General features: G+C 29.5%; 43 protein-coding genes (1 of these 43 only partly in view). 6 read left to right on the forward strand and 37 right to left on the reverse strand.

The annotated features are described in order from the left end of the window. The 16 genes from ACH2BC_RS07545 to ACH2BC_RS07620 form a co-directional block, all read right to left on the reverse strand. Positions 1–446, reverse strand: partial view of an agmatinase family protein gene (locus ACH2BC_RS07545; RefSeq protein ID WP_395053382.1) — the 5' portion only. Its footprint begins 634 nt before the window's first position; 446 of the gene's 1,080 nt are visible here — the first part of the coding sequence; its start codon is at positions 444–446; the stop codon falls past the left edge of the window. Between the two features lie 147 nt (positions 447–593). Continuing rightward, the gene (locus tag ACH2BC_RS07550; protein ID WP_395053383.1) at positions 594–2,660 is read right to left on the reverse strand and encodes a T9SS type A sorting domain-containing protein; all 2,067 of its coding nucleotides are present in this window, start codon (positions 2,658–2,660) and stop codon (positions 594–596) included. A 77-nt stretch (positions 2,661–2,737) separates the two neighbouring features. Further along, positions 2,738–4,015 carry a kynureninase gene (gene kynU, locus ACH2BC_RS07555; RefSeq protein ID WP_395053384.1) on the reverse strand — a complete coding sequence of 426 codons (1,278 nt, stop codon included), beginning with the start codon at positions 4,013–4,015 and terminating at the stop codon, positions 2,738–2,740. A 601-nt stretch (positions 4,016–4,616) separates the two neighbouring features. Next, positions 4,617–5,666 (reverse strand): tRNA preQ1(34) S-adenosylmethionine ribosyltransferase-isomerase QueA, encoded by a 1,050-nt coding sequence (gene queA / locus ACH2BC_RS07560; RefSeq protein ID WP_395053385.1) that lies wholly within the window; start codon positions 5,664–5,666, stop codon positions 4,617–4,619. 314 nt (positions 5,667–5,980) lie between these two features. Continuing rightward, entirely contained in the window at positions 5,981–7,234 is a 1,254-nt protein-coding gene (locus ACH2BC_RS07565; RefSeq protein WP_395053386.1) for a 3-phosphoshikimate 1-carboxyvinyltransferase, read from the reverse strand. A gap of 90 nt (positions 7,235–7,324) precedes the next feature. After that, positions 7,325–7,651, reverse strand: coding sequence for a nucleotide pyrophosphohydrolase (locus tag ACH2BC_RS07570; protein ID WP_395053387.1), 327 nt, complete (start codon positions 7,649–7,651; stop codon positions 7,325–7,327). Position 7,652: 1 nt separating this feature from the next. Then, complete coding sequence (locus ACH2BC_RS07575; RefSeq protein WP_395053388.1) at positions 7,653–9,638, reverse strand: DUF3858 domain-containing protein; 1,986 nt, start codon at positions 9,636–9,638, stop codon at positions 7,653–7,655. A 4-nt stretch (positions 9,639–9,642) separates the two neighbouring features. Then, the gene (locus tag ACH2BC_RS07580; protein ID WP_395053389.1) at positions 9,643–11,658 is read right to left on the reverse strand and encodes a DUF3857 domain-containing protein; all 2,016 of its coding nucleotides are present in this window, start codon (positions 11,656–11,658) and stop codon (positions 9,643–9,645) included. A 4-nt stretch (positions 11,659–11,662) separates the two neighbouring features. Beyond that, positions 11,663–13,570 carry a DUF3857 domain-containing protein gene (locus ACH2BC_RS07585; protein ID WP_395053390.1) on the reverse strand — a complete coding sequence of 636 codons (1,908 nt, stop codon included), beginning with the start codon at positions 13,568–13,570 and terminating at the stop codon, positions 11,663–11,665. 50 nt (positions 13,571–13,620) lie between these two features. Beyond that, complete coding sequence (gene dtd, locus ACH2BC_RS07590; RefSeq protein WP_395053424.1) at positions 13,621–14,073, reverse strand: D-aminoacyl-tRNA deacylase; 453 nt, start codon at positions 14,071–14,073, stop codon at positions 13,621–13,623. A gap of 94 nt (positions 14,074–14,167) precedes the next feature. After that, positions 14,168–15,148, reverse strand: a complete 981-nt coding sequence (gene rsgA, locus ACH2BC_RS07595) for a ribosome small subunit-dependent GTPase A (protein ID WP_395053391.1) — start codon at positions 15,146–15,148, stop codon at positions 14,168–14,170. A gap of 149 nt (positions 15,149–15,297) precedes the next feature. Next, the gene (locus ACH2BC_RS07600) at positions 15,298–15,822 is read right to left on the reverse strand and encodes a hypothetical protein (protein WP_395053392.1); all 525 of its coding nucleotides are present in this window, start codon (positions 15,820–15,822) and stop codon (positions 15,298–15,300) included. A 78-nt stretch (positions 15,823–15,900) separates the two neighbouring features. Continuing rightward, positions 15,901–16,983: a chorismate mutase gene (locus ACH2BC_RS07605; RefSeq protein WP_395053393.1), complete on the reverse strand. Its 1,083-nt coding sequence runs from the start codon at positions 16,981–16,983 to the stop codon at positions 15,901–15,903. Positions 16,984–17,362: 379 nt separating this feature from the next. Beyond that, complete coding sequence (locus ACH2BC_RS07610) at positions 17,363–18,508, reverse strand: pyridoxal phosphate-dependent aminotransferase (RefSeq protein ID WP_395053394.1); 1,146 nt, start codon at positions 18,506–18,508, stop codon at positions 17,363–17,365. 66 nt (positions 18,509–18,574) lie between these two features. Then, a complete protein-coding gene (locus tag ACH2BC_RS07615) occupies positions 18,575–19,405 on the reverse strand; it encodes a prephenate dehydratase (protein ID WP_395053395.1) in 831 nt (276 codons plus the stop codon). 279 nt (positions 19,406–19,684) lie between these two features. After that, a complete protein-coding gene (locus ACH2BC_RS07620; RefSeq protein WP_395053396.1) occupies positions 19,685–20,614 on the reverse strand; it encodes a M28 family peptidase in 930 nt (309 codons plus the stop codon). Positions 20,615–20,751: 137 nt separating this feature from the next. Here ACH2BC_RS07620 and gldA point away from each other — a divergent pair, with 137 nt between their 5' ends. The 4 genes from gldA (at position 20,752) to ACH2BC_RS07640 (ending at position 22,680) form a co-directional block, all read left to right on the forward strand. Next, complete coding sequence (gldA, locus tag ACH2BC_RS07625; RefSeq protein ID WP_395053397.1) at positions 20,752–21,651, forward strand: gliding motility-associated ABC transporter ATP-binding subunit GldA; 900 nt, start codon at positions 20,752–20,754, stop codon at positions 21,649–21,651. Positions 21,652–21,760: 109 nt separating this feature from the next. After that, complete coding sequence (locus ACH2BC_RS07630; RefSeq protein WP_395053398.1) at positions 21,761–22,210, forward strand: hypothetical protein; 450 nt, start codon at positions 21,761–21,763, stop codon at positions 22,208–22,210. Continuing rightward, positions 22,211–22,384 carry a hypothetical protein gene (locus ACH2BC_RS07635; protein WP_395053399.1) on the forward strand — a complete coding sequence of 58 codons (174 nt, stop codon included), beginning with the start codon at positions 22,211–22,213 and terminating at the stop codon, positions 22,382–22,384. It begins immediately after the preceding gene. Next, positions 22,381–22,680, forward strand: coding sequence for a helix-turn-helix domain-containing protein (locus ACH2BC_RS07640; protein ID WP_395053400.1), 300 nt, complete (start codon positions 22,381–22,383; stop codon positions 22,678–22,680). Before ACH2BC_RS07635 ends, ACH2BC_RS07640 begins: the two co-directional genes overlap by 4 nt. A gap of 196 nt (positions 22,681–22,876) precedes the next feature. On the opposite strand, the gene ACH2BC_RS07645 is transcribed toward ACH2BC_RS07640, so the two are convergent. The 4 genes from ACH2BC_RS07645 to ACH2BC_RS07660 form a co-directional block, all read right to left on the reverse strand. After that, on the reverse strand, positions 22,877–23,389 hold the full coding sequence (locus ACH2BC_RS07645) for a hypothetical protein (protein WP_395053401.1): 513 nt from the start codon (positions 23,387–23,389) through the stop codon (positions 22,877–22,879). A 12-nt stretch (positions 23,390–23,401) separates the two neighbouring features. Next, positions 23,402–24,448, reverse strand: a complete 1,047-nt coding sequence (locus ACH2BC_RS07650) for a helix-turn-helix domain-containing protein (RefSeq protein WP_395053402.1) — start codon at positions 24,446–24,448, stop codon at positions 23,402–23,404. Positions 24,449–24,869: 421 nt separating this feature from the next. Continuing rightward, a complete protein-coding gene (locus tag ACH2BC_RS07655) occupies positions 24,870–25,622 on the reverse strand; it encodes a head GIN domain-containing protein (RefSeq protein ID WP_395053403.1) in 753 nt (250 codons plus the stop codon). A 10-nt stretch (positions 25,623–25,632) separates the two neighbouring features. Further along, positions 25,633–26,721, reverse strand: coding sequence for an acyloxyacyl hydrolase (locus ACH2BC_RS07660; protein ID WP_395053404.1), 1,089 nt, complete (start codon positions 26,719–26,721; stop codon positions 25,633–25,635). Between the two features lie 334 nt (positions 26,722–27,055). Between ACH2BC_RS07660 and ACH2BC_RS07665 the strand changes: the two genes are divergently transcribed. Continuing rightward, complete coding sequence (locus ACH2BC_RS07665; RefSeq protein WP_395053405.1) at positions 27,056–29,440, forward strand: penicillin acylase family protein; 2,385 nt, start codon at positions 27,056–27,058, stop codon at positions 29,438–29,440. Positions 29,441–29,539: 99 nt separating this feature from the next. Here the strand turns inward: ACH2BC_RS07665 and ACH2BC_RS07670 are convergent, their stop codons facing one another. From ACH2BC_RS07670 to ACH2BC_RS07735, 14 genes are all read right to left on the reverse strand, one after another. After that, complete coding sequence (locus ACH2BC_RS07670; RefSeq protein WP_395053406.1) at positions 29,540–31,072, reverse strand: cryptochrome/photolyase family protein; 1,533 nt, start codon at positions 31,070–31,072, stop codon at positions 29,540–29,542. Between the two features lie 207 nt (positions 31,073–31,279). Continuing rightward, a complete protein-coding gene (locus ACH2BC_RS07675; protein ID WP_395053407.1) occupies positions 31,280–32,572 on the reverse strand; it encodes a DASH family cryptochrome in 1,293 nt (430 codons plus the stop codon). 168 nt (positions 32,573–32,740) lie between these two features. Next, complete coding sequence (locus tag ACH2BC_RS07680; protein WP_395053408.1) at positions 32,741–32,875, reverse strand: DUF2256 domain-containing protein; 135 nt, start codon at positions 32,873–32,875, stop codon at positions 32,741–32,743. After that, positions 32,865–33,512, reverse strand: a complete 648-nt coding sequence (locus ACH2BC_RS07685) for a flavin reductase family protein (protein ID WP_395053409.1) — start codon at positions 33,510–33,512, stop codon at positions 32,865–32,867. Before ACH2BC_RS07685 ends, ACH2BC_RS07680 begins: the two co-directional genes overlap by 11 nt. Before the next feature lie 106 nt (positions 33,513–33,618). Continuing rightward, positions 33,619–34,248 carry a DUF4230 domain-containing protein gene (locus tag ACH2BC_RS07690; protein ID WP_395053425.1) on the reverse strand — a complete coding sequence of 210 codons (630 nt, stop codon included), beginning with the start codon at positions 34,246–34,248 and terminating at the stop codon, positions 33,619–33,621. Positions 34,249–34,400: 152 nt separating this feature from the next. Continuing rightward, entirely contained in the window at positions 34,401–37,520 is a 3,120-nt protein-coding gene (locus ACH2BC_RS07695) for a T9SS type A sorting domain-containing protein (RefSeq protein ID WP_395053410.1), read from the reverse strand. A gap of 79 nt (positions 37,521–37,599) precedes the next feature. Beyond that, a complete protein-coding gene (locus tag ACH2BC_RS07700; RefSeq protein ID WP_395053411.1) occupies positions 37,600–39,054 on the reverse strand; it encodes an SUMF1/EgtB/PvdO family nonheme iron enzyme in 1,455 nt (484 codons plus the stop codon). Positions 39,055–39,163: 109 nt separating this feature from the next. Next, entirely contained in the window at positions 39,164–39,661 is a 498-nt protein-coding gene (locus ACH2BC_RS07705; RefSeq protein WP_395053412.1) for a hypothetical protein, read from the reverse strand. Between the two features lie 101 nt (positions 39,662–39,762). Further along, positions 39,763–40,410 (reverse strand): response regulator, encoded by a 648-nt coding sequence (locus tag ACH2BC_RS07710; protein WP_395053413.1) that lies wholly within the window; start codon positions 40,408–40,410, stop codon positions 39,763–39,765. 90 nt (positions 40,411–40,500) lie between these two features. After that, entirely contained in the window at positions 40,501–42,438 is a 1,938-nt protein-coding gene (locus ACH2BC_RS07715; RefSeq protein ID WP_395053414.1) for a tetratricopeptide repeat protein, read from the reverse strand. Positions 42,439–42,493: 55 nt separating this feature from the next. Next, positions 42,494–42,703, reverse strand: coding sequence for a hypothetical protein (locus ACH2BC_RS07720; protein WP_395053415.1), 210 nt, complete (start codon positions 42,701–42,703; stop codon positions 42,494–42,496). Positions 42,704–42,849: 146 nt separating this feature from the next. Then, positions 42,850–44,703, reverse strand: a complete 1,854-nt coding sequence (locus tag ACH2BC_RS07725) for a PQQ-binding-like beta-propeller repeat protein (protein ID WP_395053416.1) — start codon at positions 44,701–44,703, stop codon at positions 42,850–42,852. Positions 44,704–44,731: 28 nt separating this feature from the next. Further along, positions 44,732–45,103, reverse strand: a complete 372-nt coding sequence (locus ACH2BC_RS07730; protein WP_395053417.1) for a hypothetical protein — start codon at positions 45,101–45,103, stop codon at positions 44,732–44,734. 73 nt (positions 45,104–45,176) lie between these two features. Next, positions 45,177–46,160 carry a GSCFA domain-containing protein gene (locus ACH2BC_RS07735; protein ID WP_395053418.1) on the reverse strand — a complete coding sequence of 328 codons (984 nt, stop codon included), beginning with the start codon at positions 46,158–46,160 and terminating at the stop codon, positions 45,177–45,179. A 103-nt stretch (positions 46,161–46,263) separates the two neighbouring features. On the opposite strand from ACH2BC_RS07735, the gene ACH2BC_RS07740 reads away from it, so the two are divergent. After that, the gene (locus ACH2BC_RS07740; protein WP_395053419.1) at positions 46,264–48,009 is read left to right on the forward strand and encodes an ABC transporter ATP-binding protein; all 1,746 of its coding nucleotides are present in this window, start codon (positions 46,264–46,266) and stop codon (positions 48,007–48,009) included. A 45-nt stretch (positions 48,010–48,054) separates the two neighbouring features. On the opposite strand, the gene ACH2BC_RS07745 is transcribed toward ACH2BC_RS07740, so the two are convergent. From ACH2BC_RS07745 to ACH2BC_RS07755, 3 genes are all read right to left on the reverse strand, one after another. Next, positions 48,055–48,678 (reverse strand): nucleotidyl transferase AbiEii/AbiGii toxin family protein, encoded by a 624-nt coding sequence (locus ACH2BC_RS07745; RefSeq protein WP_395053420.1) that lies wholly within the window; start codon positions 48,676–48,678, stop codon positions 48,055–48,057. Continuing rightward, a complete protein-coding gene (locus tag ACH2BC_RS07750; RefSeq protein WP_395053421.1) occupies positions 48,668–48,931 on the reverse strand; it encodes a hypothetical protein in 264 nt (87 codons plus the stop codon). Before ACH2BC_RS07750 ends, ACH2BC_RS07745 begins: the two co-directional genes overlap by 11 nt. Positions 48,932–49,012: 81 nt before the next feature. Beyond that, positions 49,013–50,296, reverse strand: a complete 1,284-nt coding sequence (locus tag ACH2BC_RS07755; RefSeq protein WP_395053422.1) for an ATP-binding protein — start codon at positions 50,294–50,296, stop codon at positions 49,013–49,015. Positions 50,297–50,402: the final 106 nt, after the last annotated feature.

Genomic DNA, 50,402 nt, shown 5'->3' on the forward strand with positions numbered 1-50,402 from the left:
TTGCCTTGATTCATCCAAAACACTACTTTTTCTTTTACTTCTGAATGTAGTTCTCTACAGATTTTATTAATTTCTTCAAGGTCAGATACTAAATTTGGAGAATTTTGTAACTCTTCTCCGTTTTCTAATGCTTGAATAATTGGTTGCGCTAATTGTTTATATTTATCTGAATTTTGATGCCAATGACTAGGAATTTCAGCATAGTACATTCCGAGTTTCCATAATTCTGGAAAATCTTGATGGCATAAATCTACTTGAAATGATGCTTCAAGAATAGCTTCTGGACCAAGTGATGCGCCAGAACCATAACTTACCGTAACTTCCCAAGGAACAGGAATTATAATTATTTCTGATTGTTCTGCTGAAAATGGCAATCCGAAAATTGTTGCATCGGCTAGTCCTGGTTGAGATGGATCGAAGTTTTGTATTATATGTTGTTTGGTCATAGTAATTTCATTTTAGATTTTATTGCGTAAGCAAAGAAACCTCTTTAGTGTTTTTATGATTTGCAAATGTAGTAAGGTTTTTACAAAATAAAAAAAGCCACAATGTTGTTAATTTACATTGTGGCATTTCATAAATTTAGTCATTTATTATTCTTTAATAAACTTGTATGTTGCTTTAGAATTATTAAAATATAAGGTATAAACACCATTAGAAAGCGATGAAACATCTATTTTTTCTTCATTAGTTGGTATTGCTTTTTGAAATATTTTTTGTCCTAATAAATTATAAACTGTTATACTTTCATTGGCATCAAATTCGCCTTTAATTGTTAATTGATTTTTAGCTGGATTTGGATAAATTACTATTTTGTCTTTACTGTTTTCATTCACTGTTAAATTTGAATTAACAATTAAAGTAAAGTTTCTGTTTACTGATGAAGTTCCACTACTAGCTGTTATTGAAATTGTATAAGTTCCTGGAGCTAAAACTGTTCCTGATATTGGTGATTGTAGTAAAGTAGCATCACAATTGCCATTTATTGGATTGGCGATTGATAAATAACTTGGTAAAGTATAAGTATTATTAGCATCTGCTTGCACAGTTTGATCTGGTAAAGAAGCCATTGACAACAGTAAAGTTGGCAAAGTGTAACCACGATCAGTAAATTTTTGAGTTATTGTTTTTACATCTGCACATGGATAATTCATGTTTATTGCTGCTTGTCTTACAGCAATTGCAGCATTTTGTTGATTGGTTGAACTATTAGTTAATGCTAATCCTTCTAGAAAAGCTTTGTCTGTTTTAGTTCTGCCAATAACATCATAAATTTGCATTAATGCAGTTGCCCACATTTGTCCGTCTGTATGAATTGAACCTACCAAACTAGCAGGATAAACTCCAGAATAATTTGTATTTCTACCAGTCCAGCATACATTATTTCCATCCCAAGAAAACATATATTGATATGCAGGTTGTGAAGAAGTCCATTGGTTTAAACTTCTACTGTATGATTGTGCCCAATAGTCGCCATTTCCTTCTCCTATAAGTGAAGATGCATTTCCATTAGTTAACCAATCATGAATTCCGTGACCAAATTCGTGCCATATAACATCTGCATCTTCTGCATCATCTACACATCCTTCTCCAAACGCTAATCTGTCAGCCGAAGGAATGTAATGCGAATTATCATCACCACTTAATCCAGAAGGATCAAAATGTAACACACCAGAATTTAATAAAGGTTTACAAAGTATTCCTAATGTTTGATTGATATATCTTAAACTAAGATCTAAATGATAAAAAACATTTACAGATTCAAAAGCGTTGTTGTCTCTAGTAAAACTGAAATTATTTGTAGCTTGTGTAAATAATCCAAAAGTTGGCGCTTCAAAATCTTTTATTTCAGCATACGAACTTTTTAATTTATAAACTCCTGCGGTTAAATCTATTTCTGGTAAAGTTACCGATGATCTAGCGTTTGCCAATTGTGTTGTATTTGCATCGTTTCCGTCTACATATCCAGTTGTTCCATATGCAACAGTAGCAAAAGATAAAGGATCAGATAGATAAACCATTGCTGTTCCATTTACAAATGCTAATGGCGCACTAGTTTGAGTACTTTTTAATTCTTCTAATTTTTTTTTCTTCTTTTTAGGATGATCTTCCTTGTTATGATAAACTGCTACATCTTTACTTTCTATTACATTTCCAGAAATTGCATCTATAATTACTTGCCAACTTCCATTTCCATTAGAAGGATTAGTAACTACAATATAAACTAATTTAGTAGATTCATTAAATTTTGTAATGAATAAATTGTTTTCTGCAACTTCATATTCACTAGTAAATTTTAAATAATCTTTAGAAATATTTAGTGCATTTTGCTTAGAAATAGTTGGTGTTGTTGAAATATTTTCAATTGTTTTATTATATGAATTGGAACTGTAAACTAATTCATTTTCTGGATTAAAATTAATAACTATTTCTGATTGAAAAACTGGAACATCATTTACCATTTGTTGAAAACGAAGTGTTTCTCCAGATAAACTTTTTCTTGTAAAAGAAAGTTTAAAGGTATGAAAAGGTTGAATATTTAATTCTCTATTTTCTGAAATCCATTTTCTTGCTACTATTTCATTACTAGAAACTTGCGCAATTATGTTAGAAATAAAACCTATTATTACTAGCAGTGTTAATTGTAATTTTAATTTCATTTTTTTTAGTTTAAGGTTGGTAATGATGGTTTTAATTGTGGAAACAAAGTAAATAAAAAAAATTAAATTTTAACTTTTTAATGTGTTAAAATTCCTTGTTTTAAAATTTGTCCAAAATGATACATATCTTCATAACTTGTATATAATGGAACAGGAGCAAAGCGAATTACGTTGGGTTCACGCCAATCAGTTACTACACCGTTTTTCATTAAATATTCAAATAAACTTCGTCCTTCGCCATGAAAGAAAACTGATAATTGACAAGCTCTTTCGTCTTGGTTGGTTGGTGTTATAATTTCAAAATTACCTTGAACTTCTTTGTCTATTTCTTGTAAAATAAATTCTAAGTAAGAGGTTATTTGGTTTCGTTTGGCAAGTATTTTATCCATTCCGACTTCGTCAAATAATTCTACCGATGCTAAATATGGTGCTAATGAAAGTATTGGTAAATTACTAATTTGCCAACCATCGGCGCTTTCTATTGGGTTGAAATTTTGTTCCATCAAGAAACGATTTTCTTTTTTATTTCCCCACCAACCTGCAAATCTTGGTAACTCTTTATTGTTATGATGTTTTTCGTGGATGAAACAACCAGATGCATTTCCTGGACCAGAATTCATGTATTTATAGGAACACCAAGAGGCAAAATCTACATTCCAATTGTGTAAATCTAGTTTTATATTTCCTGCTGCGTGCGCAAGGTCGAAACCTACAACTGCGCCAACATTGTGTCCAACATTAGTTATGGTTTTCATATCAAAAACTTGACCTGTATAATAATTTACTCCGCCAATTAGAACTAAAGCCAATTCGTTACCAACTTCGTTTATTTTTTCTAAAATATCTTCTAGTCGAATGTTATGTTCGCCTTCTCTTCTTTTAATTTCTACTATAGCATCTTCTTGATTGTAACCGTGAAAATGTACTTGCGATTGAAACATATATTGATCTGATGGAAATGCTTTTTCTTCGCAAATTATTTTGTATCGTGTTTTTGTGGGACGATAAAACGAAACCATTAGTAAGTGAAGATTTACTGTAAGTGTGTTCATTACTGTAACTTCTGATGGTAAAGCACCAACAATTTTACTTAACGGATTGGCGAAGCGTTCGTGATAATCCCACCAAGGTTTTTGAGAATAGAAATGTCCTTCAACAGCAAGATTTGCCCAATCGTTCATTACTTCATCTACAAATTTTTTGGCGCGTTTGGGTTGCAATCCTAATGAATTTCCTGTAAAATAGATTACGTTTTTGTTGTTGTGTTGTGGAAAAATAAACTCTGATTTATAGTTTTTTAATTCGTCTTGTTGGTCTAGATTTTGAGCGAATTGTAATGTGTTTTGGAAATTCATTGTGGTTTTTTTATGTATTTTATTTGGTAGGGACAAGTCGCGACTTGTCCGTACGTAAATATGATGTAAAAATAGTGAAAAATTTAATGTTTTAAAAAAGTTTAAATTGTTTAAAAGTTTAATTGTTAAATGTTTTTACAATTTATTATACCTAACAGGTTTAAAAAAACCTGTTAGGATATGTTGCGGTTGATTTTTAATAGTGATTTTTACAAAAGACAATGGCTTATTAACCCTGATGCTGCAATTGTTTGAGCTCTTCATTTTATTTTTTTTAAAATGAAAGCGAGTTGCTGCAGCAGGAAAATGGATTGTAGAAATGCGCTTACCATTTGTTTCAAATTATAAGCACTTCGACTGCGCTCAGTGTGACACAATGATGAGATTTGAAACAAGTTCTAGAGAATCTGAAACAAGTTGTAGAAAATCTGAAACAAATTCAGATTAAAAAAAATCTCACCATTGCTGATGAGATTTTGTGGAGCACTTCGACTGCGCTCAGTGAGACATTATGATGAGAATCTGAAACAAGTTCTTGAGAATCTGAAACAAGTTCTTGAGAATCTGAAACAAGTTCTTGAGAATCTGAAACAAGTTCAGATTAAATTATTAACATGGCGTCGCCATAAGAGTAAAATTTATATTTTTCTTCGATTGCGATTTCGTATGCTTTTTTCATTAAATCGTGTCCGCAGAATGCTGAAACCATCATTAATAATGTTGATTTTGGTGTGTGAAAATTGGTAATCATTGCATCGGCGATACTAAAATCGTGTGGTGGAAAAATGAATTTGTTTGTCCAACCATCAAATGTATTTAGTGTTCTTTGTGATGAAACTGCACTTTCTATGGCACGCATTGAAGTGGTTCCAACGCAACAAACTTTGTGTTTTTTAGCTTTGGCATTGTTTACTTTGTCGCAAGCTTCTTGTGTAATTTTTAGCTCTTCAGAATCCATTTTATGCTTAGATAAATCTTCTACTTCTACTGGATTAAAAGTTCCTAAACCTACGTGAAGTGTTACTTCTGCAAAGTCTATTCCTTTAATTTCTAAACGTTTTAAAAGGTGTTTAGAAAAGTGTAAACCTGCAGTTGGTGCTGCAACTGCGCCTTCTTCTTTAGCGTAAATTGTTTGGTAACGTTCGGCATCTTCTGGTGTTACTTCGCGAGAAATGTATTTTGGAATTGGTGTTTCGCCAAGTTCTGTTAATTTATTTCTGAATTCTTCGTAGGAACCGTCGTAAAGAAAACGCAATGTTCTTCCACGAGATGTTGTATTGTCTATTACCTCGGCAACAAGTGAATCGTCGTCGCCAAAATATAATTTATTTCCTATTCTTATTTTTCTTGCTGGATCTACTAAAACGTCCCAAAGTCGTTGTTCTGCATTTAGTTCACGTAGTAAAAAAACTTCTATTCTTGCTCCAGTTTTTTCTTTGTTTCCGAACATTCTTGCTGGAAAAACTTTGGTATTGTTAAGTACAAAAACATCGCCATCGTCGAAATAGTTAATAACGTCTTTGAACATTTTGTGTTCTATTGTTCCTTTTTTACGGTCGATTACCATTAAACGAGATTCGTCACGGATTTCTGCTGGATATTCTGCTAATAATTCTGTTGGAAGATTGAATTGAAAATGTGATAATTTCATGTTTGAGTATTATGATTTTAAGTATTAAGTATTAAGACATTCGCCTTAATAAAAATCTGCGTGCAAATATACGATTGTGAGATAGGCGTTGTCAAGTGTTTTGGTGTTTATTTTTTACATTGCCACAAAGACGCTAAGTCGCAATGTTTTTTTACCACGAAGTCATTAAGTCAGAAAGAAATTTTACACCAATTTCACGAATTATCACGAATTTGATATTTTGGTAATTTACTTCTTCTGTTCAACCTAAAGATTTTGGTCACAAATTTAAAACTTCGTTTTCTTTATTTTACAAAGAAATAATAAATATGAAATTATTGTACTTCATTAATTTGAAAACCAATATTTTTTAAATCTTCCCAAAAAGTTGGGTAGGATTTAGAAACTACTTCGGCATTTTCTATGATTATGGATGTTTTTAATGCTAATGGTGCAAATGACATCGCCATTCTGTGATCTTGATAGGTTTCAATTTTTATATTTTGATTTATTTTGGTTGCGATTTCTAATGTTAGAGATGAATTTGAAACTGAAATAGATGCTCCTAATTTTGACAATTCTGTTTCTAATGCCAAAAGTCTATCAGTTTCTTTAATTTTTAATGTATGCAAACCAGTTAAATTACACGAAATTCCGAGTCCGAAACAAGTTACAGCTATTGTTTGTGCAATGTCAGGTGAAGATTGAAGATTTATGATTAACGATTTTTGATTTTTGATTTTTGACTTAGATAATGTAATTGATTTGTCCTTATTAAAAACTGTTGCAACACCAAAATTTTTATAAATTTCTACTAATGCCGCATCGCCTTGAAGACTGTTTTCTTTGTAGCTTGAAAGTGTTATTTGGGTTCCAACTTCTGATAATGCAATTATGGAATAATAATAGGATGCTGAAGACCAATCGCTTTCGATAGTTATTTTTTTCTTTGGCATCTCGACTGCGCTCGATGTGACACTGATTTTATTATTTTTAAAAGAAGTTTTTACTCCAATTTCATTTAACAAACCCAATGTCATATTGATGTAAGGAATTGAAGTTATTTCGCCTTCGAGTATTAATTGTAGTCCGTTTTCTAGTTTTGGTGCAATTAATAATAATGCCGAAATGTATTGACTGCTAACATTTGCTGGAAGTGAAACTTTATTATGTAATAATTTTTTGCCTGTAATTTTTATTGGTGGATAACCATAATTTTCTACATATTCAATGTTTGCACCAAGTTGTTTTAACGCATCTACTAAAATTTTAATTGGTCGTTCTTTCATTCTTGGTGAACCTGTAAGTACAATTTCACTTCCTTCTTTTATTGCAAAAAAGGCAGTTAGAAACCGCATTGCTGTTCCTGCGTGATGAACGTTTATTAGGTTGTGGGTTGTGAGTTGTGAGTTGTGGGTAAGCGCTTTGTGCATTACATCAGAATCATCTGAAATTGAAATATTTTCTAATTGTATGTTTGGATATAAGGCTTGTAATAACAATAATCTGTTGGTTTCAGATTTGGAACCGGTTATTGAAAGTTGTGAGTTTTGGGTTTTGAGTTGCGAGTTTTTTAGAAGTAGATTCATTTTTAAGAAATTGTATACTGTATATTGTAAAGTTGTATTCTAAAGATTACAATTTACAATATACACATTTACATTATACGAAAATTACAATTATTTTAGTTTTTCGTTATTTTGATGTCTGTCGTGATCGCGATTCGTCTTCAAATCTAATTTTTTGTCAAATGCTTCTTGCAAATCAATTCCTGTTTGATTAGCCAAACACAATACTACAAAAACTACATCGGCAAGTTCTTCGCCAAGGTCTTTATTTTTATCAGATTCTTTTTCAGATTGTTCACCGTATCTTCTCGCAATAATACGTGCAACTTCGCCAACTTCTTCTGTAAGTTGTGCCATATTGGTTAACTCGTTAAAGTAACGAACTCCGTGCGTTTTTATCCAATTGTCTACTTCTTGTTGTGCGTTTTTTAGGTTCATTTTATATTTTTTTAAGAACTACTTTTTCGTTTTGTTTTTCTATCATAACTTTATAAAATTCTTTTAATGTTTGATAATCATCAGGATAAATAATTGTTGTATTTATATCTAATGAAACGCTAATTATAATTTGATTATTAGTATTGGAAGTTGCAAATGTAAAGTAACCTAACTTATTATCCATTGCAATGCTAATTGGTTTTGGTAAACTTTCTACAACATAATTATCTGGTATGGCAATGATAATATTGAATTTTTCTTTTATTGGAAAATTAAAATCTACAGGATATTTTCGGTTTTCTTCTTTAAACATGTTACGCTTTAAAGCTAAATGAAGCATTGATGGAAAGAATATTTTGTCACCAATTTTTTCAATTGTATTGTTGTCGTTTATAGAATATGATTCTATAATGGGTTCATATATAGAATCTTTATTTTTTAATTGATAATTGTCTATTTGAATGTTTTTATATTTATTTTCTAGTATTTCTACATAACTTTCTACACCAACAACTCCATAGGTTTCTCTATACTTTATTGCATTATAATCGTTATATTGTTTTTTAAATTTCCCTGTAAATGTTGCATCAGAATTTATAGAAACCATTAAATTTGATAATTCAACAGAATTGTAAGTTGGCATTAAGTCTATTTCTGTATTAGTTCCATCATTATTTATTTGTCTGCCTTTGTAATTTAAATCTCTTGTAGGAAGATTTTTAATAGTACTGTATTTACTACTTGCATCTAAAAGTATATTTTTTGCATCAAGTTTTACTGACGCAATAACACAATTTAATTTAGATCTATTAGGAAACAACGCCAAACCGTTGTCAATTGTGCTAAGAACTACAGGAAAAGCTTCTAATCCAGCCATTTGTAGCATTGAAGTTAGTATTAAATTTATTTCTGCAATGTTTCCAGAGTTTTCTTTATAGGCAAGTTCAACACCTTTTTTTGTATTATAACCAAATTTACCATTCCAATTCATTTTGTTTTTTACATAGTCAAATACTATTTTCAGTCGTTCTTGTTTGTCTTCAGTTTTATTTATGAGTAGTTTTAAATCGGATAAAAAATATTTATTCTTTTTTAGTTCGTCGCCAAAATCTTTTTCGGCATATATTGATTTTGCTACATCTTCCCAAGTAGTTGCTATTTGTTTGGGTTTTTCGTTAGGAAATTGTATGGTTTGTAATTCATGTTCTATATTTCCATAATAATTTTTAACATTATTTACATAACTTTCTTCTAGTATTGCAGGCACATTTTTTACATTAAAGATAGTTTTAACTTGTTTGTATGATAAACTACTAGAGTTATTGTATTTTCCTTCAAAACTTTGAGATGTATCTTCTAGTACGTCTTTCATATCTATGTCTACATAACCAATTTTAATGGCTTTATAAATGTAAAAAATTGGAATTTCGGTAATAAATTGTCCATAATTTAATGGAATTTTATATTGAAATTGAAAGTTTGGAAGTTCTGAAAGGTTTTCAGTCTTTACTTCATATTTAAATTCTATTATAGAACCTACTTTGACGTTTGGAAATGTAATTATTTTAGTTTCCCAAAGCTCATTTATCTTTTCTTTAAATTTTCCTTCACTTGAAACTTTTTCTTTTTCAACTTTACCATTTTCTATGTTATAAGTAAATGCTTTGGATATTGAAATTACATCATTATCTAGATTTTTATATCCAACATAATACGGAATTTCAAAGTTAGCCCATTTTAAACCTTCTTTTTTATATATTTTTAATTTTATTGTAAACTCTGTTGTAGAAATAAAACCATTAGTTATATCATATTTAAATTTTGTAATAGCTTTTTTAAATAAAAATGCAGCTACAGCAGAAGAATCTGTTGGATGAAATTTTTCTTCTAGTTGAGCTTTTGTAACTTTTCCTAAATCGAAATCTTGAGCGTATACTGAATTTGAAAAGATTAAAGTTATAAAAAAGTAGCAAATAAATAGTTTCATAGTATTATAATTTTTTAAGTACCACTTTTTCGTTTTGTTTTTCTATCATTATTTTATAAAATTCTTTTAAAAACGCATAATCTTCTGCTGGAATTATTGCCGTATTTGCATCAAATGTTGACGATACTTGAATTTGTTTTTCGGTATTAGAAATAGTATAACTAAAACTTCCATAATTATTATCCATTGCAATTGCAATTGGTTTTGGCAGACTTTCTACAGCATATCCATCTGGAATTGATATAATTATTGTTTGTTTATCTTTAAATGGAAATGAAAAATCTACAGGATATTCTCTGTTTTCTTGATTAAAAGGATTCTCTGTTGGTGAAAGATATAATAATGGAGAAAAGTATAGTTTATCGCCAATTTTTTCTACTACAGAATTACTTTTAAAACTGTATTTTTCTGTAACAACATCGCTTTCTGATAAGTTGTTTGCAACTTCATAGTTGTCAATTTCTACAGTTTTATATTGTTTTTCTAAAATTTCTAAATAAGCATCTTTAGTTACATTTTCATATTTATCTCTGTATTGTAAAGCATAATAATCTTTATAATTTTCTCTAACCTTTCCTTCAACTTCTCCTTTGTCATTTATTGATGCCATCATATTTACAACATCTGTTGAATTGGTTTTGGGAGTTAAATCTAATAATTCTGACACGCCATCTTTTTTAATAATTCTACCAAACCAATTTAAATCTCTAAAAGGTAAAATATTCGGCAATGCATTTTTGTTAGTTGCGTCTAAAAGTATTACAGCGTCATTTAATTTTACAGATGCAATTACATTATTAAAGGCAGTTCTACTTGGGTAAAGCGCAATTCCGTTTGCTCTTGTACTTATTAAAACAGGATTGGCATCTAAACCTGCAAATTTTAACATAGAAACTAACATTAGGTTTATCTCGGCGGAGTTTCCTACTTTATCTTGAAATGCTTTTTTAACTCCAACATCACATAAATAGCTTAGGTATTCGTTCCAATTCATTTTAGATTTAACAAATTTAAAAATTGCATTCATTTTTTCTTCATTACTTGTTAATCCAGTAGTTAATGTTGTAATATCATTTTCATAATAATTATTTCTATTTAATTGATCTCCAAAATCTTCGTTTTCAAATATTTTTTTGGCAACATCTTCCCAACTATTTGATAGCATTTCAAAAGGTGAGTTAGGAATTCGCTTGCTTGAAAGTTCGTGTTGCACACTTGAAGTATAATTCTCAATATTATTAATGAAATTTTCATCTTTTAATGCCGAAATATTATCTAGAGTGAAAGTTGTAACGTTTTCTGTATAATTTATATTGTCAGTTTGTACAGAAGAACTAGCAATTGTTCCCATAGCGCCAACTTGTCTTTCTCTATAATTTAATGTTATAGTTTTAGCTTCACTAGTTTTGGTTTCATTAATTGCATTAAATCCTTTTCTGTAAACATTATAAATAAAATATTCTGGAACATAAGTTGAATATTCTGAATGATTTACAGGTATTGAAGTTTGAAAATTCCAAACAGGAAAAGTTGAAATATACGGCGATTTAATGGTGTATTTATATTCTAATATTGAACCTTCTTTTACATTAGGCAACGTGATTTTTTTTCTAGACCAAAATTTATTTACTTTTTCAGAAAATTCACCTTCACTTTTTAATTTTTTTTTTTCAATTTTACCATCAACAATATTATAAGTCATGGCTTTAGAAATAGAAACGCTTTCATCATTATCGCCACCAACATAGTAAGAAATATATCTGTCTGCCCAAGTATAACCTTCTTTAGTGTAGACTTTAATTTTTATTTCTACATCTGTTAAAACAGAAAATCCTTCTCCTTGTTTGTATTCAAAATAAGTTCTTCCTTTTTCAAATAAAATTGCTGCTTCTGCAGTTGCATCTTTTGGATGTGATTTTTCGTTTAACTCTTCAAGAGTAACTTTTCCAAGTTCATACTTTTGAGAAAAACTAAAATTGTTGATACTAAAAAGTAAAATGATAACGTAAATATATTTCATTGTTTTAAGTTTTTTTGGTTAGTACAATTTTTGAATTGTCTGCTTTAGCAATTTGTTCTCTAAATTTTCTATAATTTTCGTATTCTGTTTTATCATAAATACCATTTTTTAATAAAAAAGAACGTTTATATAAAATTTTATTTTCAGTTAAAATTATTATTTCTGTTTTATATGTTCCAAATTTTTCATCAATACTAGTTGCGTCTGGTTTTGCATTTATAACATAATCTAATGGTAAATTTATTTCAATTTCTTCTTCGTCAAAAAAACCTCTATTTACTTCAAACGGATTTTTTCTGTTTCTATAACGTTGCGGAATGGTATTGCTTTGATTAAAAACATTTATAGGAAAAAGAATCATTCCGCCATTATCAGATGCATAATTCACTGCCGAAAACGAAATTTCTTCTACAAATTCTACTGTTTGTTTATTGTTTAAAAACTTACTTTTTTCTAGTTTTAAATTATTTATCCAGTTAAAATGTGTTTTGTAATGATTGTCTATAATTTCATTTGACTTGCCTTCAATTTCATACACATTATCATATTGTATGCCTTTAGATTTTATTTGAACAGCACAAGTTATAGTTCCATCACTGCTTAAAGTGTAATTTCCTTTAGAAATTTGTGAATTGGTTTTATTATTTAATTCAGATGTTTTTATAATTTCGCCTCGATCTGGTTTTATCAATAATGCATTTCTGTCATCTGTAAAATCGCCTTCAAATCCGAATGGTTTTATTTGACTAGTACATTCTAAAAAGTAATTTTTATTATTATTTTGAATAGTTAATATGGCATGATTTCCTTGCATAGAAACAAAATTTTCATCTATTCCTCTTTTAGAATTATCTCCATAAATTATAGTATAAAACGATTCAATTCCAACTGATTTCAGCAAAACTCTTGTGTAATTAGATAATGCTTTGCAATCGCCATAACCCAATTTATCTACATCTTTAGCCAGCATTGGTTTCCAACCTCCAATTCCTAATTGTATGCTTACATATCTTGTTTTGTCTTGAACATATTGATAAATAATTTGTGCTTTTTTTATTTCGTCAGTTTCATTTGCAACAAGTAATTTTATTTTATTTTTGGTTTCATCAGACAATTCTTCGGTATCTTTTAGTAAACTTGTATACATCCATTCTCCAAAATCTTTCCAAGTTTTAGCACTTCCTTCTACACCTTCAAGATTAAATTTTTCTAATCCAAATAATACATACGGAACAATTTTTTGAAACGATGGTGAATTATCCTCGGGTTTTTCTGCAAGTAAATTTTCTACAGAAAAAAGTATTGAATTATCAGTTTCAGTTTTTTTAATTGTTCTGTTTTCAAAATTGTTTTCTTTGTATTTAAAACCTAAATTAGTTAAACAATTTATTGTATAGGACGATTTTTCAACACTTTCAAAAGCATCATCAATTGGATACCAAGGTCTAATAAATGCAGTGTTAGAAGTTTCGGTTTCACTTTCATAAACCGCTGTAAATGGGTATTCTGTTGGAGTATAATCTAAAAAAAGTTTTCTGTCATCGCTATAAATTGTAAATCCATTAGCAACACTTTGATCTATAAAATCTTTACGTTTTATTTTTTTAATTTCTTTGCCAAATGAGTTGTAAATTGTTACTTCAATAGATTTTACTTTGCTAGATTTATCATAATATTCAACTGCATCAATATTATTTAAACCATATTTATTTAAAACCGTAACTACTTTTAAAGTCTTAGTAGTCATTGATTTTTGAGAAGAAATGGTTATAATTATAGATTGATTTCTAACAACGCTATTGGCGGTTTCTTTTAAATTTTCGGGAATTAATAAAGTGGAATAGTTGCTATTTTGTGCACTACTAAAATGGAATGCAAATAGTAAAAAAAGCACATAAAACAGGTTTTTCATTTGTAAATTGTTTACCCAAAAATACACCTTTTTTTATAAATATAACAAGATTATTCTTTGTTTTTACTATCTATAACAATTGTAACTGGTCCATCATTAATAAGTGCTACTTTCATATCAGCACCAAATTGTCCAGTTTGTGCTTTTTTACCCAAATCTAGTTCCATTTGAAGTATGAATTTTTCGTATAATGGAATTGCAATTTCTGGTTTGGATGCTTTAATGTAACTTGGTCTATTTCCTTTTTTTGTACTTGCGTGAAGTGTAAATTGTGAAACTATAATTACATTTCCATTTATGTCTTTTACAGATAAATTCATAACATCATTTTCATCTCCAAAAATTCTAAGATTTGCAATTTTAGAAGATAACCAATTAATGTCATCTTGAGAATCTTCATCTTCAATTCCGATTAAAATTAATAATCCAGTTTGAATTTCGGCAACGATTTTAGAATCAATTGTTACTGATGCATTTGAAACTCTTTGAATTACTGCTTTCATTGAATAATTTTTTTTAAAAACACCTCGAACGCGCTCGGCAGGACAAATTTTATAAATTTGAAATTGATTTTTGAGATTGAAATTGAAATTGATTTTACTTATTCCTAGTTTCATCACTTGCAATTCTATCATCATTATAAATATCAGTTCGGTAATGATCTTCGTCTCCTTCTAAAATTTTTAAATAACTGTTGTAACGTGTCCAAGAAATTTTATCTTCTTCTAGTGCTTTTTTAATGGCGCAATGTGGTTCTTCTTTGTGCAAGCAATTATTAAATTTACATTGGTCTTTTAATTTGAAAAATTCTGGAAAATAACCACTTATTTCCTCTTTTTCCATATCTACAATTCCAAAACCTTTAATTCCAGGTGTATCAATTATTTTCGCATTAAAAGATAAATCATACATCTCTGCAAATGTTGTAGTGTGTTGTCCTTGCATACTTTGCTCAGAAATGGTTTTAGTTTTTAAATCTAAACTTGGTTCTAAAGCATTGACTAAAGTTGATTTTCCAACGCCAGAATGTCCAGAAAACATTGTAGTTTTACCAATCATTATATCTTTCAATTCTTCGATTCCTTTTCCTTCTGTTGATGAAACGCGCAAACATTTATAACCAATTTCTTCGTAAATGTGTTGCATATACAACTGTTCGTCAAGTATTGCTTCAGTTAAAGTATCTATTTTATTGAATACTAAAATAGTCTCAATACCATAAGCTTCGGCAGTAACAAGAAATCTATCAATAAAGTTAAAAGTTGTGGGTGGATTATTGATTGTAATAAGTAAAAAAACGTAATCTAAATTGGAGGCAATAATGTGCATTTGATGAGACAAATTCACCGATTTTCTAACAATATAATTTTTTCTTTCTTGAATATTAAATATTGTTCCTGTAGTAGTATCTGACGATTCTTCCAATTCATAATCTACAACATCGCCAACAGCAATAGGATTGGTACTTTTTATGCCTTTCATTCTAAACTTGCCTTTGATGCGACACTCCATAAAATTGCCATCGTTAGATTTTACGGTGTACCAACTTCCTGTAGATTTATAAACAATTCCTGTCATAAAGATTTTAGATATTTAAATCCTGAATTTTGATTTCAGATTTTACAAAGATACCTAAAATGATTTTCATTGTTTAATAGCTTTTAAAATTTGAAGAAAAAAAAAGACCGTTTATTGCTAAACAGTCTTTATAAATTTTAATTTTAAAATTAGTATTTGTATGCCAAACCTTTTTTAATATTTTGAGAACCACCTAATCCGTTAGAACTAGCACCAACTGTAGATTTATCAGCAGTTTGAAGAATAAATGGACAACCCATTGCTGCTGCTGCCATTTTTAATTTTTTCTCTGCTTTTTTATCGCCTGTATTTCCAGTATGATAATTAATTAAACCTGTTTTTCCTCTTACTTCACCTGATTTTTTTAAACCAGCAACATAAGAAATGTCTTCAAGAATTACAACTTTTTCCCAATCATCTTCTGAGCTAACAACAATTTTTTCTGTAACTTGTTCTACACGACCACTTTTTCCATAAACAATTTTTTCAACTGCATATTTACTAATTGTGTTTTCTGCATCTTCACCATCATATTTAAAAACGATAGTAAACTCTTCAAGCTTAATAACTTTTCCTTTTACAACTTCACCATCGTGTTTTGTAATTAAATCAACTTGAGCCATAACAGAGTTCATACTGAAAATAACTGCTAATAATAAAATAATTTTCTTCATTTTAATAAAAATTTGCGTTTATAAATCTTTTAATGAGTGCAATAGTACAAAAATTATTCCAAATTATAATTTGTAAGTTTAAGAATTAATAATTTTCTCTTGATGACTAATACTTTCTTGGTGAATTGCTTTAAATATTTTTAAAATAAATTCTTCGCTCAAGCCACGTTCATCGCCATCTAGAATCATTTTTCCTAAAATTTCGTTCCAACGTTTGTTTTGCAACACAGCTACATTTTTTTCTTTTTTTAGTGCGCCAATTTGCTCTGCGACTTTCATTCGATTCCCCAAAATTTCTAAAAGTTTACTATCAGCAATGTCAATATTGGCTCTTAATTTTATCATTTCTGTATTATAACCATCTTCTTCAACAGTAGTTTTTTTGACTTTTAAATTTTCAAAAATTAGTTTCAAAACTGTTGGAGTAACTTGTTGTGCAGCATCGCTCCAAGCATTATCAGGATCAATGTGTGTTTCAATAATTAATCCATCATAATTTAAATCTAGTGCTTGTTGCGACACTTCTTGAATCATATCTCTTCGTCCAGTAATATGAGATGGATCGCAAATTAAAGGTAAATCTGGAAAACGACTCTGCAACTCAATCGCAATTTGCCATTCTGGAATGTTTCTATATTTAGTTTTTTCATAAGTTGAAAAACCTCTGTGAATTACACCTAGTTTTTTTATTCCTGCGTTGTACAAACGTTCTACACCACCAATCCACAAAGCTAAATCTGGATTTACAGGATTTTTTACCAATACAATTTTGTCTGTATTTTGCAAAGCATCGGCAATTTCTTGTACTGCAAATGGGTTTACAGTTGTTCGTGCGCCAATCCATAAAACGTCGATATCGTGTTCTAACGCTAGTTTTACATGTGTGGCATTTGCAACTTCTGTAGCCATTAACAATCCAGTTTCGGCTTTGGCTTTTTGCAACCATTTTAATCCAATTGCTCCAACACCTTCAAATCCTCCAGGTCGCGTTCTTGGTTTCCAAATTCCTGCACGAAAAATGGATACGTCAGAATTTTTTAATTCGTGAGCTATTTTTAAAACTTGTTCTTCGGTTTCGGCGCTACATGGTCCAGCAATTACTAGTGGATGTGTTAGATTAAAATCTTCTAACCATTTTTTATTTTCTGTAGTTATGTTCATATTATTTTTTTTAAACCATTAAGGTGTTAAGTTTCATTAAGGTTTTAGTTTTGGCATTTTTTTATTGTTTCTTCCGATAGCTATCGTAAGCGCTCGGTGTGACAAAATAAATTAAAATTTGATTTTTTTTTTTTTGAAATTTAATGTGTTTATGGCACTTCGACTGCGCTCAGTGTGACAAAGTGAATTAAAATTTGATAATATTTTTTTTATTGAAAATGAATGTGTTTATGGCGCTTCTTCCGATTACTATCGGAAACACTCGGTGTGACAAAATAAATTAAAATTTGATATTATTTTTTTTTGAAATTGAAATTGACATTGAATTTTGCAATTGAAATTGATATTGACATTGAATTTTGCAATTGAAATTGATTTTTCAAATTCTATTTATTGCTTCTAGAATTTTTTCTTCAGTAACGCAAAGTGAAAATCGTATGTATCCTTCGCCATTACTTCCAAAAATTGTTCCTGGTGTTATAAATAAGTATTTTTCTATTAATAAATTATCTATAAACGCTTCCGCAGATATTATTTCCGCAGGCAATTTTGCCCAAACAAATAATCCAACACAGTTTTTGTCAAAGGTACAATGCATTTTTTCGGCTAATTTGAAAATCAAATTTCTTCGTTTTGTGTAAATTTCATTTTGGCTTTCAAACCAATTTTTTTCCAATTTTAAAGCTGCAATGGCACCTTTCTGAATTCCATAAAACATGCCGCTGTCCATGTTGCTTTTTACTTTTAAAATGGCATCTAATAATGTTGCATTTCCTAAAACCATTCCAACTCGCCAACCTGCCATATTAAACGTTTTGGATAACGAGTTTAATTCTAAAGCAATATCTTTTGCACCTTCAATTTGCAAAATCGAAATCGGATTTTCGTTTAAAACAAAGCTGTACGGATTGTCATTTACAATTAAAATAGTGTGTTTTTTTCCAAAGGCAATTAATTTTTTAAAAATTTCCAAATTTCCGTTTGCTCCTGTTGGCATGTGTGGATACGAAACCCACATCAGTTTTACTTTAGACAAATTTAGTTGTTCTAATTTTTCAAAATCTGGAAACCAATTATTTTCTTCTATCAAATCATAATATACAGCTTTTGCCTGAACCAATTCTGTAACAGAAGCATAGGTTGGATAACCAGGATTTGGGATTAAAACTTCGTCACCTTCATTTAAAAACGCCAATGAAATATGCATAATTCCTTCTTTTGAACCCATTAAAGGTAGAATTTCAGAAGTAAAATCCAAATCAACTTGAAATTGATTTTTATAAAAAGTTGCTATTCCTTTTCTAAGTTCTGGTAAACCTTGATAACTTTGGTATTCATGTGCTTTTTCGTCAAATAATGATTGTTGAATTGCTTCAATTACAGAAGTATCTGGTGTTAAATCTGGACTTCCAATTCCCATATTAATAATAGGTTTTCCATCGGAAATTAATTGACGTACTTCTTTCAATTTCTTAGAGAAATAATATTCTTCTACTGAATTTAGTCTGTTTGCTGTTTGTATCATTTTTTTTGCCACTAATTTAACGGATTTAACAGATTTTCACTGATTGATTTTTGTAATTTATATTTCTTACCGTTTTCCACTTTTATATTCGCCAAGTACTTTGAAATGGGTTGTCATTAATTCTAATATTTTTTTGGCTTTTTCATAGTGTTTGTATTTGTCAAAAATCACATCTACAAAAAATGAATATTGAAATGGCGTTTCTATAATTGGCATCGATTGGATTTTGGTTAAATTCAACTTGCAATTGTTCATGACATTTAAAACGGTTGCCAAACTTCCTGCAGTGTCATCCAATTCAAACTTTATTGAAGCTTTATTAATGTTTTCCTTCTGAATTTCTTTGTTCTGCGTTTTTACAATTACAAATCGGGTTTTGTTACTTTGAACCGTATGAATTCCTGCGGCTAAAATTTCTAAATCATATAATTTAGCAGCAATTGGCGCAGCAACAGCAGCAATTCCAATTAATTTATGTTCTTGAATTCTTCTTGCAGTTTCTGCAGTATCACCACTTTCAACTAGTTTTATGTGTGGATATTGACTAAAGAAAACCGCGCATTGCAACAACGCAATTGGATGTGAATGTACTTCGGTAATATCTTCAATTTTCTGACCTTTTAACACCATCAAATTCATATGAATGTCCAAATAATGTTCGCCAATAATGTGTAAATTATTAGTATCAATTAAAGCATAATTGGGAATTATTGAACCAGCGATAGAATTCTCTAACGCCATAACGCCTTTGTCAGCTTTATTTTCTTTTAAACTTTTTACCAATTCGTCAAATGACATACATTCGTCCAAATCATTTTCACACTGAAAATATTCTTGCGCTACTTGATGGTGAAACGAACCTTTGATTCCTTGAATTGCTATTTTTAAATTTTCCATTGTCAATTATTTTCTAAACTTTGCCAAAGTTTAAAACTTTGGCAAAGTATTCAGAATAAAAAAAAATCCTGATTTGCATCAGGATTGTATCTTAGTTAAGTGATTTTATTTTTATCTAAACTATATAACAATCCTGTTCTGTTTCCAGAAATAAAATGAATTGCTATAATAAGTTGCAGTTTGTAACATTTTGTGTTTTTGTATTTGGCTAAAGTAAATAATATATGAATATAAATAAAAATATATGTGATTTTTTTACGCTAACGTTTTCGTTGAATATTATTCTCTCAATTTCTTAACTCTAGTTGGTGTATCAATTCCTTTTATAATACTTTCTGAACTAAGTGCAATTGATTTAATAACTTCGGTCATATTTTCTAAATCTAAAGTAGAAACATCGTCAGATAATTGATGATAATTTTCTTCAGAATCCATTTTAGAAGTAGATATTGTGTGTGCTGGAACTCCTAAAGCTGCCAATCTTGCATTATCTGAACGGTAAAATAATTGTTCTGATGGATATGGATCTTGATAGAAATTAAAACTTGTTGCTTTAAGATTTTTTTGTAAAATAGTTCCAAAATTAGATTTTTCAAATCCTGTGATGTAACAAGAATTTTTACCCCATTTACTTTCGGTTCCAATCATTTCTATGTTAAACATTGCCACAACTTTATCTGCATTTATACTTTTAGAGAAAAAACCAGAACCAAATCCGCCAACTTCTTCACCAGTAAATGCAACAAAAATAATGGTGCGTTCGTTAGTATTTAATTCTTTAAAATAGTTGGCTAATGTTATTACAGCAGTAACTCCAGATGCATCGTCGTTTGCGCCATTGTAAATTTTATCTGTACCATAATCTTTAGTTCCTAAATGGTCAAAATGTGCTGAAAAAATTACAAACTCTTCTGGTTTAGATTTTCCTTTTAAAATACCAATTACATTATTGGCTGGTTTATTTTTGACTTCAAACTCTTGACGATAATTTTTTAAATCGCCGTAAAAATCCAATCCAATTTTGCTAAATTCTTTTTCTATAAATACTGATGCAGAATCAATTCCGACAGTAAAAATCTCTCTTCCTTGCATTCTGTCAGATGCTAATTCGGTTTCAATTCTAATAACTTCATTTTTATCGATTGTTGGTTTTACTTGCGCTTGACAAATAATTGTAAACAATAAAAATAGAATGGATAGTTTTTTCATAATTCAAATTTTTAGAAATAGTGAAATTCTTATGTAAATATAGAAATCTAAATGCGAATTAAAAAAAGAATAATCTGAAAAGAAAAAATACTAAATGAAGCTAATTTCTGTTTACATTTGCTACAAATAGATTAATTATGTCAATAGAAGTTGTAAATATTTCAAAGAATTATGGTGCTCAAAAAGCATTGGATAGCGTTTCGTTTTCTGTAAAAAAAGGTGAAATTGTGGGTTTTCTTGGTCCGAATGGCGCAGGAAAATCAACCTTGATGAAAATTTTGACTACTTATATTACATCCGATTCTGGAACAGCAACTGTAAACGGAAATGATGTTATTGCTAATCAAAAAGCGGTACAACTTTCGGTTGGTTATTTGGCAGAACACAATCCGTTGTACTTGGATTTGTATGTTAGAGAATATTTAGCATTTAATGCTGATGTTTATAAAGTAGCAAAATCTAGAATTGAAGAAGTGATTTCTTTAACAGGATTGACGCCAGAAAGTCATAAAAAAATTGGTCAATTGAGTAAAGGTTATCGTCAACGTGTTGGCATTGCTACTGCGTTGTTGCATAATCCAGATGTATTAATTTTAGACGAACCAACAACAGGTTTAGATCCAAATCAGTTGGTAGAAATTAGAGATTTAATTAGAAATATTGGTGCTGACAAAACGGTTTTTCTTTCTACGCACATTATGCAAGAAGTTGAAGCCATTTGCGACAGAGTAATAATTATTAACGAAGGCAAAATTGTAACCGATAAAAAACTAGACAAAATTTTCTCTGAAACGAAAGAGCAAGTAATAGAAGTAGAGTTTGATTTTAAAATTGAAGAAGAAGCCATAAAACGAATTCCGCATTTAAAATCGTATAAAAACACGCACGACATGACTTGGGAATTAACCTTTGAAAGTGATAAAGATATGCGACCAGCAGTTTTTGACTTTGCCCACGATAATGGATTAAAAACGCTGCAATTGAACCAGAAAAATAAGAATTTGGAAGCGGTTTTTAGGGAAATGACTAGGAAGTAGAATCGTGAATTTTAAAAATTATGTAATATAAGGTTTTACTATTATTAAGTTGTTTGCTATTTTAGCAAATGTATCGTCCTAAAATAGGTTTACTAATCTCATTAAAATTATGAAAAATATTTTTCGATATATACTAATACTGCTACTCATAGGCATCACAAGTTGTAATAAAAAAAATAAAGATTTTAAATTCTATTTCTGTGATTTTGCCCTTTTTGAGGATAATAATCCGTTTAAAGATAGTAAATGGGTTGAAAATAAAGAAGATGCTCTAAAAACAAAACTCACTTTTTATAATTCAGATATGAATAAAAGAAATTTAGATAGTTTGTATAAACAAACAGCACAATATTTATTTATAATTGGTGGTGGTGGAATATGGGTTAAAGCAGAAAGTTGCTCAGCAGAAATCAAAAATGATACAATTCTATTAAAATATAAAGTGAAAAAAAATTATGGACAAGTTGGTGAAGCTGTATCTTCTTTAATCTGTATGGAGATAAATAAAAGAAAATATCCGAATTATAGAGAATTAAAAATAAAATATATTCAAGAATAAATGAAGCAAATTATTTACATATCATTATTATTATTATCTATCTTGTCTTTTGGAAAGGAAAAAAATATAAAAACTAAAACAATTAAAGGATTCGTTTTTTCGGATTATATGATTCCAGCACAAGTGGAAGTTATTGCTAAAGGAAATGATATTAAAACAAGAATACCATTATGAAAACGATTAATTTAAAAACTCTTTCGGAATTTAAAGACGAATTTTACGGTAAAAATGGAACTGAAAAACGTGACAATTTAGAGAAAGGTTACGAGCAATTTAAGCTTGGCGTTATGATTCACGAAGCAAGAATACAAAGAGGTTTAACTCACGAAGAACTTGCAAATAAAAGTGGCACAACAAAATCTTATATTTCAAGAATTGAAAATAACATTAAAGAAGTTCGTTTTTCTACTTTACAAAAAATTGTAGAATTAGGTTTAGGTGGAAAGCTTGAACTTGCAATTAAATTGTAAATTTTCAAATGTTTTTATTACTAGAAATTAACCTTTGAAAGTGATAAAGACATGCGACCAGCAGTTTTTGACTTTGCTCACGATAATGGATTAAAAACGTTGTAATTGAATATGAAAAATAAGAATTTTAAGGTGGTTTTTAGGGAAATGACTAGGAAGTAGGTTTTATTAACAAAAAGGTGTGACCGTTATTAAGTTAGCCAACATGTTTTTGCGACGACCAATTAATAGTTCGCTCATTTTTTGAATTAATTGGTAATCGTGGATTTATTTCATAAAGTTGTTCAATTTTCTCAATAGCAAAATCAAAAGAAATTAATCCTTTCAAAAGTAGTTGGTCAAAAACATATAAAATGCCTTTTACTAAAATTCCATTTGCTGTTGCTTGTTTTCTTAATTTTCCATCACCAGAAAGTAATATACCATCAAGTTTGCTTGCGTAATGCCAAACAGAACAATCTTCAAAACTTAAACCCGAGCTATTCTCTAAAATAGATGTAATACTTACAAAATCTTCTTCTTCCTCTGTAATTATTATTTCAATATTTCCTAAATTAATATACTCTTCAATTATATTTTTTTGATATTCATTAAGTTCTTCAAAAACAAAATCTGTCGTTTTTAATTCTAAATCTAGATGAATAAATTCATACATCAAGTTTAGATGAACTAAGTCAATTAAAATATTAGCATCATTAATAATTACCATTATCAATTAAATTTATATTAATGAGTTTTCAATTAATAAATTAATATTTTGATTTAATAAAGATGATGCCTTACTAATAGAAATAATTTCTTGTGACAAAGCTCTGTAAACCAATTGTTCAAATCTATTTGACTTTTCAGGAGTTTGAAATCTTGGCAAATTAACTTCTCTTTTTAGACTAGGGTTAAAATTGATTTTTTTATAAAACTCAGTTTTCCTGTTTTCAGTGAAGATATTAGCATCTACCAATCTATAAACAATTGCTTGAATACTCATTCCATACTTTTTTTGAACTTCAATCAACTCGTTTAACGAAATTAAATCGCGCTTAACTCCAAATTCTTTAATAACAAGTTTTTTTGGAAATAGAAATTCAGAAGCAAATTTGTTGCAGTAATTTTCTTCATCTTTTAAATTACATTCTGGAAGATTTAGAAGCAAATGTCCTAACTCATGTAATAAAGTAAAACGTTTTCTTTCCACAGGAAAATTACCATTTACAACAATTACAGGAAATTTATCATTTACAAAAGTCGCTAAACCATCAAAATTATCTTTTACATCAAAAAGTTCTACAACTTTTATTTCATTATCTTCTAAAAGTTGAATAATATTATGAATTGGGTCAAGCCCAATTTCCCAAACATTTCTCAACGATAAAACTATTTTTTCAATATCTTCAATAGAATTAATTTTCTCATTTTGAATTGAATTTTTAAAAGAATAATCAATTTGCAACAAATCTTCAATTTCTAAATAATTTTCAAGATTAAGTTTTATTAGTTGCTCCAAAGATTCTTGCTTCTTATTTGAAAATGAACTTTTCTTTCTAAAGTTCAAAACACCTAATTCAATTTTATTTGGTTTAAAAAAATAATCAATCTTTACTTTTAATGATTTTCCTAACTTTAAAAGATTTGAACTTGTAGGTATAGATTCACCTTTTTCGTATTTACTAATCATTTGCTTAGAAACTCCAATCATATCAGCTAATTCTTGTTGAGAAAAACCCTTTAGAGCTCTAGCATTTATAATTTTTTGTGAGATTATATCTTTCATAAGATTTAGTTTAGTTGACAAAAGTACAAAAACAATATTGATTTGTCAACCAATCGAAAAAAATAACACGTCGGCTGACAAAGAACTGTGCTTAAAAATAAATAATATTTGTTTTTTTTTCATTATTTTTGAATTATATAAATAAATTTAGTCTTGCGAGGAAAAAGTGAATTCTTTTATTGTCATATAATTTAAAGTTTAGTTTTCAGTTGAGAATTTACTCAATTTCATTTCTCAAAATTTCAATTTAACTTCACTCTTAAAACATAAAAAATTCCTAGCCCAGATAAAAATGAAAAGCTTGGTGAAGGAAAATTATAATTTTTCTTGAGCCAAAATTGCGACCAAAGGAAGCACATTTTGGGTCGTAGAAAAATATAATTTTACAAGCCAACTTGAAATGTATAGCTGGATGTTGCTTCTAATTATAAATAAGTTGTCCTTGATACAATTCTTGAACGTCTACAATTTGTGGTGTATTTTTTAAAATTACATTTCCTGTACTTAAAATTTTCCCAGTAATGCTTTGTATTGGCTTTAAAATCATATCGTTAGAGCCACGATGATAAATATTAATGTTTTGTGCAATTAGGTTTTGCGCTTCAATTCTACCATCGCCATTATAGAAATTAAAATTGGCTTGAACAGTTGCTCCAGAAATAAAATATCTAGATAAATTATTGTTTATTATAACCAATTCATTGTTGTTTACTGTAATGTAAAAATCTCCTGTTCCTGCGCCATCCATACCATCACCGTTTTTGTCTACCGAAATTAATCTTAAAAAAGGGTAGGTGAGAACGCCGTTAGAACTAATGTTTTTTTCGGTTTTAGAATAAATTTCTTCAATATTTGGCGCCGAAATATAAACCACAGTTTGACCAAATTCTCTTACCCAATTGCAAGTAGTATTGTCTTTTAAATACAAAGTATTATCTATAACATTGGCTTCGACATCGTTTATTAAATTTTCGCCAGTTTTTATTTGTACCGAATAATTTGCGTCTTGCATAAGTACAACTTCAATGCCTCGTTGCACATTTATTTTTATAAAAGGTGTTACAATAACTTCTCTAGTAGTTTCATTTCCAGTCGATTCTATGCAATCGCTAGGTTTTTCGCAAGATGTGAAACTTAAAAGAAATAGTGAAATAAATATATAAATTTTTTTCATAGTTATTGTTTTATAATCGTAATCCAACACCAAATTCTATTGCTTCTGCAAGAAACATATGCGTTTTTAAGGTAAAACCTGTAAAGAGTTTTTTGGTAATGTAATACTTCATTCCAATTCGGTCATAAACAGGAATTTCGTTTTTTAAAGGATCGTAAACATAAAAACCAAGTTGCGCTTCTAACGAGATTTTATTTATTATTAATTCGTGACCAACAAAGACACCAACTCGTTTATAATCGGTATTTGGATCTATATAAAACTCTTGAAAAGAAACCGATCTGTATTTTATATAGTCTTTAAAACTTGTAGTAAGAAAAACTTCTGTACCAAGTTGCAACGCACTTTTTCTATTAATTCGTTTGTCGGCATAAAAACCAATATGATAAAAAGGATGTTGTCCGCTTCCAATTACTGGACTTTCATTTAAACCTGTTCTAAAAACAAAATTGTATTTTATAGGTTCGGTAAGTTTAGTTTTAACATAAGTTGAATCTAATTTTCGTTTGGTTTTATCATCAAAATTATAATTTATACCAACATTTAAAAGTAGCGTATTTATGCCACTATTGGGCGATTTAAATCTTCCGTTGGAGTAATGTGTAAAAAGTAATCCTGCGTGAAGCCCAACATTGTCTATTATATTTTCTTTTTTATAGTACAATCCAAAGTTGGCATTTCCCATAAATTTTGTTCCAAACGCTTTATTTTTACTGTTTTCTACTTTGTCATAAGGATTGGTTGTGTAGGCAATTCCTTGAGCAATTTTAAAATGAAAATTTCGTTTTAAAAAGTAAAAATTATAGTGCATTCCAACCGCATAATTTTCTCCTAAATAGTTGTTTTTTAAATCTTGAAATAAAAAATAACCGCCAAAATCTGGATAATTAAATGCTTTGTGCCATTCTTTATTTCCGTTGGTTTTTTTAGAAAAACTTAGCATAATTCCTTCTGTATGTCCAGCCAAATGGAATAAATCATCTGTATGTGGAACAACATTTCCTCTTAAAAAATCAATTTCCAAAGCACTTGAATTTTTAATAGTTTGACTAAAAAGTACTATTGGAAAAAAGAAAATAAAAAGTAAAAATCTAATCATGCTTTAATTTTGTTTTGCAAATATATGAGAATAAATAAAAATTGATTGTTAAGTTCAAAATTTAGATTATTTAAACATTATCTTCCGATATAAAATTGTTTCTCACAAATCGTGCTTTAATATTCTCGCAAAGTCGCAAAGTCGCAAAGTTTAAGTAGTCATATTCTTAGCGCCTTTGCGAGGATATTCAAAAAAAAGTTATCAACTGATTTTTTTCTATAAAAACCAAGATAAACTGAGCTTTTCAAATAATACGACTTTTTTAATCGTAAAACAAAAAATTATTTAAACATAAAAAGTTTATTTTTACATTTGATGCAATTTAATTTTTAAAATGAAATCTGTAAAAAAAGGCTTTAAAGTTTTAGTGTTTCTAGTTGTACTATTTGTAGTTTTTATTTTTTGTTATTTACAGTATTCCAAACCCAATTATGAAGGCGAAATTCTATTGAAAAACATTGAAAAAGCTACAACCGTTTACTTTGACGATTTTGGAATTCCGCATATTTATTCCAATTCGCAAAAAGATGCAATGTTAGCATTGGGTTATGTTCACGCACAAGACAGATTGTGGCAAATGGAATTAATGCGAAGAATTGCGCCTGGAAAATTATCTGAAATTTTTGGTTCGGTAATGCTTAAAAACGATAAATTTTTTGCAGGTTTAGGAATTGATGAAGCATCAGAAAAAGCCATTTCAGAATTGGATAAAAATTCTGAAACCTATAAACTTACAATGGCCTATCTTGATGGTGTAAATCATTACATTGAGGAAGGAAAAACACCAATAGAATTTACTTTATTAGGAATAGAAAAACAAAAGCTAACCATAAAAGACGTTTATAATATTTTTGGATATATGTCTTTTAGTTTTGCAATGGCTCAAAAAACTGATCCTTTATTGACGAACATTCGCGACAAATTTGGTGCAGAATATCTTAAAGATTTCGCACTTAATGGTTCACTTGGAACAAAACAATTAAAAAGTTTTAAAGGTAATTATTCTGATTATTCTGAGATTTCAAAATCGGTTGCGAGTATTTTAGACAATTCACCAATTCCGCCATTTATTGGTAGTAATAGTTGGGTAATTGGTGGTGAAAAAACTAAAAGCGGCAAAGTATTGTTTGAAAACGATCCACACATTGGTTTTTCGCAACCTGGAACTTGGTATGAAGCTCATATTATAACGCCAAATTATGAAATGTATGGTTATCATTTGGCAGGAACGCCTTTTCCACTTTTAGGTCACAATCGTAATTACGCTTATGGTTTAACAATGTTTGAAAACGATGATTTAGACTTTTTTCAAGAAGAAGAAAATCCAAATAATTCCAATCAATACAAGACAATAACAGGTTTCGAAAATTATAAAACGATTACTAAAATTATCAAAGTTAAAGACAGTACAAGTATAAAACTAAAGGTAAAAATCACCAAAAACGGACCAATAATGAATGGTTTAGTTGATGGTTTGACTAATGAGAAACCAATTTCAATGTTTTGGATTTATACCCAAGAGAAAAACCAACTTCTGCAAGCCGTTTACTCACTTTCTCATGCCACAAACTTTCATAATTTTAAAAAAGGAATTGAATTAATTCACGCACCAGGATTGAACATTATGTATGGCGATGCGCAAAATAATATCGCTTGGACAACTTCTGGAAAATTATATAAAGTTCCTAAATCGGTCAATACTAATTTTATTTTGAGTGGCACAAATGATATCGATGATAAAAAAGAATTTCTTCCTTTTTTATACAATCCACAAGCTTTAAATCCTATTTGGAATTATGTTTATTCGTCTAATAATCAAACAGAAGCAGTAAATAATTATTTGTATCCAGGATATTATTTACCCAAAGATAGAGCTACAAGAATTGATACTTTATTGCAATCTAAAAACAATTGGACAAGGCATGATGTTGAAAAAATGGCTTTGGATAACACGTCTTCAACTGCTCAAGAAACTGTTTTAAAATGGGTTTTGACTTTAAATAAAAACGCTTCCGGAAATGAAAAGCAAGCGACTACAATTCTAAAAAATTGGAAAGCAACTAATAATGTAAACGATATTGCGCCAACAATTTTCAACAAATGGGTTTACTTTTATTTGAAAAATACCTTTCAAGATGAACTGGGCGAAAAAGATTTCAATTCTTTTTTAGGAACACATATAATGAAACAACTTATTTCAACTCAAAGTCAGAACGAAAACTCTGTTTGGTGGGATAATTTGAAGACAAAAAATCATAAAGAAACGCGTGAAGAAATTTTGAATACATCATTTAAAGAAGCCATTTCAAGTTTAGAAAATCAATTAGGAAAAGAAATAAATTCTTGGACTTGGAACAAAGTGCACTCATTAGAAATTGGTCATCCGATTGGAAAAGTTAAAGCATTGCGTGGTTTTTTTAATGTTGGACCTTATGAAGTTGCTGGCGCAAATGAAGTTATCAATAATATGATTTTTACTTATTCTGACAATAAAATAAATGAAGTAAAAGCTGGACCATCAACTAGACGAATTGTAGATTTTTCTGATGTTGAGAATAGTGTAAGTATTTTGCCGTCAGGACAATCTGGAAATCCTATGAGCAAACATTATAATGATCAAACGGAATTATTTGTGCAAGGAAAATTTAGAAAAATGAAAATGAATAAAGTTGAGATTATTAAGAGTTCTAGTAAATTGGTTTTTTTGCCTAGAAATTGATTTTTAGTTGACATGAATTTCACGAATTCCCATTAATTTTTAATAAATAGAATTCGTGAAATCTAAAAGTAAAATATTTCGTGAAAATTTGCTTGAAATTTAGTAACTATCCAAATCACCAATTATCGCATTAGCTTTAACTTTAATCTTATACAATTCTTCAGGATTCATCTTTTTTAGCATATTCATCATCATTCCCATTCGTTGATTGTTGGCAAAATATTCTTTTTTCTCATCTAAAAAATTCCAATATAATGTATTAAACGGACACGCTTTTTCGCCAAATTTATCTTTAACAGAATAATGACAACTGGTACAATAATTACTCATTTTGTTGATGTAACTTCCAGAGGAAACATAAGGTTTTGTTGCCAAAATTCCACCATCAGCGTATTGACTCATTCCACGAACATTTGGCAATTCTACCCATTCAATGGCATCAATATAAACACCAAGATACCAAGCGTCAACTTCGTCTGGATGCATTTGTGTGAGCAAAGAAAAATTTCCAATAATCATTAAACGTTGAATATGATGCGCATATGCTTCGTCCAAACTTTGCGAAATCGCTTTTTGCATACAATTCATTTTGGTTTTTCCTGTCCAATAAAAATTGGGTAATTTATTGTAATTTTCAAGCTTGTTTAAAGTAGCATATTCGGGCATTTGTTTCCAATAAATGCCTCGAACATATTCGCGCCAACCCAATATTTGACGCACAAAACCTTCTACTTGAGAAATCGTAATATCGTCTTCGTTTTTAAAATAATAATCTACAACAGTATCCACAACTTCTTTTGGCGAAAGCATTTTAGAATTCATAGCAAACGATAATCTTGAATGAAAAAGAAATTTTTCATCAGTATGAGAAGCATCTTCATAATCGCCAAAATGTTTTAAAAGATGCGTGCAAAAATAATCCAATACAACTAAACATTCCTCACGAGATGTTGGCCAAACAAAGTTTTTCTCATCTATATTTCCAAAAGTTTTCACTTCCGATTTTTCAAGTTGCGCAATAACATCAGCAACATTTTTGGAGAAAATCTTCGCATCCGGAATTGGAACTTGACCTTTATATTTCAATCTATTGTCGTGATCAAAATTCCATTGATCGCCAACAGGTTGCGAACCACGCATTAAAACTTCGTGTTTTTTACGCATCATTCTATAGAAATTTTCCATCAAAAGCATCTTTTTTGCTTCAAAAAAATCTTTTAATTCATAACGTGTTGTATAAAAATGTTCGGTATCAAAAACTTCCGATTCAATTTTTATGTTTTTGCAAATCGATTTTAGTTGTTCATCTAATCGAAATTCATCTGGCAACTGATATTCAAATTTTGATATTTTGTGTTGCTGGATTATTTGAGAAATCAATTTTTCTAAATCGTGCGGATTGTTTTCATCAGTAATTTCAAAGTAAATTACTTGTTGATTTTTGGATTTTAATGTAGTTGCAAAATTTCGCATCGATAGAAAAAATGCCACAACTTTTTGAATATGATGTTTTACATAATCGGTTTCTTGACGCATTTCTGCCATAAGGTAAACTACATCATCATCCGTTTTTGATAACCAAGAATGATTTATGTTTAGTTGGTCGCCTAGAATTAGTCGAAGTGTTTTCATTTTATATTTTTTATTATTTTGTCAGATTGACAAGTTTGGGTTTTAATTATCCATTTAGTTTGTCATTCCGTAGGAATCTAAAAGCTTGGTGAGATTCTTTCCTCCGCGGCGGACAAGCTCTTCGTCAGAATGACAAGATTGAGAGAAATTAGTGAAATAATAACCGCAATAAATTAGTGAAAATTCGTGAAATTCGTGTAAAAAAAACTAAAACAAATTAGGATTTAACCAAAGCTTCTGATACTTTCCATCGCCATCATACATTTCTGCCTGACGCTTTATATTAAATTTTCTATCTCGCGGATCGTTTCCAACACCAGCATTATACATCCAATTACCATAATTCGAATGCACGTCATAATCTATCAACATACTTTCAAAATAGGATGCGGCAACGCGCCAATCTTGTTCCCATTCTTTCGCCCAATAACTCGCAACGTTTTGTCTGCCACGATTACTCATAAAGCCAGTTCTTTGTAATTCAATCATATTGGCGTTTACAAATGGTTCACGAGTATTTCCATTTATCCATTGGCGAAGCGCTTTATCATTTGATTTCCATTCGTATTCTTTGCCTAAAATTCCGTCAATTTTAAATATTTTCTCACCGTGTTTTAATGAAATGTACTTGAAATAATCACGCCAAATTAATTCGAAAACCAACCAATAGGTATCTTCGTTTTTGCAAATTTCACGCTCGTAATTCTGAATTTCCCAGTAAATGGTTCGCGCAGAAATACTTCCGTTAGCCAACCAAGCTGAAAATTTAGAACTGTAACTTTCGCCAATCAATCCGTTTCTAGTTTTTTTATATTCGGACAAATTTTCGGTTTCAAAAAAATAATTTTCCATTCGTTTCAAAGCTGCATTTTCGCCACCACGAAAAGGAAAAGCCGAATTTTTATCTAATTTAAATGATTCTAATCCTAAATCTTCTAAACTCGGAATTTCGTTAGAAGTTTCAATTAAATTATCTAATGCTTTTGACTGAATTTCTACACAAGGTCGAATTTTACTTTCTTTCTCGCATTTTTTTCTAAATTCTGTAAAAACTTCAGGAAGCTTACTAAAATCTTGATACGGAATATCGTCTGGATGAAACAAAAATTGATCGTAAACTTCTATAAATTTACTATCTGGAACTTTTTCTTTTACCGAATCGTTAACTCGTATTTCATCTTTTGTCCATTCTTTCTGTAAATAAACATTTGAAATTTCAAATTCGGAAACCAGTTTTGGAAAAATAGTTTCAGGTAAATCGTGAAAAATTAAAAGTGAAATATTTTTTTCTGCCAAATTATTTTTCAAATCTCGAAGCGTTTCCAAAAGGAATTTTGCTCTAAATTTTTCTGTTTTTTTGAAACCATATTTATTGTTTTCAAAATTTCGTGGATCTAAAAAGTAAACGCCAATTACCTTTCCAGAATTTTTACACGCCTGAAAAAGTGAGTTGTTGTCTTGAACTCTTAAATCGTTTCTAAACCATATTAGATTATTCATAGTTTGTCGCAAAGTCTCTAAGTTTTTGTTAAAATTATTTTGAACCGTTTAGGAAATTAAGGTCATTAAGTTTTAGTTCTCGCAAATCCGTTTTTGTTCTAAATTTTTGTTGTGATAATTTTTATAAAATTGCGTGTTTTTTTAAAACTCACAACTCACAACTCATTTTTATTTACTTCTTCTGCATTTCTCACTACAATATTTTACTTCGTCCCAATTTTTTTCCCATTTTTTGCGCCAAGCAAAAGGTAATCCGCATGTAACACAAATTTTGGTGGGAAGATTTACTTTTTTATGTGCCATATTCTAGTAATGATTTAGTTGCTACATTCGGTTTTGCATACGCAAATCTATCTATTAAAAGCGGTAAAGCATAACCATCTAATCCGTTTATAGTTATTACTTTTGCTCTGTCTAACTGTAACCAGTTGTCTTTGTGTAATAGTTTTTCATCAAAAAATAAATTTTCAATTTCTGCTATTATCATTACGGTATCATTTTCTACAATGTGATATTCGTTGATATATTTGCATAACAATTGTACAGGACTATTTTGTACAAACGGAATATCAATACCCAACTTATACTCTTCTTCTAAATTTGTTTTATTAAATTCTGAAATATCTGAATCGTAACTAGCTGAAGAATGATGCGCATCTTCAATTATATTTTCAGTAATATGATTGATAGTGAAATACGGATTCTCTTTAATATTATTATAAGTGTCACGTTTTACAGAAAGCGGTCGAGTGATGAAACTTATCATTGGCGGATTACTTCCAATGTGTGTTACGCTACTAAAAACAGAAACATTTGAAATTCCAGATAATGATTTTGTAACAATTAAATTTGCAGATTTATAGCCAGTGCAAGAATTAATTAGGTTCAATCTTCTGATTTTATCCATTTCATTAATTTGCGCTCTGGAAAAGTTTTTCATATTGAATTAATTTTTTACAAATATACAAAATGTTTAACAATTTTTATAAAAGGTTAAACAAAATTTATTAAAATTAATTTTTCAATTTAAATGTTAATTTAGATTTTTAATTTTTTATTGAATTAAAATCTATTTCTTTCTGAATTTGATTTCCATTATATTGTAATGTCCAACCCATTGAATTTGTAACTACCAAAATCTTAGAAAGTTCAGAAATTAATCTATTTTTCGAATTTGATTTTAAACTTGATTTTTCTATTTTTTTTGCTAGATTGGCACGAACTATTTTGTTTATTTTATTATAATCGTTTCCTGTAAATTCGTTTAATGTACTTTGTTCTACATCGTAAAATTTTATATCTGGCGAAATTTTAATTTCCTCTTTTGGAATATTTGTAATGGTTAGCGTTTTGTTTTTTGCATCAATATCATAAGTTACCTTACTCAAATCAAACGAAACTGTTACGTCTGCATTTATTACAACCATTGCTTTTTTTTCGAAGGAAACCATATCCATTAAATACTTTTTTTGATCTTTATAAGTCATAACTTCTGCAAAATGACCTTCTGTAACAACTAGTTTTCCCACATTTTTTATTTGCTGTTGAATTAAATTGGTATCATATTCGACTGTTGAATTTTCGCTACTTTTAGTAAATAATTGGTATGCTAAATATACGATTATTGCTAGTAATAAAACAAAAACCCATTTTCGAGATTCGGTTAGAAATTGCATCAAATTCTGAAAAAAAGAAGTTTTATTATTGGATGAAATTGGTGGTGTCATAAATCATTTAATTTATACGAAAGTACAGAATCTAACAATAATAAAAAACCATCTCACTAAAAAAGGAGATGGTTTTAAGAAAAAAACTAAAAAACTACTTACTATCGTTTAATAACTTTATACGTTTTTACTTGATTGTCTACTTTAACTTGAACCAAATAGGTAGCAGTTGGTAAGTTTGACATATCAATTTCTGTTTCAAAAGTTGTATTGTTTTTTCTAAATAATGATCTTCCAAGCATATCTAGAACTTCAATTGAAGAAAGTTCTTGCGTACTTGAAATTTTCAAAACATCTGAAACAGGATTTGGATACAATTGTATTTGATTAAAATCAAATGAATTAGTTCCTAAACATCCACCAGTTGTCATAGTTACTGCTAATCTTGTTGGACTTTCACAAGTTCCAATGGTTTGAGAAGCAAAATAAGTTGTCCCAGAAACTAATAACGTTCCTGTTGGAATAATTGTTCCATCAGAAGAGGCATCATACCATATTATATTAGTTCCGTTTACTACAATTAAGTCAACAGTTTCACCAGCACAGAATGTTTGATTATTAAATCCAGTTGGTGCAGCAGTAGGAATTATTGAAGCTGTAACAGCAATTCTAGAAGTTGTACAATCGCCATTTGTTGCTTCTACATAATAAGTTGTAGAAACTGAAATACTTGGAGTTGTAAAATTATTTCCTGTTGCTAAGGAAGTTCCACCAGAAGCATTTGCATACCAATTTAAAGTTCCAAAACTTTCTGTAGTTGCGTTTAATGTTAACGTTCCAGTATCGCATCTACTTGCTGGAGTTGTTGAAAGAACTGAAACTGCTGTGTAAATTGTTGCAGTAACTGGAGTTCTTGCAGAAGTACATGTTCCGTTGGTAACCTCAACATAATACGTTGTGGTAGTTGCTAAACTTGGCGAATTGAATAATCCACCAGTTGCTAGTGAAGTTCCACCAGTTGCATTTGCATACCAATTTATAGTTCCAACATTAGAAGTTGCTTGTAATTGAACATTTCCTGTTCCGCATCTACTTGCAGAAATTGTTGATGTAACTACTGGAATGTCAAAAACTGTAGCTGTAATTGCTGTTCTAATCAAAGAAATACATCCATTATTTTCAGCTTCTACATAATAAGTTGTAGTTGTTGAAATGCTTGGAGTAGTGAAACTAGAACCAGTTGCAATTGAAGTTCCACCACTTGAATTTGCAAACCAATTTATAGTTCCAACAGTATAAGTTGCAGCTAATGTAACTGTGCCTGTTCCACAACGATTTGCTGGAGTTAAAGTGGAGTTAAATGGTCTATCATTTACAGTAACTATAACTGGAATTCTTGCCGATTGACAATTTCCATCAGTTGCTTGCACATAGAATGTAGTTGTTGTTCCCCAATTACTTAAAGAGAAATTATTTCCTGAACCTTGAACAATTCCACCAACTGGAACATTATACCAAGCTAAAGTTCCTTCACTTGCAGTTGCCGAAATGGTAAATGTATTACCACCACAAATAGTAGTTGGAGTTGTTGATGTTATTGTTGGACTAAGATTAATCGTTGCAATTACTGGAGTTCTTGTACCAGATGCACAACTTCCGTTTGTTGCTTCTACAAAATATGTTGTAGTAGTTGAAATACTTGGAGTTGTAAAACTATTGGTTGTTGCTAAAGCAGTTCCACCAGTTGCATCTGCATACCAAACTACATTTCCTGCACTTGCAGAAGCTGATAAAGTTACAGTTCCAGCATCACAACGGCTATTATTTCCAATAGCTATAATTCCTGGAGTTACATTTATTGTTGCTGTAACAGCAGTTCGTGAAGAAGTACAACTTCCATTTGATGCTTCAACAAAATAGGTAGTTGTGGTTGCTATACTTGGCGTTGTAAAATTTGTTCCACTTGCCAAACTTGTTCCACCAGTTGAAGATGCAAACCAATTAATAGTTCCAGAATTTGCTGTAGCAGATAATGTTACAGTTCCAGCATCACAACGACTGTTTGGAGAAGTTGAAGTAATTATTGGAGTTGTATTTACAGTTGCAATAACAGCAGTTCTTGGAGAAGTACATCCGCCAGAAGTTGCTTCTACATAATACGTTGTAGTTGTTGAAATACTTGGTGTTGTAAAACTATTAGTTGTAGCTAAAGGAGTTCCACCGGTAGAAACATTATACCAAATAGTATTTCCAGCACTTGATGTTGCATTTAAAATTACTGATCCAGCATCACAACGACCGTTTGGAGTTGTTGAAGTAATTGTTGGTGTAGTATTTACAGTTGCAATTACAGCAGTTCTTACAGATGAACAAACTCCGTTAAGTGATTCTACATAATAGGTTGTAGTTGCTGAAATGCTTGGTGTTGTAAAACTTATTCCTGATGCTAAACTACTTCCACCAGATGGATTTGAATACCAATTTAAAGTTCCAACATTTGTAGTAGCATTTAACGTAACTGTTCCTGAATCGCATCTTGCAGCTGGAGTTGTTGAAGTTACAATTGGAAAAGCATATACGTTTATGTAACCAGTTAAAGTTATTGTATTTGTTCCATTAAAATTTGCAGCTAATAAAGTTACTGCATAACTTCCTGGTGTATTATAAATTATTACAGGATTTTGAACTGTTGCACTATTAGGCGTTCCGCCAGTAAATATCCAAGTCCAACCCGAAGGAATGTTGGTAGAAGTATCTGTAAAAGTTACCGATTGACCTACGCAGATTTCTGTAGCTGAAGCTGTAAAACTTGCAACTGGTGGTTCTGTTGGACAAATTGGAGCTGTTTTGTCTACTACAAATCCGTCATCGTTACCACCAAAATAGGCGTAAAACGAAGGAGGAAAAGGACAAACTCCAATACTAGTTTCGTCTGTTGCAGCACCATCATCAGTTCCGCCAAAATAGGCATAAAATGAAGGTGGAAATCCACAAATGTTTATCGATAATTCATCGACTGTGGCGCCATCATCCATTCCGCCAAGATAGGCAAAGAACGAAGGAGGAAGTCCACAAGCTGTACTACTTAATTCGTCAATTGTTGCACCATCATTAAATCCTCCGAAATAGGCATTAAAATTTGCCGGAATTCCGCAAGATGTTACGCTCAATTCTTCTGAGAAAGAACCAGAGGAATTTCCTCCATTGTATTGAGCAAACGATGATAAATGCGATAACAAGATGATTAAGAATACAACTATATAATTTTTAGTTGTTTTCATCTAATTTGATTTTAAAATTGTTATTAATTTTGATTTAGAAAGGATTTTATTTTAAAAACATTTCTTTCAAATTAGATTATTATCTCACTCCACGACCACCATAAAGATAACCTCTAGCCGCATCAACTGTGGTTATAAAACCTCTATCAGAAGTTCTTGCTCTAGCAGCAGCATTAACAGAATCACTACCTTTAAATCCTATACCAATTGCAGTTGTTGGATCTGGCCAAGAAGTTTGATTTGCAAATCCTGTTGCAGTAATTGTACCATCTCCATTATTTCCTATAAAAGCTGTTCCACTTGCGTTTGCTGTTACAACCACTTTTTCGCTTACATTTCCTGCCATTTCCATTGCTCCATAATAGGCGGCTCCAGCAGATGTTCTACCTGAACTTCCTGTTGCAAAAACACCAACTTTTAATGGACCATACAATCCACTTCCGTTACCAGAAGCAACTACACAACTACCATTTGTTGCAGGTGTAAAGGTTTCATTTCCTAAATAATCATTAATTACTCCTGCATTATAACTTTGAACAGGATTAATATCTACTGAACCCCAAGGATATTCTCCAACGATTCTAGTTTCTGGACCACGACATACTTTTTCATATTCTAATTCGGTCATTGGTCTTAAAGCTGCCCAATCTAAATAAGCAGAAACATCACTCCAACTCAAATTATTCATTGCAATTCCTTGTCCGTCATCACTATTATTTTCTACTCCTGCAGTTCCATCGCAAGCGTAAACTGCTGGTGTTGCTGCATTGTTTCCTGAGGTTATAATTCTAACACCATTTCTATAAGCAAATCCTCCAAACATTGCATAAGTTCCTATAGCACCAATTGGATCATTAGCAACGTGAGCAGCTTGTTGAGTGTACGTTAAAGAGTTTAAATATTCTACATATTGCAATTGAGAAATTTCATATTTCATACAATAGAAAGAGTTAAATCCCATTGGAAAAGTTGCTGGAACATTTGTAGCTGCACCACCTAAAGTTGCTGATGTTAATCCACCAGATTGTGAAGTTGCTGTTATATTAATACTATTAAAAGTTGATGTACTAATTCCATCACCAATTTGAAATTGACCTTGAGGCACATTTACCATTTCTATTCCAAAAACTTTATAATTAAACGTTCCTGCTGGAATTGTCATTTTTAAAGTTACTGATGTTGAGGTAACTGAACCTCCACCAACAGCACTTCTACGAATGAAAACGCCACGACCATCAGCAACTGCATCGACTTGTAATGGAGAAGAAGTGGAATGATCTGCTGCAAGCGTGCTTAAACCTGCGTGTGCCCACAAACGTGTATTACAATCTTGAAATTTAATAAAAACCCAAACAGCATCCCAATTGTTTGGAGCAACACTGGCATTCCAACTGTTGTCCCAAGAAATATTAAATGTTACATTGGATCCAACAATTGTTGTTCCTGTAATTTGAACATTATTGGCATTGGCATTCAATGCAAATAAAAATGTAATTGCTACCGCAATCTTTGAAAATAATTTTTTTGATTTCATTTTATTGTTTTTTAAAAGTTATAAGGCAAATCTAGGTTACACTTAAACACAAAAAAATACGCTAAAAAGCGTATTTTTAAGAAACTTCATTTTTTGTTTTAAAATACATTTAGAACTTGGCTACAATTCCAACAGTTAGATAACCAATACCATAACCAGCTTCTGCAAATGCACCAATTGATTCAGTAAAATAGTATCTTCCGCCAACAACTCCACCATAAACAACTCCACCATAAGTTGCTAAAATAGGTGAATTGTTATTTCCTTCCCATTTTGCAGAGGCTGAATTATATCCTAAAATAGCACCACCATAAACATCAATTTTATCTTCTGTATAAAAATGATAATTTCCTCTGGCTCCAAAAAGTGTGCTTGTTACTTTATAAGAATCAGTAAAAACTGGATAGGTTTTGCTTGCATAACCAATGTATGCACCAACTCCAAACGTTTCTGAAATTCCATACTCAAAACTTGCTCCAATTGGAGTTCCAAAATCACTTCCAAGTCCAATTCCAACTTGCGCTACTTTAGTTCCTTCTGTAAAACTTTGTGCATTTAAATTGGTAAATGCTGCTAAAAAACATGCGGTAATAATTAATTTTTTCATTTGTAAATTGATTAAGGTTATTTGGCAAATTTTGGTTTTTTTATTAAACAAAAAAATACGCTAAAAAGCGTATTTTAATAAAATCTTTAAATTAAAAAAAGTTAAATCAAATTATTGTTTTTAGCTTTTTGAATGGCTTCTAGTTTATTGTGTACTTTAAGTTTATTGTAAATGTTTTCAACATGTTTGCGAATTGTTCCTACAGATAAAAATAAATTATCTGCAATAGAATTGTATTTTAAACCCTTACTTAATTGTTCTAAAACTTCAATCTCTCGTGGTGTTAAATTTATTTCTTCTTGACTAAGATTAGATTGAAAATCGATTGGATTTCTAAATAATTTTAACGTTTTCATTGCAATTGATGGTGTCATTGTGGCGCCACCATTTAATGTTTCTAGAATTCCTTGATGTAAATCTTTAGGATTTACCTCTTTTAGTAAATAACCATCTGCTCCAGCTTTTATAGCATTAAATATATTTTCGTCGTTATCGAAAACTGTTAGCATTATAATTTTTATCTGAGGATATTTATTTTTAATAATACTTGTAGCTTCAATTCCGTTCATTACTGGCATTTCTATATCCATCAAAATCATATCTAAGTTATGATTTTTCTCTATTTTTTCTAAAGCATTTTTTCCGTCAAAAGCGGTAAACTTTAAATCGAAATCTTCAAAAAAAGAAAGTTTTTCTTGTGTGGCTTTTATTAAAAAAGAGTTGTCGTCTACTATGGCTAACTTTATCATAACTTATTATTTAAGTGTAAAATTAGAGTAATTTTAAATCATATAAAATACGTATTTATACGTATTTTGTAATCTGTTTTAGAAAATAAATTAAATCATAATTTCAATTTTAGTTCCTTCATTAGAAGATGATAAATTGAAATTTCCACCTATTTCTTCAATGCGTTTTTTCATATTATTTATACCGTTTCCTTTTTCAATTGTTTCGTAATCAAAACCTTTTCCGTTGTCTTTTATAAAAATGTTTGTTTTAGAATTTACTTGTTTAATAGTAATAGAAATAATATCGGCATCAGCATATTTAATACTATTATTTATTGCTTCTTGAATAGTTCTGTACACATTCATTCCTTCTACGGAAGTTAATTTTTTAGCTTTCAAATCTTCATCTGTAGCAAATGAAAAACTAATTTTATCTTTTACTTCTTTAGCTTTTTCTATAAAATTATTAATTCTATTTTCTAAATCTTGAAAGGTAATTTCATTAGAATTCATTGCCCAAATAGTATCTCGAAGTTCTACAATTGTATCTTTGGCAAATGTGCTAATGTTGGTTAGTTTAGATTCTAGCTTGTCATTATTAATATCAAATCCGTATTTTACATTGTCTACAGATGATATAATAAAAGTAAGTTGAGAGCCAATGTTATCGTGTAAATCTCTTGAAATAGACAAGCGTTGCTCTTGTAATTTATTTTGATTTTCTATTTCTTTTATTGCGGATTTTAGTTTAAATTCTTGCTCTTGCTGCTTGTTTTTTAGTTTTTGTTGTCTGTAAAATAAATATCCTAATACTATAACAAATAATGTAATTACAGAAATTATAATTAATAATGTATTTTTCTTTTTAGTTAGAATTTCCTTTTTAAATAATTCATTTTTTATCTGTAAAATCTCTTTCTCTTTTTTTTCAGATTGGTATTTGGCTTCGAATAAATTAATAGATTTTTTAAGTTCAATTCCGTCAGTTATGTGTTTTAATGAATCGCTTTTTTGTAAAGAAAAATAAGCAATATTGTACACTTTTTCAGCCATTGCAATTTTAGATTGTGTTTCATAAAAACTTGATAATCGTTGAATGTCGTTTGTTTTTTTATTCACTTCAAATAATTTATTGTTGTATTCTTTAGCTTTTAAAATATTATTAATCTTTAAGTAATATTCTGAAAAACCAATGTAAACATTTTCAAGAATATTAGATTCTGCTTGATTTTCTATACATATTTTTTCGGCAGTTTGCAATGATTTGAATGCTTCTTCATACCTTTTTAAAATCATTAAAGTAGTATACATATTAGTGTTTGCAGTAGCAATACCAAGTAAATCATTTTCTTTTTGCTTGATAGAAATACCGAGTTTGTAATTTTTTAATGCTAAATCATAGTTTTTTAAATCGTTATACAAACTTCCTAAATTTATATAAGAAACAGACAAGCCGTATTGATCATTGTTTTCTTTTCTAATTTGTAATGCCTTAAGCAAGTAGTATTCAGATTTTTTAAAATCGTCTATTTCATCATAAATTAATCCAATATTACTTAACGCATTTCCTTGCAAATCTTTTCGTTTGGCTTTTTCAAATAATGTTAATGCTTCATTAAATTTTAACAGCGCTTCATAATAATAACCTTGATTCCATAATAAAAGCCCAATATTATTATTAGCAGAACCTTCCATTGAAGTTGCTTTGCATTTTTTAGAAAAAGGTAACGATTTTTTATAATAATAAAGTGAGCTGTCTAGTTTGCCTGAAACATCACTTTTTATGCCTTTTAAAATATATCCTTTAGCATAAGCATAATTTGAGTTTTTATTTTTTGCAATTTTAAAAATAGCATTATAATATTGAGCAGAGTTGGAAACATTAGCATACACTTCATTTAAAAATAGCTTTGTATAAGCATCAATTACAATAGAATCGTTTTTTGATGATTTGGCTATATTTAGCAAACTATCTTTCTCTATATTAACTTGAGAAAAAATAGAAAATGATGTTAAAAGAAAAAGAGTTAGGTATAATTTCTTCATAGAAAATTATTAGGAATCATAAACTTAAGCATTTTTAATAAATAATTAAGAATTCTTACTTATTTTTAGCAATTATAGAAATTAAATCTTTTTGTAAATCCATCACATTTTCGTCTATAGAAACTCTGGCTTTTACTAATTTACCTTTCAATTCATCAGATAATTTTAAGTTTGACGATTGTTTTTTCTGTTCATTAAGCAATTGATGAATTACAGATTCTAAATTAGAAACTGTTTTAGAATGCTCTATTTTTATACTACTCATTTGATAAATCAAATAAAATAATACAACTGACAACAAAAAAACGATACTTATCAATACAAAAATCATAAAGTTATTGTTTTAAAATTATATTTAAAAAAGGTTGCAAAACGAATTTCACAACCTTCCTGTTAACAACTAAAAACGCATTAATTGTTTACTTTTATTTTTTCTACTTTCTTTCCTTGAAAAGTAAAAATATATTCGCCATCATTAGTAATTGCAATGCCATCTCCAAATTCTGGTGTGCCACCTTTTCCTTTAGATTGAACAGAACCTTTTACATCGCCATTGGTCATATCAATTCCGTAAATAATATTTTTACTGTTTCTTTGGTCTCTTAAAAAATAGTTTTCTCCTTTTTTATAAAAATAATCTACACCTTTAATTTTCTCAGTAGCATAAACTCGTTTTCCATCTTTTTTACTGTAACAAGCCAATCCTTTTTCTGACAGAACCACAACATTTTCATTAAAATCAATTACATCTGTAGCTTTTCCAACGCCAGCATCGCCATGTTTTACATCAAACAATTGTGTTCCAGATTTTATATCATAACTGTAAAATTCATCGCCATCACCAACAAAAAGTGTTTTTGTTCCGTCTAGAACAAAATCTGTAATTCTTTTATCAAATTTTTCTGATCGCCAAGCTGTTGTGCCTGTTTTTTCGTCAAGAGCTAAAACACTATTTTTTTGAGCTTTGTAATCCCAATAAATGTATGGAACCCATTCTACAGTTGATCCACCAGCAAAACTACCAACGCCAACAGATGTTTTAGTTTCTTTTCTATATTCTTGCACTTGAAATTTTCCTCCAACTTGAACCATAACTTTATCGCCAGCCAAATACATATTTGGCATACAAAAAGCACCAGTTATTTTCTCTGATGTCCATTGTAGTTTTCCAGTTTCTAAATCATATTTCTCAACATATTTTACTTTATTTCTTCCGCCTTCCATGGCAAGATAAACTGCTTTATCTGTAAAAAGTGGATTTGCGATTGTTCTATAAAACATTTTTCTACCAGTTCTAGCTTCCATTTCGGTATCATAATGCGCTTTCCAAATTACTTTTCCTGTAGCGTAATCATAAACTGTTAAACCATTTAAATATAAAAATACTTTGCCTTTATCTATCCAAATATCAACTATTGCTTTTCTGGTTACTAATTCTTTTTCTACAAATCCAAAATAAGGTTGATCCCAAATTACATCACCATTTAAAGCATTAATTCTAACAATTTGATTTTTAAATCCTGCGAAAATCGCACCAAACAAAGTTGGTTTATAATTTATCATTACAATTTCGTTCTTTTCTTTATTGTAAATGTATTTTCCAATTGCTCCTTTAAAACGATTGGTTTCCCAAATTTTTTCTCCAGTATTAGCTTTTACAAGAATTACAGATTCTTTTTGAGAGATTAAAAAAGCATCCATTTCATCAATAAATTTTACCGATTCTAGTTCGCCTTCACCTTGACCTTCGTCACCATTTGAACCTTTAGGAACCAGATTTTGATATTCTTCAGAGTTCCATAATTCTTTTCCTGATGCCATCTCTAAAATAGACACTTTGTCTTTTCCCATTTTTTTATCAAATAGAAAAAGGTATCCGTTTTTAGTTCCGTGAACTAAATATTGAATTTCACATTTATTAGATTTATTGGTGGTTAAATTTTTATAATCGCCACTCCACAATTGCTTTCCTTCTCCATCTAGCATTGTTGCCGAGTTTGTATCTGTACCAATAATAAAATTGTTAGATTGAGTTACAAATGCCAACACATTAGCTTTATTGTCAAATTCTGATGCCCAAACTGTTGTGAAATCTCCAGTTTTTTTACTTCCTTTTCCAGATGATTTTTTAGGTTCTTCAGCTTTTTTATCTGTTTCTTCTGTTTTGGTTTTGTCTTTTTTTCCTAGAAGTTTTCCAAATTGTGCCTGACTTTGATACGTTGCCATTATACAAATGGTCAACATAAATAATGATAATTTTTTCATTGTTTTGCGTTTTTAGGATGGTTAATATTTAAAAAGTTATTGAATAGCGAATTTTATAACGCTGTCTTTTTTGAAGTTTAAATTGAAATTTATGGTCTAAAATATAGTTGGACATAAAATTGATAAAGTCAATGTCTTTTATATCTGAATCTACTTTAAAGAATGTGGAGACTTTTCCGTTTTGAATTACACCAATGTCTACAGTCATTGTTCCGATAACAGTATCAAATTTTTTATTTTTCTTTTTAAGAAAATCTGACGATTGAAAGACTTCGTTAATTTCTTTAGTTACAGTTTCTGCAACAACTTCTTCATCAGTTAAAATTGGACGTTGGCAATAACTATTTGAGGAATAAATAAAAAAGGTTATTAAGAAAAAAAGGTGTTTAGTTTTAAGCATAAAAAAATGATTTAGTTACAGGACAAACCTATAGCTAAATCAAAAGTGATAAAATACGTAAAATGTCGTATTTTTAAAATTCTATGTTTGGAAGTGTTTTTTTGATAGCGTCAACTTTAGATTTTAAATTGTCTAAAAATTTATTATGACTATCCGAATTTGGGTTGAAAGGTTTGTGATGAAGCGATTTTTGGATGTTACAAACTTCACTCATTATTGGATAAATATTTTCTGAAACTTGTGATAAAAAGAATTTTTCCCAAATATAATCTATGGCAATTTGGTTTGGATGCAACATATCTTCCGCATAAAAGCGATAATCTCTTAACTCGTCTATCACAATTTCGAAAGAAGGAAAATAGTTTGAAGATGGAAGATGGAAGATGGAAGAATGAATGGCACTTATTAAATGCGCTTTACTTTGAGTGTTTTCTACGAATCCGTCTTTTATATGACGAACAGGAGAAACTGTAAAAATAAAATTGCAATTTGGATTGACTTTTTGAACTAATTCAATTGTATTTTTTATAGATTTTTTAATAATTTCTACAGATAATATTTCTTTATCAAATTGATTTTGAGCGACTTTATGACAATTTGCAACAATTATATTCTTATCAGACTGAGCTTGCCTGTATTGAGCACTGTCGAAATGTCGAAGTCTATAAACCCAAGAAGTTCCGTAAGTAATTATAAAATGAGAAGCTGTGTGAATATGATTTTTGAAATCGATCAAAATCTGATTCAAATTTAAAAGATATTCTTCTTTATTTTGATTGCTTAAAATCGAATGAACTTCATAACATTGCCAACGTTCGTTATGAAAAAAAACATCAATTTCTGTAAATTCAATTTCATTAATTGCTCTAAAAAATACATTTTCTATAGAAACTGGATTGAAAATTATCCCAAACGGATTTGTTATAGTATTGAATTTAAAATAGTCAAACTTTGATGCCATATTTTCTGCAAAACAAGAACCAATAGATACAATTTTAGAATTGTAATCAATTAAATTTTTACTTTTTAAAATGACTATTGGAGTGGTAAATTGCATACTAATCTATTTGTTTTCAAAAATACAATAATAGAAAGTATTTATCAATTATAAAACTATTGAAAATATAAATTTCTTACTTTTGCATTTCTAAAAAATTGAAATGAAATTACTTTTTTCTTATCTCAAAAAACATAAAATTTTATTATTAATTGCCTTGTTTATGGCAGCAATAAACATTTGCTTTAGTTTATCAGATTCTATAATTACTGGTAAATTAATGCAAGATTGTGGTGTTGGCATTGCTAAATATAAAGGCAACGAAACTGGATTTATAAAAGCAGTAGGTTTTTGGCTAATGCTTTCACTTGGCGCAGCAATGATATCTAGATTGTCTAAAAATTTTCAAGATTATTTTACAAATATTGTTATTCAACGTACTGGTGCAGAAATGTATACTGACGGAATTAAAAAATCATTAGACTTACCTTATGAGGATTTTGAAGACCAACGAAGTGGCGAAACTTTGAGTAGATTACAAAAAGTTAGAATCGATTCTGAAAAACTAATTACACTTTCTATTTCACTTGTTTTTCAAACAGTTGTTGGATTTATTTTTGTCATCATTTACATCTCAAGAATTGATTATAGAATATCATTAATTTTCTTAATTGCTGCTCCAATTATTGCAGTTTTAAGCTCTATTTTAGGAAAAAAAATAAAAGTTATTTCTAGAAAAATTGTTACACAAACCAATTCGCTTGCTGGTTCTACAACAGAAAGTTTGAGAAATATAGAATTGGTAAAAAGTTTGGGATTGACAAAACAAGAAGAAGATCGTTTAAATAACAATACTCAAAAAATTCTTGGATTAGAACTTCAAAAAATTAGATTTATTAGAAGTTTGAGTTTTATTCAAGGTACAACAGTTCATTTTTTAAGAACTTGTGTAGTTTTTGCTTTGTATTATTTTTTATTTGGTGATAAAATTCTGGTAGGTGATTTATTGACAATGGTGTTTTTTACTTTCTTTATTTTTGGACCATTGCAAGAATTGAGTGCGTTTATAATTGTAAAAAACGAAACCAAAGTATCAATGGAAAACTTTGAAGAATTGTTAAATGCAAAATCAGAGTACAAACCACAAAACCCAAAATCGCTTCAAAGTATTGAATCATTGCAATTTAAAAATGTAAGTTTTAAACATAAAACAGCGAAACATCCTGCGGTAGAAAATATTAGTTTCAATATAAAACAAGGCGAAACTATTGCCTTTGTTGGACCTTCTGGATCTGGAAAAACTACTTTAGTAAAACTACTCGTTGGATTGTATCCGCCAGCAATTGGTGAAGTTTTGTATAATAACACCAACTCTAGCGAGATTAATTTATTACAATTACGTCAGCAATTAGGATTTGTAACCCAAGATGCACAACTTTTTTCTGGAACAATTCGTGAGAATTTATTGTTTGTAAAACCAAGCGCAACTGATGAAGAATTGCTTGATGTATTGCACAGATCGAGTTGCGAAAATTTATTAAAACGTGCCGAAGATGGACTAAATTCAACCATTGGCGAAGGTGGAATTAAAGTTTCTGGTGGCGAAAAGCAACGACTTTCTATTGCAAGAGCCATTTTACGAAATCCTAATTTATTGATTTTTGACGAAGCAACTTCGGCTTTAGATTCAATTACCGAAGAAGAAATTAATGAAACCATACGAACCATTTCTGATAAAAATAGAATCACCATTTTGATTGCACACAGATTGTCAACCATTATGCATGCAGACAAAATTTTTGTTTTAGAACAAGGTAAGATTATCGAAGAAGGAAAGCATGATGATTTACTGTTAGAAAAAGGATTGTATTATGCCATGTGGCGTCAGCAAATTGGTGAGAGGAAATAGTGATATTTGATTGTTGATGAACGATTTTTGATTTCAGATTTTGATTCAATCATTCAATCCAGAAAGACTTATTTCAGATAAAAACGTTTTAATTTCATCTTCAGAAGGTGGATTTGGAATTAAAAATGTTACTTCTTCATCATAATTAATACCTTTAAAATAACCTAATTGCATTTTAAATAATTTTTCAGAAAACATTTCACCAAAAAGTTCTGTTGCTTTATTTGCAATTTCCTTAATGGAATAAAAGTCTTTAAGTATAAAATATAAATCTAAATAGTCTTTCCATTTTGCTCTTCTGCCCAAGGCAAATGCTTTCATTGCAGCCAAAGTTAACAAATCAGGCATTTTTATGATTCCTTTTATTTCTGCATTTGTTGGTAATTTATGTGGAAATGAAAAAAAAGTGAATTTAACTTGATTTATAATTAGATTTAATTGTTCATAATTTTCGTATCCAAATTTATAGCCAAATTTAGATGCTGTAACTTTTTTATAAATATCATTTTTTCGTAAATCTGCTAATTTAAACAAATCAAAATCTATAGATTCTCTGTGACCAATATGTAATGCAATTGCAGTTCCTCCAACCAAATAATATTCTCTTTTAAACTGAGAAATTAATGGTAATAAGTCTATTTGTTCTTTACTTAAAATTTCAAGATGCATATTTTCGTATTATTAAACCTAAATAATTATAAATTTCTGGAGGATAATTACCAACTTTTCTATCTGTTATTTCGTCGTAAACACGTTTTAATTCTTGATGTCCAATAATTTTAATTAAATCTTTTACATCTTGCCAAGTACCATAATTAAATATAAATTCTACCAAAACTTCGTTCCCAATATTTGGAATTGCTTCTTTCTTGATGTACCAAAAAAGATGTTTGTTTTTTTCGATGAATTCTGCTCTTGTCATAAAATATAAAAAAATCGATAAATTAATTTTAAATTAAACTCACTCAAATATACAAAAATTGAACATTAACAGCAAATTTATTTAACATTTTCCAGCCCAATATATTGGTATAAACTCTATTTTTTCGTTTTTTCCACGTTTAGCTTCCGAAAAAACTATAGCTTTCTCAATATTTAGATTATTGTCTAACAAATAATGCAAACTTTTTAGCGAACCACTTTTTCCAGATTTTACTTCTATTGGAATAATTTTATTGTTTTTTAAAATAACAAAATCTACTTCAGAACTCGCTCCAGACTCTGTTCTTGCCCAATAAAAAGTTTTCTGTTCTGTTTGTGCAATAAGTTGTTGTGCAACAAATTGCTCAGAAAGCATTCCTTTAAAAGCTGCTGATAATTCTTTTTTTAAATATAAATTTTGATAATCAAGATTACTTTTTCTAAGCAATAAGCCAACATCTAAAAAAAATAATTTAAACTGTTTTCCAGAACTTGTTAATGGTAAACTACCAACGGAAACATTTTGAACACTATATAATAATCTATCAGTTCGCAATACGTCAACACCTTTTTTAACCGTTGGACTTGTAAATCGCTGTGATAATTTGGTGTAAATAATTTGATTTCCAATATATTTAGTTCCATTTTCTAAAATATCCAATAAACAGTCTGAATTAATATTAGGTTGATATTTTTTAAAATCTTGCTCATAACTGTATAATAAATCATCTTGAATATTCTTTACGCCCAATAAATCATTAGTTTCTACAAAATATTTTACACATTCTGGCATTCCGCCAATAATTAGATAAAGCATAAAATCATCTTCAAAAAAATGATTTACCGTCTCTGGAACTTCATCGTATGACGATTCTAATAATTGTATTAAATTTTTCTTGTTTCTAGCTTTCAAAAACTCATAAAATGTCATTGGATAAAGATTCATTATTTCAACTCGACCAACAGGAAAAGGTTGATTTCTAAATTCAAAATCCAATAATGAACCTGCAACAATTACATGCAAATTAGGCATGTCTTCAAAAAAGTAACGCAATGAACCCAACGCTTCTGGACAAGCTTGAATTTCATCAATAAATAATAAATCTTCACCTAGTACAATTGAAGTATTTAAAGCTAAGTTCAATTCAAAAATAATTCTTTTAACATCAAAATCTGCTTGGAAAATGATATGTAAATTTTTACTTTTCTCAAGATTAATTTCAATTAATTTACCTTTAAAATTAGTTAACCCAAAATGTCTAATCAACCAAGATTTACCAACTTGTCTTGCTCCATTTACTAGTAAAGGTTTTCTTGTTGACTTATCTTTCCAAGCAATTAAATCATAAATTTTTTCTCTTACCATTTTACTACTGCTGAATTCAAGTTACAAATGCAACTGGGTAAAAATAAATGAATTATTTTTCAAAAGAAAGGACTAAAAAGTCCTTCCCTCTGAATGGAATAAATTG

It is taken from the genome of Flavobacterium sp. (assembly GCF_043760115.1).
GTDB lineage: Bacteria > Bacteroidota > Bacteroidia > Flavobacteriales > Flavobacteriaceae > Flavobacterium.

Coding starts and splice junctions, on each gene's coding strand:
- ACH2BC_RS07550 (WP_395053383.1), bottom strand. CDS start 2,660: ATGAAATTAAAATTACAATTAACACTGCTAGTAATAATAGGTTTTATT.
- kynU (WP_395053384.1), bottom strand. CDS start 4,015: ATGAATTTCCAAAACACATTACAATTCGCTCAAAATCTAGACCAACAA.
- queA (WP_395053385.1), bottom strand. CDS start 5,666: ATGAAATTATCACATTTTCAATTCAATCTTCCAACAGAATTATTAGCA.
- ACH2BC_RS07565 (WP_395053386.1), bottom strand. CDS start 7,234: ATGAATCTACTTCTAAAAAACTCGCAACTCAAAACCCAAAACTCACAA.
- ACH2BC_RS07570 (WP_395053387.1), bottom strand. CDS start 7,651: ATGAACCTAAAAAACGCACAACAAGAAGTAGACAATTGGATAAAAACG.
- ACH2BC_RS07575 (WP_395053388.1), bottom strand. CDS start 9,638: ATGAAACTATTTATTTGCTACTTTTTTATAACTTTAATCTTTTCAAAT.
- ACH2BC_RS07580 (WP_395053389.1), bottom strand. CDS start 11,658: ATGAAATATATTTACGTTATCATTTTACTTTTTAGTATCAACAATTTT.
- ACH2BC_RS07585 (WP_395053390.1), bottom strand. CDS start 13,570: ATGAAAAACCTGTTTTATGTGCTTTTTTTACTATTTGCATTCCATTTT.
- dtd (WP_395053424.1), bottom strand. CDS start 14,073: ATGAAAGCAGTAATTCAAAGAGTTTCAAATGCATCAGTAACAATTGAT.
- rsgA (WP_395053391.1), bottom strand. CDS start 15,148: ATGACAGGAATTGTTTATAAATCTACAGGAAGTTGGTACACCGTAAAA.
- ACH2BC_RS07600 (WP_395053392.1), bottom strand. CDS start 15,822: ATGAAGAAAATTATTTTATTATTAGCAGTTATTTTCAGTATGAACTCT.
- ACH2BC_RS07605 (WP_395053393.1), bottom strand. CDS start 16,983: ATGAACATAACTACAGAAAATAAAAAATGGTTAGAAGATTTTAATCTA.
- ACH2BC_RS07610 (WP_395053394.1), bottom strand. CDS start 18,508: ATGATACAAACAGCAAACAGACTAAATTCAGTAGAAGAATATTATTTC.
- ACH2BC_RS07615 (WP_395053395.1), bottom strand. CDS start 19,405: ATGGAAAATTTAAAAATAGCAATTCAAGGAATCAAAGGTTCGTTTCAC.
- ACH2BC_RS07620 (WP_395053396.1), bottom strand. CDS start 20,614: ATGAAAAAACTATCCATTCTATTTTTATTGTTTACAATTATTTGTCAA.
- gldA (WP_395053397.1), top strand. CDS start 20,752: ATGTCAATAGAAGTTGTAAATATTTCAAAGAATTATGGTGCTCAAAAA.
- ACH2BC_RS07630 (WP_395053398.1), top strand. CDS start 21,761: ATGAAAAATATTTTTCGATATATACTAATACTGCTACTCATAGGCATC.
- ACH2BC_RS07635 (WP_395053399.1), top strand. CDS start 22,211: ATGAAGCAAATTATTTACATATCATTATTATTATTATCTATCTTGTCT.
- ACH2BC_RS07640 (WP_395053400.1), top strand. CDS start 22,381: ATGAAAACGATTAATTTAAAAACTCTTTCGGAATTTAAAGACGAATTT.
- ACH2BC_RS07645 (WP_395053401.1), bottom strand. CDS start 23,389: ATGGTAATTATTAATGATGCTAATATTTTAATTGACTTAGTTCATCTA.
- ACH2BC_RS07650 (WP_395053402.1), bottom strand. CDS start 24,448: ATGAAAGATATAATCTCACAAAAAATTATAAATGCTAGAGCTCTAAAG.
- ACH2BC_RS07655 (WP_395053403.1), bottom strand. CDS start 25,622: ATGAAAAAAATTTATATATTTATTTCACTATTTCTTTTAAGTTTCACA.
- ACH2BC_RS07660 (WP_395053404.1), bottom strand. CDS start 26,721: ATGATTAGATTTTTACTTTTTATTTTCTTTTTTCCAATAGTACTTTTT.
- ACH2BC_RS07665 (WP_395053405.1), top strand. CDS start 27,056: ATGAAATCTGTAAAAAAAGGCTTTAAAGTTTTAGTGTTTCTAGTTGTA.
- ACH2BC_RS07670 (WP_395053406.1), bottom strand. CDS start 31,072: ATGAAAACACTTCGACTAATTCTAGGCGACCAACTAAACATAAATCAT.
- ACH2BC_RS07675 (WP_395053407.1), bottom strand. CDS start 32,572: ATGAATAATCTAATATGGTTTAGAAACGATTTAAGAGTTCAAGACAAC.
- ACH2BC_RS07680 (WP_395053408.1), bottom strand. CDS start 32,875: ATGGCACATAAAAAAGTAAATCTTCCCACCAAAATTTGTGTTACATGC.
- ACH2BC_RS07685 (WP_395053409.1), bottom strand. CDS start 33,512: ATGAAAAACTTTTCCAGAGCGCAAATTAATGAAATGGATAAAATCAGA.
- ACH2BC_RS07690 (WP_395053425.1), bottom strand. CDS start 34,248: ATGCAATTTCTAACCGAATCTCGAAAATGGGTTTTTGTTTTATTACTA.
- ACH2BC_RS07695 (WP_395053410.1), bottom strand. CDS start 37,520: ATGAAAACAACTAAAAATTATATAGTTGTATTCTTAATCATCTTGTTA.
- ACH2BC_RS07700 (WP_395053411.1), bottom strand. CDS start 39,054: ATGAAATCAAAAAAATTATTTTCAAAGATTGCGGTAGCAATTACATTT.
- ACH2BC_RS07705 (WP_395053412.1), bottom strand. CDS start 39,661: ATGAAAAAATTAATTATTACCGCATGTTTTTTAGCAGCATTTACCAAT.
- ACH2BC_RS07710 (WP_395053413.1), bottom strand. CDS start 40,410: ATGATAAAGTTAGCCATAGTAGACGACAACTCTTTTTTAATAAAAGCC.
- ACH2BC_RS07715 (WP_395053414.1), bottom strand. CDS start 42,438: ATGAAGAAATTATACCTAACTCTTTTTCTTTTAACATCATTTTCTATT.
- ACH2BC_RS07720 (WP_395053415.1), bottom strand. CDS start 42,703: ATGAGTAGTATAAAAATAGAGCATTCTAAAACAGTTTCTAATTTAGAA.
- ACH2BC_RS07725 (WP_395053416.1), bottom strand. CDS start 44,703: ATGAAAAAATTATCATTATTTATGTTGACCATTTGTATAATGGCAACG.
- ACH2BC_RS07730 (WP_395053417.1), bottom strand. CDS start 45,103: ATGCTTAAAACTAAACACCTTTTTTTCTTAATAACCTTTTTTATTTAT.
- ACH2BC_RS07735 (WP_395053418.1), bottom strand. CDS start 46,160: ATGCAATTTACCACTCCAATAGTCATTTTAAAAAGTAAAAATTTAATT.
- ACH2BC_RS07740 (WP_395053419.1), top strand. CDS start 46,264: ATGAAATTACTTTTTTCTTATCTCAAAAAACATAAAATTTTATTATTA.
- ACH2BC_RS07745 (WP_395053420.1), bottom strand. CDS start 48,678: ATGCATCTTGAAATTTTAAGTAAAGAACAAATAGACTTATTACCATTA.
- ACH2BC_RS07750 (WP_395053421.1), bottom strand. CDS start 48,931: ATGACAAGAGCAGAATTCATCGAAAAAAACAAACATCTTTTTTGGTAC.
- ACH2BC_RS07755 (WP_395053422.1), bottom strand. CDS start 50,296: ATGGTAAGAGAAAAAATTTATGATTTAATTGCTTGGAAAGATAAGTCA.